Genomic DNA, 57671 nt, shown 5'->3' on the forward strand with positions numbered 1-57671 from the left:
GCTTCATTGAAGAAACAGACGATGCCTACATCGGCGGTGATGTCACGGTGATCGGCCCGAAAGTCGCGGGGTATATCGAAGAGGTACTGGTGACCGACAACCAGAAGGTCAAGGCCGGCGATGTGCTGATCCGGATCGACGCCCGTGACTATCGCGCCAACCTGGCCAAGGCCGAAGGCGCGGTGGCCGCTGAAGAAGCATTACTAGCCAACCTCGACGCCACTGAACAACTGCAACACGCGGTGATCGGCCAGGCCCGCGCCGGCATCGATGCCGCGGGCGCCGAAACCGCGCGCTCGCGGGACGATAACGCCCGCTACAAACGTCTGGTGGGCAGCAATGCCGTCTCGGTGGAAAGTGCACAACGGGTCGACGCCACCTTCAAGACGGCCCAAGCGCAGAGCGCCCGGGCCCAAGCCGAATTGCTGGCCGCGCAACGCCAATTGAACGTGATCGAAACCCAGAAGCAGCAAGCCCGCGCTGCGTTGATACAGGCGCGGGCCGAGCGTGATCTGGCGCAGTTGAACGTCGGCTACACCGAGTTGAAAGCCCCCGTCGACGGCGTGATCGGCAATCGTCGGGCGCGGGTCGGCGCTTATGCCCAGGCCGGTTCGCAACTGTTGTCGTTGGTGCCGGCCAGCGGGCTATGGGTCGATGCCAATTTCAAGGAGGATCAGCTAGCGCGGATGACGCCGGGCCAGCGCGTGATCGTGCATGCCGACGTACTCAAGGGACGTGAATTCCACGGGCATCTGAACAGCCTCGCGCCGGCCAGCGGTTCGCAGTTCAGCGTGCTGCCGCCGGAAAATGCCACCGGCAACTTCACCAAAATCGTCCAGCGGGTGCCGGTGCGGATCCTACTCGACCCGGCGGATGGCGTACTCGGTCATCTGCGTCCAGGCCTGTCGGTGACGGCCGAAGTGGACACCCGCGCCGAGCCTGAAGCTCAAACCCCGGCCGTGGCCAGCGCACCATGAGCCGCGCCCTCGCCGCCCCCGCGCAACCGTTCAACGCCGCCAACATGGCGACGGCGACCAAGGTGTTTGCCTTCGCCACGATGTGCATCGGCATGTTCATTGCGCTGCTGGATATCCAGATCGTCTCGGCGTCGCTGCGTGACATCGGCGGCGGGCTCTCGGCCGGCACCGACGAAACCGCCTGGGTGCAGACCAGTTACCTGATCGCCGAAATCATCGTGATTCCGCTGTCGGGCTGGTTGTCCCGGGTGTTCTCGACCCGTTGGCTGTTCTGCGCCTCGGCGATTGGCTTCACCCTGGCCAGCCTGCTCTGCGGCGTGGCCTGGAACATCCAGAGCATGATCGCCTTCCGCGCCCTGCAAGGGTTTCTCGGTGGTTCGATGATTCCGCTGGTGTTCACCACCGCGTTCTTTTTCTTCAGCGGCAAGCAACGGGTGATCGCCGCCGCGACCATCGGCGCCGTAGCCTCGCTGGCACCAACATTGGGGCCGGTAATCGGTGGCTGGATCACTGACATTTCGTCCTGGCACTGGCTGTTCTACATCAACCTGGTGCCGGGGATATTCGTGGCGGTGGCTGTGCCGATGCTGGTGAAAATCGACCAGCCGGAACTGTCGCTGCTCAAGGGCGCCGACTACCTGAGCATGCTGTTCATGGCGGTGTTTCTTGGCTGCCTGGAATACACCCTCGAAGAAGGTCCACGCTGGAACTGGTTCAGCGACAGCACGATTCTGACCACCGCGTGGGTCAGCGGCCTGGCGGGTTTGGCTTTCATCGGTCGAACCTTGCATGTGGCCAACCCGATCGTCGATCTGCGCGCCTTGAAGGACCGCAACTTCGCCCTCGGTTGTTTCTTTTCGTTCGTTACGGGTATCGGCCTGTTCGCGACGATTTACCTGACGCCGCTGTTTCTCGGTCGGGTGCGTGGCTACAGCGCGCTGGACATTGGCCTGGCGGTGTTTTCCACCGGGGTGTTCCAGATTATGGCGATTCCGTTGTACGCCTTTCTGGCCAATCGCATCGACCTGCGCTGGATCATGATGACCGGCCTTGGGCTGTTCGCCTTATCGATGTGGGATTTCAGCCCGATCACCCATGACTGGGGCGCCAGAGAATTGATGCTGCCGCAAGCCTTGCGCGGAATCGCGCAACAACTGGCGGTGCCGCCGGCGGTGACCCTGACCCTTGGCGGGTTGGCACCGGCGCGGCTCAAACATGCTTCGGGGTTATTTAACCTGATGCGTAACCTTGGCGGCGCGATGGGCATCGCCGCCTGCGCGACGATTCTCAATGACCGCACCAACCTGCACTTCACCCGGTTGGCGGAGAACCTCAACAGCACCAACGAAGCACTCAATCAGTGGCTGTCCCAGGTCGGCCATAACTTCGCCGCCCTCGGCCAGAGCGGTGACATCGGCGTCACCGCCAGCCTGCATCAACTGTGGCTGCTGACCTACCGCGAAGCGCAGACGCAAACCTACGGCGACGCGTTCCTGATGATCATGGTCTGCTTCATTCTCGCCACGGCGATGGTGCCCCTGATGCGCAAGGTACAACCACCGGCCGCGCCGAGTGCCGATGCGCATTGAGTCTGGCGCTACTACAAAAAATCAGTCCTGAGGCATCTTGCGGAAACCCACGGCCAGGCGGTTCCAGCTGTTGATGGTGGAAATCGCCACAGTCAGGTCGACCATTTCCTTGGGGCTGAACTCGGCGCTGAGCAGCGCATAGTCTTCGTCCGGCGCGTGGGTCAGGCTCACTTGGGTCATGGACTCTGTCCAGGCCAGTGCGGCGCGCTCGCGATTGGTGAAAAACGGTGCCTCGCGCCAGGCGGTCACGGCGAACAGCCGGCGTGGCGTTTCCCCGTCCTTCATGGCATCGGCAGTGTGCATGTCGATGCAGAAGGCGCAGCCATTGATCTGCGAAGCGCGCAGCTTGACCAGTTCGATCAGCGACTTTTCCAGGGGCAGTTTCGAGACAGCGGTTTCCAGGGCCATCATGGCTTTGAAGGCGTCTGGGGAGGCGGTGTAGAAATCGATACGGGTTTGCATGGCGAGCTCCAATCACAATGGGTGTTGGCGCTACGTTAATGCGGCCCCGAGGTTGAACAAATAGCCAATTATTGGGAAGTTGAGGATGCCAATAGACCAGAAGATTTTCAGTGATGGTGCCGACGCCTGCTCGCGAAGGCGCCGGAACAGGCAACCAACCTATTGGTGACTACGATTGCGCAACCACTGCAAAAACCCTTTTTTCTCCACCACCTTGGGTGTTTCCTGAATCAGCGTCTGAGCCTTGTTCAAGCGGAAATCCAGCAACGTCTTCATCGCTTCACCGATGTCATGCCGCGCATCCAGGCACGGTTGAAGGTATTCCCTTTCGATCCGGTACAAGCTGCAGGTCGTCTTGGCTTTAAAGTCCGCYGGCATCGCCATATCGGACAAAATCCCGCCCTCGCCGATCACCTCTCCCGGCCCCATGCGCCCGCTTTCGATCTTGACCCCGCCGCGGCTCAGCTCCACCGACACGACGCCGGATTCAATGATGAACAGATGATCGCTGACCTCCCCCGCCGGCAGAATCATTTCTCCGGCGCGGAAGGTTTGCAGCTTCATGTTCTGGCTGAAGGTTTCTTTCTCTTCCTGACGCAGGGTCGAGAAGATGTTCGAGCTGTCCAACAACGCCCGTTGCCGTGACAAGGCCGCAGGAGCGTTGGGCTCGACGTTCGACAACAGGATGACGCCGGATGCCTGCAAGTGCCGGAACGCCAGGTCGAACAGCAGATTGCGCACCATGCGTTTCTGATCCATGGAGACCACGAAGCCGCTGATTTCATATTCCACGCCGGTGCTGCCGGAGCTTTTCAACGCCACGCACGGTGCCGGTTTGTCCAACAGAAAGCGGCACCCCTGCATGGCCCGTTCCAGGGCATCGATCACCGTTTGCGGACGCGCGTGGGGGCTCACTTGCAAACTGATCGAGACGCCGAAAATATCGCTGGGCCGGCTGAAATTGACGATCTTGGCCTTGGCCGCCAGGGAGTTGGGGATCACCGCCATGCTGCCTTGGGAGGTTTGCAGGCGTGTGGCGCGCCAATCGATGTCGGTGACTCGACCTTCGGTGCCATCGATGGAGATCCAGTCACCCAGTTGATAGGGTTTGGTGGTGTTCAGGACGATCCCGGAAAACACGTCGCTGAGGGTACTTTGCAAGGCCAGGCCGACGACGATCGCCAACGCGCCGGATGTCGCCAACACGCCCTTGACCGGCAACTCAAGCACGTATGCCAGGGCGGCGATGACCGCGATCAGGAAAATCACCGCGCCGAGCAGGTCCTGCAACAAGCGCCCGGTGTGCCCGACCCGTTGCATCATCACCGCGCCGAGCAACACCGTCAGGGTGCGCGCCGCGTACAGCCACCAACCAATCTGCAAACCGGTTGCCGCCAGGTGCAACGCCACATTGTCGGCCCAGGGCGCCGGCGCCATGGGGTTCAAGCCTTCGTTGAACAGCAGCACGCTGAACAACGCGAAAATCACCACCCGCGCGGCCAGTTTCCAGTTGCTGCTACTGGCCGTGATCAAACGCCACAACACCAGATCGATCAGGATCAGGATCAGCGCGCTAAGCAACGGGTGATTGGTGAGCAGTGACAGCATCAAGCAACTCCAACAAAGGCCAATGGCGTGAAGATCTCACAGATTGTAGGAGCTGGCGAAGCCTGCGATCTGTAAAACGCCACAAAACCAATGTGGGAGACTCCAGGTTGCGGAGCAACCCACTACTGCGTTGAATTCAACCGCTCATCCGGCCGAACCGGCCCGACTGGAAGTCGCTGAAGGCCTGATGGATTTCCTGCTCGGTGTTCATTACAAACGGGCCGTGGCCGACGATGGGCTCGTCGATCGGCTCGCCGCTGAGCAGCAGCACGACTGCATCGTTGTCGGCCTCGAGGCTGAGCTGATCACCGTTGCGTTCGAACAATGCCAACTGCCCGTCACGTACCAGTTCCTGACCATTGACCTGAACCGCACCGCGCAGCACCACCAGTGCGGTGTTGCGTCCTTCATGCAGATCCAGGGTCAGCAACTTGCCGGCGTTCAAGCGCACATCCCACACGTCGATCGGCGTGAAGGTCCGCGCCGGGCCTTTGTGGCCGTCGAACTCACCGGCAATCAAGCGCAGGCTGCCAGCATTGTTTTTCAGCGGGATACGCGCAATGTCGCCGTCGAGAATCGTCTGGTAACCGGGCTCGGCCATCTTGTCCCTGGCCGGCAAGTTGACCCACAGCTGCACCATTTCCAGGGTGCCGCCGGTTTTGGCGAAACCTTCGGAGTGAAACTCCTCATGAATGATCCCCGAGGCCGCGGTCATCCATTGCACATCGCCGGGGCCGATCTTGCCGCCGCTGCCGGTGGAGTCACGGTGCTCCAGTTCGCCCTTGTAGACGATCGTCACGGTCTCGAACCCGCGGTGCGGATGCTGACCCACGCCACGACGCTCGGTGGTCGGAGTGAATTCGGCGGGACCTGCGTGATCCAGCAGCAGGAACGGGCTGATGTGTTTGCCCAGGTTGTCGTAGGAAAACAGCGTGCGAACCGGAAAACCGTCGCCGACCCAATGAGGTCGTGGACTGGTGTAGATACCGATGATGTTTTTCATCTTTGCCTCTGAATCTGTTGTGTGACGCGATGGATAAAGCTTAAAACCATGACCTTTGGTGCACTAGACTGCAAAAATCAGTCTCATCGTTCTATCTGGAGAACAATGGAGGAAGATTTTTTGATCTTCCAACAGCCCATTCATGACTTGCGGTAAACAGTGCTTTGCCAAACCAGCGGTTTTTCTCAAGGGTGCAGCCGGGGATACTCCCGCCCATTCCCACTGCAACCCCTGGAGTCATTGATGTCTATTCCCGCATTCGGTCTTGGTACGTTTCGCTTGCAAGGCCAAGTGGTCATCGATTCGGTAAGCACCGGTCTTGAGCTGGGTTACCGGGTCATCGACACCGCGCAAATCTACGAAAACGAAGCCGAGGTTGGCCGGGCTATCGCTGCCAGCGGCATTGCCCGCGAAGAGCTGTTCATCACCAGCAAAATCTGGGTCGCCAATTTTGCCAAAGACCGGTTGATCGACAGCCTCAAAGAGAGCCTGGATAAGCTGCAAACCGACTATCTGGACCTGACGCTGATCCACTGGCCATCGCCGGAAGATCAGGTGCCGGTCGAAGAGTTCATGGGGGCGCTGCTCGAGGCCAAACGACTGGGCCTGACCCGCCGGATCGGCGTGTCCAACTTCACGATCGACCTGATGAAGCAAGCCATCGCTGCGGTCGGCGCCAAGAACATCGCCACCAACCAGATCGAGCTGCACCCGTACCTGCAAAACCGCAAGGTCGTCGAATTTGCGCAAAGCCAGGGCATCCAGATCACCTCTTATATGACCCTGGCCTATGGCGAAGTGCTGAAAGATCCGGTCATCCAGCAGATCGCCGATCGCCTGCAGGCGACACCGGCCCAGGTCACCCTGGCCTGGGCCATGCAACTGGGGTACGCGGTGATCCCCTCTTCCACCAAACGCACCAACCTGCAAAGCAATCTGCACGCCTGCACCCTGACCCTGAGCGACGCCGACATGGCGCTGATCGCGGGCCTGGATCACGGCCAGCGGCTGACCAGCCCCAAGGGCATTGCGCCGCAGTGGGATTGAGTTTCAGCCTTGTTTCAAGTGATTATCCAGCGATGACATCGCGCGCTGCAATTGATCGACGGCTTCGTCGAGCAGCGCCGAATCCCTCACATCGATGACGCGCTCCAGTTGTTCGCAATGCTCAACCAAGCGCTGTGCCCGAACCATGCGCGCACCGCCCTTGATGCGATGCGCCAGGTCACGCAGCACACGGTGATTGCCACTGGCGTGCGCCTGGAGCAGATCATCCCGATCCACCCGGTTGGTCACCATCAGTTCGTGTACCAGGCGATCAATCAACGTGCGGTCCGTGCCGACGTATTGCTCCAGGCCACTAAGGTCCATCTCCGGCGTTGAGGGTTCTGCGACAGGTTCTGGCACCGGGTTCACAAACCTGGACGCCAGCCAAGTGTTCAACTCCGCCAGCAGGATGGGTTTGAACAGGCAGTCGTCCATGCCCGACTCCAGGCATCGGGCCTTCTCCTCGGGCCGCGCATTGGCGGTAAACCCCAGAATCAGCGTCGGCGGCAATCCCTGGGCGCGCTCTTCATCGCGTATTGCACCGGCCAGTTCATAACCGCTGAGCATCGGCATATTGCAGTCGGTGACGACCAGATCGAACCCATGCTCACGCCACAACTCAAGTCCCTGCGCGCCCTCTTCGGCCTCCAGAACATGATGCCCCAGGTGACTCAGTTGTCGCGAAAGCAACAATCGATTGGCCGGGTGATCATCGACCACCAGAATAGTCAGTGGCCGTGTCGGCGCCTGCAACCCGCTATCCACCCCGCCACTGGAAGGTAACGGTGACAAGGCGGTCAGCTCAAGGTCAATGTCCACTCGCGTGCCTTGTCCAAGGACGCTGTCGAGTTGCAACCGCCCGCCCATCATTTCGCACAGCGTGCGGCTGATCACCAAACCAAGGCCAGAGCCGCTTCGGGCTGACTGTCGGCCGTTATCGGCCTGGATGAACGGGCTGAACAACCGTTGTCGGTCGACGGTGCTGATGCCTATGCCGGTGTCTTCAATCTGCACGCTGACCGCCAGATGTCCTGACATGACGGCCGCCACTCGCAGCGTTAGGCTCACTTCACCCTCATGGGTGAACTTGATGGCATTGCTCAGCAGATTGGACAGCACCTGCTTGAAACGGATGGGATCGATCAACACATAGCAGTCGCTGTGTTCGTCCAGATCGATTCGCCACACGAGCGATTTCTGCCGTGCAAGTCCCTCGAAAACCCGACACACCGATGCCACCAGCGCCCGCAGATTGGCCCGTTCAGGGCTCAGGGATAAATGCCCAGACTCGATCCGCGCGATATCCAGAATGTCGCCGATCAGCGCCAGCAATTGTTGGCCGGCACTGGACGCCACCTCGATGGCAGAACGGTCGATGACGCCTTCATCCGCGCGCATCAGGGCCAGTTCGAGCATGCCGATCAGCGCGTTCATCGGCGTGCGGATCTCATGACTCATGGTCGCCAGAAAGGTGGTTTTGGCGCGATTGGCGTCGTCCGCCACGTCCTTGGCGTCCTGCAATTGCTGCAACCATTGCTGGCGCTGGCGGATCTGCCGGCGCTGCCAGGCAATCCAGACCAGGGCGAGCAACAGCAAGGCGCCAGCCACGGCAAACGCTTGAACAATGCCTTGACGATGACGCAGCCAATAGCTGTCATCCACCACCACGTCATTGCTCCAGCGGGCCACCAGATCGTCCATCTCCTGGGGCGAGATGCTCAGCAACGCCTTGTTCAGAATCGAGTGCAACTCCAGCGCGCCACGGGCAGTGGCCAGGGCGATGCGGGCGGGCTGATCGCCCACGGTGCTGCTGACACGCAGCTGCTCGTGATACTGCCGGGCGATCAGGTAACGGGCGACGATCAATGAACTGAGCGTCGCGTCAGCCCGCCCCCCGATCACCCATTCCATACCCTCCGCCGGACTTTGCACCTCGACCAGGCGCACCTGCGGCGCCCGGGCCTGGATGAAACCGAACAACGGATGACCGCGATAAATGGCCAGGCGCTTACCGGCCAGATCGTCCAGCGTCCTGGGGCTGCCCACTTTCGTTTTACTGACCAGCACGAAAGGGTTACTAAGGTAAGCGCGGGTAAAGAGCAACGCGTCTTCACGCTCGGTACTGGGCGTGACTACCGGCAGCAGGTCGATCTCGCCGTCCCGAAGTTGCTCGATTTGCCGGTCCAGCGAGTGGCCGCGTTGCACCTCAAAGGTCAAACCGCAGCGCTGGCTGATCAGCGTCAGCAACTGTGCCGTCAACCCGCTCAGCCGACCTTGGGCATCATAGAATGTCAGCGGGGCAAAGTTGTCGATCGCACCGACAGTGACCGTCGGATGCCGATCCAGCCAGCGTTGCTCGCTGACGCTCAAACGCACCTGCTGTTGACCCGCCGTGCTGGCCCTGCCGGCACTCCAGCGCACCTCAACGGCCAAGCGCTGCTCCATGGGAATCGCTGCCAGCGCCTTGTCGACGATGCCTTTGAGACGCGGGTTGTCCGCCGCCAAAGCGAAGCCGAACGGATTGGCATCCAGACCGGAAGGCCCCGCCAGCTGAACGTTATTGAGGTAGTTGTTGTTGATCAGGTAATTGGCGCTGATGAAGTCACCCAGGTACACATCGCACTGACCGAACGCCACCGCCCCGAGCGCGTCGAGGGTCGAGGGGTAACGCTGCAAACGTGCGTCGGGATAAAAATCTTCAACAGCCTGCGCCTGCAAATAGTCTTCAACCATGGCAATACATTTGCCGGCAAGATCGACAGGCATCCGCTCGTCCAGCCGAGTGGCCAGCATCGGCTGATCTTCGGCATAGGCCCGGGATCTGGTCAGCGACGGATCGGCCGCCTCGAAGTTGTTCGATGTCCCGAGCAGATCCAGTTCATGGCGCTTGAGGGCATCCATGGCGGCTTCACGGGTGGCATAACGCAGCACCTCGATCCTGACGTGCAGCAGTTGCCCCAACAGTTCGGCGTAATCGGCCGTGATGCCCTCCAACTCATCGCTGTGACGTGTCACCTCGAATGGCGGGTAGTCGGGGCCCGTCACTCCGAGGCGCAGGGTCCGTTTATCGCGTAGCCATTGCCAGTCCGTTTCATCCAGCTTGACCTGAAAGCTCTGCGCTGTAGAACGCCCCAGCAGACGCAGCGGGTGCGGCTCGTCGGCCATCGCAGGGGAAACCTGCGTTGCAAGGCACAGCATCAACGCCCACAGGAAGATGCACACGGTCGGGTTCACTCAGATCAGACAATTGCGCTTGGCGAAATCTCGCAGGTGCACTGCTGCATTCACCCCCAGTTTCTCGATCAAACGGGTCTTGTAGGTGCTGACGGTCTTGTGACTCAGGTGCATAAGCTCGGCGATGGCCTTGTTACTCATGCCCTGGGCCAAATAGCGCAGGATCGTCAGTTCGCGGTTGGAGAGTTTGTCGATCATCTCTTTTTCGCTGCGTTGCCGGGGGTCCTGCGATCCCGCAGGCAGACGCGCGAAATAGGTGTAACCGGACATGACGGCGTGCACGGCCTTTTGCAATTGACTYAGGACATTGGTCTTGGCGACGTACGCCATGGCCCCGGCGCGCATGCAACGTTCTTGAAAAAACAGCGGATCCAGGGAGGTGAAAACCAGTACCAGACATAACCAACCATTGGCCTTGATCCGGTCCAGCAGCTCCAGCCCGTCGCCACCGGGCATCACCAGATCCAATATCACCAGATCGACTGCATGCTCACGAAGTATCGACAAGGCCTCGCCAACACTGGACGCCTCAAAAATGATTTTGAAGCCTTCCCGCTCCAGTACAAGTGTGACTGCGGCACGTACCACCGGATGATCGTCCACAATCAGCACTTTCTTCATGGCAATTCCTTTGCAAAAACTCAACGATTGCCCGCCGGTAACCGCCGGGATAGACGCAGCGGCTGCGCAATGACTGTTGCACGGAAAGCAGGAGAAATGTACCTATCAGAAATGATAGTACCGACGAACGGTAACCCTGAACTCAACCCATCCGTTGTCGACTCCGCTCCTGATCCAGTGGCGATGCAGCTTCACACGCAGGCGGATCGATGAGCTCCATCAGCCGTCGAATGGCGGCTAAACCCGGCAGCGCCGCGTGGTCGTCGTAGATCAAGGCGTGGTGAACCTGGCGGTTATCGCGGAAGAACCCGGACAAATCCAATGCCCCACCCGCCAGTGAGGCATTGATGACCACCAGGTCGAACGGCTCGCAACCGTACTCGACCAGGTTCAGCATCTCGGCAAGGCTTTGTACCGGGGCCACTCGGTAATAACCGAGCTGATTGAACAACCGCTCGGTTTTCAGCCGGTGAAAATGCTGTTCGTCGGCGATCAGGATGCGTAAGGCTTTGTTGGTCATCGCGGGCCTCCAGGTCAATGGCTGATGAGAGAGGCGGCAAGGCTACGGAAGACTCGTGAAGCGTTCTGTAGGACTTTTCCTAAAAATAGAGGGCTCTGTCCGACTTAAAGATCAGCCTTTGTAGGAGCTGGCGCAGCCTGCGATCTTTTGATTTTTTCAAAGCAAGATCAAGAGATCGCAGCCTTCGGCAGCTCCTACAATTTGGCAGCATTACTGCCAGCCAAACCGCCGAATATAGAAACCTTTCACCGCCTGGGTCAGTGCCATGTACGCCAGCAGAATCACCGGCAGGAACACGAAATACAGTGACGGCAGCGCCTGCAGTTTGAAGTAATGCGCCAGCGGCCCCATCGGCAGGAAAATCCCCACGGCCATGATAATGCCCGTCATCACCAGCAGCGGCATGGCGGTGCGGCTTTGCAGGAACGGGACCTTCGGCGTACGGATCATGTGCACGATCAGCGTCTGGGTCAGCAGCCCGACCACGAACCAGCCGGACTGGAACAGGGTCTGGTGGTCCGGGGTATTGGCATCGAACACGTACCACATCAAGGCAAAGGTGCTGATGTCGAAGATCGAGCTGATCGGGCCGAAAAACAGCATGAAGCGCCCGACGTCCGCTGGCTGCCAGCGTTGGGGCTGTTTCAGCATGTCTTCATCGACGTTATCGAACGGGATGGCGATCTGCGAGATGTCGTAGAGCAGGTTTTGCACCAGCAGGTGCATCGGCAGCATGGGCAGAAACGGGATGAACGCACTGGCCACCAGCACCGAGAACACGTTGCCGAAGTTCGAGCTGGCGGTCATTTTGATGTACTTGAGCATATTGGCGAAAGTCCGCCGCCCTTCCAACACGCCCTCCTCCAGCACCATCAGGCTCTTTTCCAGAAGAATGATGTCCGCCGCTTCCTTGGCGATGTCCACCGCGCTGTCCACCGAAATACCGATGTCGGCAGTGCGCAGGGCCGGCGCATCGTTGATGCCGTCGCCCATGAAGCCGACCACATGGCCGTTGCCCTTGAGCAGGCGCACTATGCGCTCCTTGTGCGACGGCGTGAGTTTGGCGAAGACGTTGGTGGTCTCCACCGCCACCGCCAGCTCGGCGTCGCTCATGCGTTCGATGTCGTTGCCCAGCAGCAGGCCTTGCTGCTCCAGCCCGACTTCGCGGCAGATTTTCGCGGTCACCAATTCGTTGTCGCCGGTCAGCACTTTCACCGCCACACCGTGCGCGGCCAAGGCTTTGAGTGCCGGTGCGGTGCTTTCTTTCGGTGGATCGAGAAAGGCCACGTAGCCGATCAGCGTCAGCGCCTGTTCATCGGCCAGGCTGTAAGTGTCGCGGCCCTCGATCATCGGCCGCGCCGCCACCGCCACTACCCGCAGGCCTTCGGCATTGAAGGTGGCGGTGACCTGGCGAATGCGCGCCAGCAATTCATCGCTCAGCGCCTCGTCGGCATCGCCGTGGCGCACCCGGGTGCACACCGCCAGCACTTCTTCCACCGCGCCTTTGCAGATCAGCAGATGCGGCTGATCACGCTCAGCCACCACCACCGACATGCGCCGACGGGTGAAGTCGAACGGAATCTCGTCGACCTTGCGAAACGCCGTGCCGACTTTCAGTTCACGGTGGATCTCCACGTGCTCCAGCACGGCCACGTCCAGCAGGTTTTTCAGGCCGGTCTGGTAGTAGCTGTTGAGGTAAGCCATTTCCAGCACGTCATCGGAATCGTTGCCCCAGACATCGACATTGCGCGCGAGGAAGATTTTGTCCTGGGTCAGGGTGCCGGTCTTGTCGGTGCAGAGCACGTCCATGGCGCCGAAGTTCTGGATCGCATCGAGGCGTTTGACGATGACTTTTTTGCGCGACAGGAACACCGCGCCCTTGGCCAGGGTCGAGGTGACAATCATCGGCAGCATTTCCGGGGTCAGGCCCACGGCGATCGACAGCGCGAACAGCAACGCTTCGGTCCAGTCACCCTTGGTGAAACCGTTGATGAACAACACCAGTGGCGCCATGACGAACATGAAGCGGATCAGCAACCAGCTGACCTTGTTGACCCCGGTCTGGAACGAAGTCGGCGCACGATCGGTGGCACCGACCCGCTGCGCCAGCGCGCCGAAATAGGTGTTGTTGCCAGTGGTGAGAATCAGCGCCATGGCCGTGCCGGACACCACGTTGGTGCCCATGAACAGGATATTGTCGAGGTCCAGCGGGTTGTGGGTGTGGTTGTCCTGCTGACGAGGGAATTTTTCCACCGGCATCGATTCACCAGTCATCGCGGCCTGGCTGACGAACAGGTCCTTGGCGTTGAGCACTCGGCAATCGGCAGGAATCATGTCACCGGCCGAGAGCACGATCAGGTCGCCCGGCACCAGTTGCTTGATCGGCAATTCGAGGCGTTGCGCACCGTTGTTCGCCACCTCCCGACGCATCACCGTGGCGGTGTTGCTGACCATCGCCTTGAGCGCGTCGGCGGCCTGGTTGGATTTGGTTTCCTGCCAGAAACGCAGCAAGGTCGAGAGCACCACCATGGAGAAAATCACGATGGCGGCTTTCATGTCTTCGGTCAGCCAGGAGATCACCGCCAGCAAGGTCAGCAGCAGGTTGAACGGGTTTTTGTAGCAGTGCCACAGGTGCGTCCACCACGGCAGCGGTTGCTCGTGCTCGACTTCATTGAGGCCATGTTGCTCGCGCCGGGTATCGGCTTCGGCTTCACTCAGGCCGTCGGTGTGGCTGCCGAGGTTTTCCAGCAATTGATCGGTGCCGCTGTTGGCAGCGGCGACCAGGGTTTGCGCGAGCGTCGGCGGGACTTCACGGCTGACCGTGGTGTCGGTGAAGCTTTCCAGCAACGCCAGTCGACGGAAGTGCCGGGCGATGTGACGGTTTCGCAGGAATCCGGCGAAGAATTCTTTCAGCCAGGTCAGGTTCATGGCAGTGCCCCCCAGGGTCAGCCGGGAAACCGTCGAGCAGGCGTGTCGAGGCGCTGCGATGACGACACGGGGTCGAACATCACACGCTGTTCAGCGTCGATGAGAGGACGTCGGGAGTCGGGCCAAACCGGCCACGATCGGGATGCCGCTGCTCGCTTTACGGCGAGACAACGGCACAAAAAGGCTGCGCGTTATCTTGCCGGGAAAATGCCGGTTACCGAGACCGGCCGACAACTGTCACTCGAACAAGTACCCACTGTGGGTCTCCGCTAATTGATGAAAACGCGCGAAGCTTACGCCGCGATATCCAGAGAGTAAACGCTGCGCAGGGGTGTTGCGGGGGGAATCGCGGGGTTCTTCAGGAAGGGTTCAGCTTTCTGGATGATCGTTCCCACGCTCTGCGTGGGAACGATCAACACAACCGCAACAAATCTCAGCTGGCAGTCGCCAACAACAAATCCTTCACCGACCGGCCATGCCCACGGAATTTGCCATGGTCATACAACGAGCCAGCGATTTCATCGGCGCGGATCGGCAGGATCGACAGCAAGGTGTCGCTCAAGCCGTGGCTGGCCTGGCAGAAGCCCTGCATATAGATGCCGGCCTTGCAACGCTCGTCGGTGATCAGCCTGTAGTTGCGATCGACCTCAAAATCGCCGAGGTATTGCTCCAGCGGCGCCAACAGTTTGCGGTGCATCTGCCGCTCGTAACCGGTGGCCAGCACCACGGCGTCGTAGCGGTGAACCCTGACTTCGCCCGTGGCGTTGTTGCGCATCGCCAGCTCGATACCGCGCTCGGTGGCGGTGGCTTTTTCGATAGTGGTCAGGGTGCAGAACGCATGGCGCGCGATGCCCGAGACTTTCTGCCGGTAGAAGATCCCGTAGATGCGTTCGATCAGGTCGATGTCCACCACCGAATAGTTGGTGTTGTGGTACTCGTTGACCAGACGCTCGCGTTCACTGCTGGCCTGCTGGAACACCAGGTCGGTGAACTCCGGCGAGAACACTTCGTTGACGAAGGGGCTGTCATCGGCAGGTTTCAGGGCCGAGCCGCGCAGGATCATGTCCACCTGCACCGACGGGAAGCTGTCGTTGAGGTCGATGAAGGCCTCCGCCGCGCTCTGTCCGCCGCCGATGATCGCGATGTTCATCGGTTGGTTGTTCAGGCATGGCTGCTTGGCCATGCGCTCCAGGTACTGGGAATGGTGGAACACCCGACCGTCATCCTTCAGTGCCTTGAACGCTTCGGGAATGCGCGGTGTACCGCCGGCGCTGACCACCACCGAACGGGTGGTGCGCACATGCTGCAAACCCTGAGTATCACGCGAGATCACCCGCAGCGCCTCGACCTGCTGGTTGTGCAGCACCGGCTCGATGGTCAGCACTTCCTCGCCGTAGCGGCTCTGCCCGGTAAATTGCCCGGCGACCCAGCGCAGGTAGTCGTTGTACTCCATGCGGCACGGATAGAAGGTGCCGAGGTTGATGAAGTCCACCAGACGACCGTGGTGCTTGAGATAGTTGACGAAGGAATACGGGCTGGTCGGGTTGCGCAGCGTCACCAGGTCCTTGAGAAAAGAAATCTGCAGTTCGCTCTGGGTGACCAGGGTGTTGCCGTGCCAGCGGTAGTCCGCCTGCTTGTCGAGAAACAGCACATCCAGCTCGCCCTGGCTCGGCCCGCGCTCTTGCAGGGCGATGGCCAGGGCCAGGTTCGAAGGGCCGAAACCGACGCCGATCAGGTCGTGAACGATGGGCGATGCAATTGCCTGTGTCATTTCCAGTGTCCTCTGGATAAACCCCACAGCTGCGGGGATAAAGCCTGGGTGACCTGACCGGCCTTTGGCGGCAGCAGATCGTCTGTTGAATAGGAACGAGGACAATGAAAAAAAATTTAACGAGGACTGATTTAAGCGACGTGCCACTGACGCATGCGCACCCGGCAATGCTTCATGGCATTGACGATGTGCTTTTCCACCAGCGCTTTGGAAATACCCAGGTGCTCGGCGATTTGCGGGTGGGACAGGCCTTCGATCTTGCGCAGCAGGAAGCTCTCGCGACACAGCCGTGGCAACTCCGCCAGCGCGCGCTGCAGCATGTCCAGGCGCTGACCGTGATCGAGGCTGTTGTGGGGCGACGGGATGAAGTAGCGCTCTTCGCTGTCGAGCACCTCCAGGGGTTCGACCTGTCGCAAGGCATTGCGGCGGTGGTCGTCGATCACCAGGTTGAGCGCGGTGCGATAAAGGAACGCCCGGGGTTGTTCGATCGGCGTGTCGCTGGAACGCTCCAGTACCCGCAGATACGCGTCATGCACCACATCTTCGGCCACCTGACGGTTGCCTAGCTTGGCGTTCAGGAAACACACCAGCTCGCGATAGTAGTTTTCCAACATGACTCCCGGCCGCACAGGGTGCGGTTTCTATCCTTGAGCCAGATCCGCGACCACCAGATAGGCAGTGGCACGATGATGGCGATTTCGAGTGTGTAATTTATAGTAATTCTCATATAGATTTAAAGCGCTGTTTCCATTTGCCTGCTAAATAGTGCTGTCCTATACCTTTGACTTTGTCTGTCACTCAACGCCTCAACGCTTAAATTCCCCGCCTCTTCCCTCGTTTACAGGACAGCTCCCCGTGTCTGTCGGCCCTCCGACAGCGTTCAGCTGTCGCCAGGTTTCGCGCGCCAGCTGAACGACGGGCCGAATCCTATTGGCCGGAACCCTGCATGAAACGTCCCCGTCACACCCGACGCGCCCTGCTTGTAGCCCTTTGTCTGATCCCCGTTATCGCCGTCGCAGCCTGGCAGGTTTTGCCTGCGGGTCGTGATCGATTCGCCACGGTCCAGGTCGCTCGCGGCGACATCGAAAGCAGCGTCACGGCATTGGGAACCCTGCAACCACGGCGGTATGTCGATGTCGGTGCCCAGGCTTCCGGGCAGATCCAGAAGATCCATGTGGAGGTCGGTGACGTGGTCAAGGAAGGCCAGCTGCTGGTGGAAATAGACCCTTCCACCCAACAGGCCAAACTCGACGCCGGGCGTTTTTCCATCGACAACCTCAAGGCGCAGCTGCAGGAGCAACGGGCACAGCACGACCTGGCCCGGCAGAAATATCAACGCCAGCAGAACCTCGCCGCCAGCGGCGCGACACGGGACGAAGACGTGCAAACGGCCCAGGCCGAACTGCGCACCACTCAAGCGCGCATAAACATGTTTGAAGCGCAGATCCGCCAGGCCCAGGCCAGCCTGCGCAGTGATCAGGCCGAACTCGGCTATACGCGCATTTACGCACCGATGAGCGGAACGGTCGTGGCCCTCGATGCCCGGGAAGGCCAGACCCTCAACGCCCAGCAGCAAACGCCGCTGATCCTGCGCATTGCCAAACTGTCGCCAATGACGGTCTGGGCCGAGGTTTCGGAGGCTGATATCGGCCACGTCAAACCCGGCATGAGCGCCTGGTTCACCACGCTCAGCGGCGGTAAACGGCGCTGGAGCAGCACGGTGCGGCAGATTTTGCCGATACCGCCCAAACCGCTGGACCAGACCAGCCAGGGCGGCGGCAGTCCGGCCAGTTCCAGTAAAAGCGGGACGGCCCGCGTGGTGCTGTACACGGTGCTGCTGGACGTCGACAACGCCGACAACGCGCTGATGGCGGAAATGACCACCCAAGTGTTCTTCGTTTCCAGTCAGGCAAAAAACGTCCTGACCGCGCCGGTCGCAGCCTTGCAGGGCGGCCCGCAGGCCGACAGTCAAACGGCTCGGGTGGTCGCCAACAACGGCAGCATCGAACAACGGACCGTGCGCACCGGCATCAGCGATCGCCTGAAGGTGCAGATCCTCGACGGACTGGCCGATGGCGATCACCTGTTGATCGGCCCCGCCGACGGCAGCGGAGGTTGAATGCAAACGCCTCTGATCGACCTGCAGGACATTCGTAAATCCTACGGTGGCGGCGACGCGCCTGAAGTTCATGTGTTGCGCGGCATCGACCTGTCGATCCATGCCGGGGAATTCGTGGCGATCGTCGGTGCTTCCGGCTCCGGCAAATCGACGCTGATGAACATCCTCGGCTGCCTCGACCGACCAACGTCCGGCGAGTATCTGTTCGCCGGCGAAAACGTCGCGGCACTCGACAGCGATGAACTGGCCTGGCTGCGCCGCGAAGCGTTCGGTTTCGTGTTTCAGGGTTACCACCTGATTCCGTCCGGCTCGGCCCAGGAAAACGTCGAGATGCCGGCGATCTACGCCGGCACCCCAGCGGCCGAACGCCACGCCCGCGCCGCCGCCCTGCTCGACCGTCTGGGCTTGGCCGAGCGCACCGGCAACCGTCCGCACCAGCTCTCCGGTGGCCAGCAGCAACGGGTGTCCATCGCCCGCGCATTAATGAATGGCGGCCACATCATCCTCGCCGACGAACCCACCGGCGCCCTCGACAGCCACAGCGGCGCCGAGGTCATGACACTGCTCGACGAATTGGCGAGCCAGGGCCATGTGGTGATCCTCATCACCCACGACCGCGACGTGGCGGCCCGGGCCAAACGCGTGATCGAAATCCGTGACGGCCTGATCATCAGCGACAGCGCCCGCGACAATCCCGCCGCACAGGCCTCGGCCAATCCCGGTGCGCTGCAAGCGGTGGATTTGCGCAAGCGGCTGAGCGAAGGCAGCGAGGCCACCGGTGCCTGGAAAGGCGAATTGGTGGATGCGATACACGCGGCCTGGCGGGTGATGTGGATCAACCGCTTCCGCACCGCCCTGACGCTGCTGGGGATCATCATCGGCGTCGCCTCGGTGGTGGTGATGCTGGCCGTCGGCGAAGGCAGCAAGCGTCAGGTCATGGCGCAGATGGGCGCGTTCGGCTCGAACATCATTTACCTCAGCGGCTCCGCCCCCAACCCGCGCACGCCGCCGGGCATCGTGACCCTGGATGACGTCGCGGCGCTGGCCAGTTTGCCGCAGGTCATGCGGATCATGCCGGTCAACGGCGCCGAAGCCGGGGTGCGCTTCGGCAATCTCGACCATCTGAGCTACGTCGGCGGCAATGACACGAATTTTCCGGCGATCTTCAACTGGCCGGTGGTCGAGGGCAGTTACTTCACCGAGGCCGATGAACGCAACGCCGCGGCGGTCGCGGTGATCGGCCACAAGGTGCGCAGCAAACTGCTCAAGGACGTCGCCAACCCCATCGGCCAATACATCTTGATCGAAAACGTGCCCTTTCAGGTCGTCGGTGTGCTCGCGGAAAAAGGCGCCAGTTCCGGCGACTCCGACAGCGACAACCGGATTGCCGTGCCCTACTCGGCCGCCAGTGTCCGGTTGTTCGGCACCCACAACCCCGAATACGTGGCCATTGCCGCGGCCGATGCGCGCAAGGTCAAAGAGACCGAAAAGGCCATCGAGCAGTTGATGCTGCGCCTGCACGACGGCAAACACGATTTCGAACTGACCAACAATGCCGCGATGATTCAGGCCGAGGCGCGCACGCAAAATACGCTGTCGCTGATGCTCGGTTCGATTGCGGCGATCTCGCTGCTGGTGGGCGGCATCGGCGTGATGAACATCATGCTCATGACCGTGCGCGAACGCACCCGGGAGATCGGTATCCGCATGGCCACCGGCGCCCGTCAGCGCGACATTTTGCGCCAGTTCCTCACTGAAGCGGTGATGCTCTCGGTGGTCGGCGGGATCGCCGGCATCGCCTTGGCGCTGATCGTCGGCGGCGTATTGGTGCTCAGCAAAGTCGCGGTGGCCTTTTCCCTGGCGGCGGTCATCGGCGCCTTCGCCTGCGCACTGATCACCGGCGTTGTCTTCGGCTTCATGCCGGCCCGCAAAGCTGCCCGGCTCGACCCGGTCACGGCCCTTACCAGTGAATGATCGATCTATGAAACCGCAACTGAGCCTGTTGACCCTTTGCCTGCTGCTCGGCGCCTGCAGCCATCCGGCTGCGCGCCCGGACAGCGGCATTCAACCACCGGCGGCCTGGCAATCGCCACACGATGAAAATGCTTCCCGGACAAGCCGGCAATGGTGGACGCAGTTCGGCAGCCCGCAGCTTGATCGCCTGATCGAACAGGCGCGCGTCGGCAGTTATGACCTGGCCGCCGCCATCGCTCGGGTGCGCCAGGCCCGGGCCGACACAGTGATTGCCGGCGGCTCGCAGTTGCCGGAAATCAAGGCCGGCATGAACGCCAACAGGCAGAAATTGCTGCGCGGCAACGGCTACAGCCAACTCGATGCCGACAGCAGCAACAATGCCGTGGACTACTTTGACGCCAACCTCAGCGCCAGTTACGAAATCGACTTCTGGGGCGGCAAACGCGCGTCCCGAGACAGCGCGCAGTTCGGGCTGCGCGCCAGCGAGTTCGATCAGGCCACGGTTGAATTGACCTTGCTCAGCGGGGTAGCCAACAGCTACGCGCAAGCCTTGTCGCTGGATGAACAAAGTCGCATTGCCGCGCTGAACCTGGCCAACGCACAGAACGTTTTGAAACTGGTGCAGACCCGTTTCGACTCAGGCTCGGCCACCGCACTGGAACTGGCGCAACAGAAAAGCCTGGTGGCGGCGCAACAACGGCAACTGCCGCTGATTCGCCAGCAAGCCGAGGACGCCCGGATCAGCCTCGCCGCCCTGCTTGGCCGGCCGGTTCAGCAACTACCACCCAGTCAAGAATCCTTCGAGCAACTGCAATGGCCTTTAATCGATGCCGGGTTGCCCAGCGAACTGCTCAGCCGCCGCCCGGACATTGCCCGCGCCGAAGCGCAATTGGCCGCCGCCCAGGCCAACGTCACGGTCGCACGCGCGGCCATGTTGCCCGCCGTGACCCTCAGCGCCGACATCGGCTCGGGCGCCAACACGGCCAGCGATATTCTGCGCAGCCCGTTCTACAACCTCACCGCCGGACTGGTCGCACCGATCTTCAATAACGGCCGCCTCGGTGCCGAGCGCGACAAGGCCACGGCCCGCCAACAAGAACTGCTGGAGGCCTATCGAGGCGCGATCATCAATGGCTTTGCCGACGTTGAAAAAGCCCTCAACAGCATTCGCGGCCTGGATGAGCAGCGGCGATGGCAACGCGAAGAGCTGGACCAGGCCCAGGCCGCGTTCAACATTGCGCAAAGCCGCTATCAGGCGGGCGCCGAGGATTGGCTGACGGTGCTGGAGACACAGCGCACGCTGTATGCGGCGCAGGATGCGAATGTGCAACTGCGATTGTCGAGGGTGCAGGCGAGCATTGCGTTGTACAAGGCGCTGGGTGGGGGGTGGCAGGTGCTTTGATCGAGGTTATCTGTCATCAAAAACTATGTGGCGAGGGGGCTTGCTCCCTTGCCACAAGTGCCTGGCTTACGACCTCAGCGGCTTGACCTTCAGATTCCGCGCATACCACGGCCGTTGCGGCACCCGCCGGAACAAATCCGCGAGTTTCTTTTCATCAGAGCCGAAGGTGATGCGCAACGCCAGCTTCATGGTTTCCGGGTCCATTTCCACCGACTTGCCGACCTGCAATCCCGGCGTGGTGCTGCAACCGTGGGTGCTCGGGCCGAGCCACGGATCATCGACTTCAACCCAGCGCCCCGGAGCGAACCAGGGCACGCCATTGACCTCAAGCCGACTGAGTTCCCCCGGATGGAAACGCTCGTGGGCGCGGAACCAGTCTTCCAGGCGATCGTCGATCCAGCCGTGGAAATGCCAGAACACCGGGTTCACGTGGGATGAAAACGGGTCACCGAGGAAGTCGTTTTCCGGCGCATACCAACGCGCGGAAAAGTCCGCCGGATCCCGGGCGAAAGGCACCGGCTGACCGTTGGAAGGATCGCGTGGCACCGAGGCCCAGCGCATGTGCAGCCAGTCGTGCAGCCCCAGCTCGACCTCCGAACCGAACTGCCCCAGGGTCAGCTTCGACAGATAACGCGGATCGCGGTAGCGGGATTCCCACACCTGAAAATTGCTGTGATAGGTCTCGGCAGTTTTGATGTCGCTGACCCACTGGGTGTACTCGGTGTCTTCGGCGGCCAGCCAAGTGGGCGGCAGCGCCGTGCCATCGTGATTGTCGAAATAGCGGGCGAAGCCCTGACGGTCGCGTTCAAGCTCCGGCTGCGGCATCGGAAAGTTCGACCAGGACGGCAGGTCCTGCATCGAACGCGCCGTGCCGAGCATGTGCCGGTGCATGAAGAAAAAGTCGATCCCCGAGCCATTACGGTCTTTGCGCGGCCCCCGGGCATCGCGCTCATTGCCTCGCGGGCCCGGCTGCCAGCCGATGCCGCGCAAGGCGCCCTGTTGGTCCTTGGAGAGTTTGTGCCATTTGTCCCGCGAGGCGTGCCAGAGCTGGTGGAACAAACGGTGCTCGGGGGAGATCAGCCACGCCAGCAACGGCGGATTCAACCCCACACGCTCACGGGCTTCGGGAAACAGCCGTTTGCGCGCGACAAAACGATTGTCCAGTTCCAGCAAACCGAGCGGGCGATCCAGGCGCAGGATCCGCCCGCTGAGGGTGCCACTGCCGGCATTGCCGAAATCGGCCCAGACCTCATCGAGCGTGACCGCCAGTTCATAAGCCGGTGCGCCGTTGGCCGATTGGGTGTCGACCAGGCGCCAGTACAGCTGTCTGGCGTCCGGCGACACCAGATCGCCAATCACCCGGTAACGCGGCTCGGCTGCGCTGCGTAACTGCCGGGCGGTATCGAGACAGCCACGCAGGCCACGGCCGCGCTGGGCGATGTCGAGAAACAGCTCCAGCCCGTGCTGCGGTAAACCGTCGAGGCCCGCTTGCGAACCTTCAAAGCGGATTTCCCAGATACCTCGCAGCGAGTTGGCCAACTGCTGACCCGCGGTGTCCGCGAGGTCGACCGTCGCTTCGCCGGGGGTGATCGTCGGGTCCGGCTTCGTCCATTCGCGATGCCCATAATAAGCCGCAGGCACGGCAGCGCCAGTCAGCGCCAGGCCTGCCATGAACCATCGTCGAGAAATCGTCATTGCCCTACCTGTGTCAGCCATGAAGCAGGCTTTATCCAAGCTAGAACGTTTGTTATCCCGACAAATTTATGGAGGGCCTTAAAAGATCGCAGCCTTTGGCAGCTCCTACGGGTATACGCCGTGCCTTTGTAGGAGCTGCCGAAGGCTGCGATCTTTTCGAGGCCACCTAAATTCCCTGGCCAGCCACTCGTTCCTCCCAGATAGCAAAGGCCCCTGCGCCTGCACCGGGGCGGCGAACCTGACAGAGATGGCAATGACAAAACCACGTTCGAAAAAGGCTCTTTACATCGGCCTGCCGCTGGCCCTGGCGATCAGCGCCGGTGCCGGCGTCGCGGTCTGGTATTACGGGTTCAAGGACAACCCCGGTTACCCGATCAAGGTCATGCAACAGGCCGACGAGTTGCACGAGCGCATGCTCTCCTTCGATAGCCACATCAGCCTGATGCAGAACTTCGGCACCCAGGGCAATGAAGCCGACAAGGATGGCGAGGGCCAGTTCGACCTGGTCAAGGCCAACCGCGGACGCCTGTCCGGCGCGGCCCTGACGATTTTCGGCTGGCCGGAACTGTGGAATGGCGCCAACGCGCCGCACAAGCCCACCGCCGGTTTTGTCGAAGAGGCACGCAACCAGCAGGAGATCCGCTACAAGATTATTTCCGGGATGGTCCGCGACTTTCCCAATCAAGTTGCCATCGCCTACACCCCTGACGATTTCCGTCGTTTGCACGGTGAAGGCAAGTTCGCGATTTTCATCAGCATGCTCAACGCCTACCCGCTGGGCCACGACCTGAACCTGCTGGACCTGTGGACGGCACGCGGCATGCGCATGTTCGGCTTCAGCTACATCGGCAATAACGACTGGGCCGACTCTTCGCGCCCCTTGCCGTTTTTCAACGATTCGCCAGATGCCCTCGACGGCCTCTCGGACCTGGGCAAGCAAGCGGTACATCGCTTGAATGACCTGGGCGTGATCATCGACGTGTCGCAAATGTCGACCAAGGCCCTGGAGCAAGTCGCGCAATTGAGCCGCACGCCGATGGTCGCCTCGCACTCGGCGCCACGGGCGATGGTCGATATCCCGCGCAATCTCAGCGACAAGGAAATGCAGCTGATCAAGAACAGCGGTGGCGTGGTGCAGGTGGTCGGCTTTTCCCAATACCTGCGCCCGCTGACCCAGACCACCCAGGACAAACTCAACGAACTGCGCAAAGCGTTCGACCTGCCGCCCCTGCCGAACCTCGCCATGGCATTGATGCCGGGCGATCCGGTCATCGCTGCCTGGCCCGAGAAAAAATTCGGCCAGTACGCCAGCCGTCTCTACGCGATTCTTGAGGAAGAGCCCAAAGCCAGCCTCAAGGACCTCGGCGACGCCATCGATTACACGGTGCGAAAAATCGGCATCGATCATGTCGGCATCAGCTCCGACTTCAACGAAGGGGGCGGCGTCAAAGGCTGGGAAAACGTCGCTGACATTCGCAATGTCACGGCGGAACTGATCTCCCGTGGTTACTCCGAGGCTGACATCGCCAAGCTCTGGGGCGGCAACTTCCTGCGGGTCTGGGACCAGGTGCAGAAAGCCGCCAAGCCGGCGCTGATTTCACAACAAGGCACGAGCACACCATGAGCGATCGTCGCACTTTTCTGAAACAGGCGGGGATCCTCGCCGCCGGCCTGCCCTTGACGGCCGGCCTGGGCAACGTCGCCAGCGCCACGCCAGTGCCCTCGCCGCCTCGGGACAAATGGGCGCAACTGCGGCAGCTGTTCGACCAGGATCCGGACTACCTGCACTTCTCCAATTTTCTGATTACCTCGCACCCCAAGCCAGTGCGTGAAGCGATCGAGATGCACCGTGCCGCCCTCGATAAAAACCCCGGGCTGGCGATGGACTGGGACCTGGGTGTGATCGAGCAGCGTGAAGAAGAGGTGCGTGTCTGGGCCGGTCGTTACCTGCAAGCCAATGCCAGACAGATCGCGCTGACGGGCAGCACCACCGAAGGCCTGGCGATGATTTACGGCGGCGTTCATGTGCGCCCCGACCAGGAAATCCTCACCACGACCCACGAGCATTACGCGACCCACACCATTCTCGATCTGCGCACCCAGCGGGACGGCACCCGGGTGCGCAAGATCAGGTTGTTCAAGGATCCGCAGACGGTGTCCAAAGCCGAGATCCTGGCCTCGATCGAGCAGAACATCAAACCGCAAACCCGTGTACTCGGCATGACCTGGGTGCACTCCGGCAGTGGCGTGAAACTGCCGGTCGCTGACATCGGCGCGCTGGTGGACAAGCACAACCGCAATCGCGCCGAGCACGACCGCATTATTTACCTGGTCGACGGCGTGCACGGCTTTGGTGTCGAGGACTTGAGTTTTCCCGCCATGAACTGCGACTTCTTCATCGCCGGCACCCATAAATGGATGTTCGGTCCCCGTGGCACAGGCATCGTTTGCAGCCGCAGTGAACAGGTCAAATACGTCACGCCGATCATCCCGACCTTCTCCGAAGCCACAGCGTTCTCCACCACCATGACACCGGGCGGCTACCACTCGTTCGAGCACCGCTGGGCGCTGAACGAAGCCTTCAAGCTGCATTTGCAATGGGGCAAGGCCGATGTTCAGGCGCGTATCCATGCCCTGAACAGCCATATGAAAAAACGCCTGCAAGCGCACTCGCAGATCGAACTGGTCACGCCTCTGAGCCCCGAGCTGTCGTCCGGCTTCAGCTTCTTCCGGGTCAAGGGCCAAAGCAGCGACAAGATCGCCGCCTGGCTGATGCAAAACCGCGTGATCGCCGATGCCGTGGAGCGCGACGTGGGCCCGGTGATTCGCACGGCGCCGGGGCTGCTCAACACTGAAGCTGAAGTCGACCGCTTCATCGCGTTGCTCGGCAAACAGCTCTGATCGCCAGCCCCCCTGACTCCTTTCAACTTTTTATCGAGAGCAATGATGAACAGTGAGCTGCGTAGCTTTTCCTTGAAGACGCTCCCCGCACTGGCCTTCGCCGCCGTGGTCGCAGGCCTGCTGCCGGGCGCCGCTCAGGCTGCCGCACCCGCCCCGCCCGGCAAGGTGTTCAAGGACTGCAAGGACTGCCCTGAGATGGTCGTGCTGCCCACCGGGACCTTCACCATGGGCACCCCGGACAATGAAGTGGGCCGCGAGCCCGACGAAGGTCCGTTGCACCCGGTGACTTTCGCCAAACCGCTGGCCATCAGCCGCTTTCAGGTGCTGGCCGGCGAGTGGGACGCGTACCTGCGCGACAGCGGTTACCTCATGCCCGACGGCGACACCCGGCCGGGCCGCGAGTGCAAGGCTGGCGTGCCGCGCTATGAACGCACGGCCAGGCATCCGGCGGTGTGCATGAACTTCCCCGAGGTCAATGCCTACGTGGCCTGGCTCTCGAAGAAGACCGGCAAGCACTATCGACTGGTCAGCGAATCGCTGCGTGAGTATGCCGCCCGAGCAGGCAGCAGCGGCCCGTTCCCCTTCCCGTTCGATGAAGGCAAGGAATACAGCATCGCCAAACACGCCAATACCTACGGCGCCGCCGATGGCTACAACTTCACCTCACCGGCGGGCAGTTTCCCGGCCAACGCCTTCGGCGTGTACGACATGCACGGCAACGTCTATGAGTGGACCGCCGATTGCTACAACGACAACTACGTCGGTGCACCGAGCGATGGCAGCGCCTGGTTGACCGGCGAATGCACCGCCCGGCGCATTCGCGGCAACGACTGGGGTGAAGCACCGGTGTTTTCGCGTTCGGGCAACCGTAATGCCACCTACCCCGATACCCGTGGCGACTGGATCGGTTTTCGCGTCGCGCGGGATCTTTGAGGCTCCCACCTCCTGTCGCATGACCCGCAACAAACCCGTGCGCGGCTAAATCGCCGCCCACGGGTTTCGTCTTTTAAGCAGCCAAACTCTTGAACCTTTGCCCTTTAGCGGCACTTGAAGCGGAAACTTCCATGACCTCAAAATCCCGCGGAGCCTTCAGTGAAGTCCTCGGCCTGCTCAGGCCTTTCCGGGTCATCGTTGTGGTGTCGATCATGCTCGGCATGCTCGGTGGCCTCAGCATCACCGCGTTACTGGCGACCATCAATGACGCGCTGAACGCCGCCGACGCCCCGTCGACCCGGGTGTTGGCAACGTTTATCGGCCTGTGCGCAGTGGCGTTGCTGACGTCGATCCTGTCGGACATCGGCACCAACCATGTCGGGCAGCACATCATTGCCGGGCTGCGTAAATCCCTGGGGGAAAAAGTCCTGTTGGCACCGATCGAACAGATCGAGCGCTTCCGCAGTTATCGACTGATTCCGGTGCTGACCCATGACGTCGACACCGTCAGTGATTTCGCCTTTTCCTTCGCGCCGCTGGCCATTGCGTTCACCGTCACCCTCGGCTGCCTGAGCTACCTGGCCTACCTGTCGTTGCCGATGTTTGCCTTGCTGCTGGTGGCCCTGGTGATCGGCAGCGCGCTGCAATACGTGGCCCGGGCCAAGGGCATCAAGGGTTTCCAGGCGGCTCGCGAAGCCGAGGACGAACTGCAAAAGCACTACAGCGCGATTGCCGCCGGTGCCAAGGAACTGCGCATCCATCGTCCGCGCCGCCAACGCATGTTCAGCCAACGCATCGAAGGCACCGCTGATTTCATCTGCAACACGCACATCCGCGCGGTCAACACCTTCGTGGTGGCCAAGACCCTTGGCTCGATGCTGTTTTTCGTGGTGATCGGCCTGGCGCTGGCCCTGCAATCGCTGTGGCTGGGCACCGATAAAGCGGTACTCAGCGGGTTCGTGCTGGTGCTGCTGTACATGAAAGGCCCGATGGAATACCTGGTCACCACCCTGCCGGTGGTCAGCCGCGCCAACATTGCGTTCAAGCGCATTGCCGACCTGGCGGAGCAGTTTTCCTCGCCGGAACCGCACCTGCTGCTGAGTGACAAAGACGCGCCCAAACCGGTGGTCGAACACCTTGAAATGCGCGACGTGCATTTCGCCTTCCCGACGGTGGACGGCAGCAAGCCCTTCGCCCTCGGGCCGGTCAACCTGTCCATCGCCCAGGGCGAGATCGTGTTTATCGTCGGCGAGAATGGCGGCGGCAAGACCACGCTGATCAAGTTGTTGCTGGGGCTGTATGCGCCCCAGGGCGGGGAAATCATCCTTAACGGTAAGCCGGTCCTGGCGCATAACCGCGACGACTATCGCCAGTTGTTCACCACGATTTTCGCCGACTACTACCTGTTCGACGAATTGGTGCAAGGCGAGCAGAACGTTCCCGAAGACGCCAACCGTTACCTGGAACGCCTGGAAATCTCGCACAAGGTCAGCATCCGCGATGGCGCCTTCAGCACCACCGACCTGTCCACCGGCCAGCGCAAACGCCTGGCCCTGTTGAACGCCTGGCTGGAAGAACGCCCGGTGCTGGTGTTCGACGAGTGGGCGGCCGACCAGGACCCGGCCTTCCGGCGCATCTTCTACACCGAGCTGTTGCCGGAACTCAAATACCTGGGCAAGACCATCATCGTCATTTCCCACGACGACCGTTACTTCGATGTCGCCGACCAATTGGTGCGGATGGAAGGCGGCAAGCTCGTCGCGCAAAAAAAACCGTTGGCGACCGCCTGAACGATCCACCGCCGACTACGAGAGCCCCGATGAACGATTTGATCGATGATGATGTACTGGCGCTGTTGCTGGCCGATGCCGGTGATCAATCCCAAGGGATAACCACTCGCGCCAACCAGCGCCCGGCGCCGCTGTCTTTCGCCCAGCAGCGGCTGTGGTTTCTCCAGCAACTGTCACCGGACAACGCCGCCTACAACCTGCCCCGTGTCATGCGCATCACCGGCCCCCTGGTGCCCCGGCGGCTGGAAACAGCCCTGAACAAGGTACTTGAGCGTCACGATATCTTGCGCAGTGCCTTCGTCGAAATCGATGGTTGCGCAATGCAGGTGGTCGATGCGCAGGCAACACTGGTGCTCGGCCATGAAGACCTGTCGGGTTTGTCGGACGAGGCCCGCGCCAACCGGATCGCGCTACGTATCGAGGCCCAGGCCGGCACGCCGTTCGATCTGCGTCAGGCGCCGCTGATGCGCGCGACACTGCTGCAGATTTCGGTCGACGAGCATCTGTTGCTGATGAACATGCACCACATCGTTTCCGATGCCTGGTCCAATGCCATTCTGATGCAAGACCTGACACGGGCCTTTGCCCAGGCCGGCAGCGGCGATACATCACCCTTGCCACGCCCGGCCATCCAGTACGCCGACTATGCCGCCTGGCAGCGCGGCGAATACCTGCACAGTGCAACCTGCGCCAGCAGCGCCGAATACTGGCAAGAGTATCTGGGGCAAACATTGCCGGCCCTCGATCTGCCGGTGGACTTCCCACGAAATACCCGGCACAGCCACCCTGCCGGGCAGTATGACTTCAGTGTGCCCGCGCCCCTCGCGCAAACCCTGAACCGCTTCTGCCAGCAGCAAAAACTGACGCCTTTCGTCGTGGCCCTCGGGGCCTGGCAATTGTTATTGAGCCGCTACAGTGGCCAACACGACTTTACCGTCGGCGTACCCAACGCCACCCGCAATCGCAGCGAAACCCAGAATCTGGTCGGCTTTTTCGTCAGCTCCCAGGTGTACCGGGCGCGCATTGATCCGCTGCTGTCCTGCGCAGACTTTCTCCAGCGGCTGCGGCGCGAATCGCTGGCGGCGCTGGACCATGGCGATTACCCGCTGGAATTGAGTTTCGACGCGTTGCGATTGCATGCCAGCGAACACGCCAATCCGTTGTTCCAGGTGCTGTTCAACTGGCGCACTGACACCGGGCAACCGAACCGGATCGACCTGGACGGGCTGGCGCTGGAGTTCCTCGGCGCGGGTCCCTGCCAGGCCAAATTCGATCTGTCCCTGGACGTCGGCTATTCGCTCGATGGCATCAACGCGAGTCTCGAATACAGCCGGGACCTCTACGCCCCCGCCACCCTCGAACGCCTGGCCCGGCACTGGTTGAACCTGCTCCATGCACTCACGGAAGATCCGCTGCGTGCGCTCGGCGAATTACCGCTGCTGGCAAGCGACGAACGCCAGGTTCAGTTGCAGCAGTGGAATCCGCCCGCGTCAGCCATGCCTGAGGACGGCGTGCATCAGTTGTTCGAACGCCAGGCGCTGGCAACCCCCGACTCGGTAGCCCTGATCTTCAACGACCTTGAGCTCAGCTATGCCCAGCTCAACGCCGCCGCCAATGGCCTGGCCCACTCGTTGATTGCACAGGGTGTCGGACCGGAAGTGCTGGTGGGCATTGCCGTGGAGCGTTCGGCGCACATGATCATCAGCCTGCTGGCGGTGCTCAAGGCCGGCGGCGCTTATGTACCGCTGGACCCCGACTACCCGCAGGAACGCCTGGCCTGGATGATTGAAGACAGTGGCCTGAGCGTGTTGCTGAGCCAGCGTTCGCTGCTTGATCGGCTGCCATCGATGCCCGGCGTCCAGCGACGCTGCGTCGACGACATCGATGTCCGGGGGACGCTGCCCGTACTTGACCCGCCCTGCCGCACCACCGGCCAAAACCTCGCCTATGTGATGTTCACGTCCGGCTCTACCGGTCGCCCCAAAGGGGTCGGCATCACCCAGGCGGCGTTGACCCGTCACGCCCAGGTGGCGCTGGAGTTTCTCGGCCTGAGCGCACAGGACCGGTCCCTGCAGTTCGCCACGTTCAACTTCGATGCCTTTGTCGAGCAGCTTTACCCGGCGTTGATCTGCGGCGCCTCGGTGGTGCTGCGCGGGCCGGATATCTGGGACAGTGAAACCTGGTACCGCGAACTGCTCGACAAACAATTCAGCGTCAGCGACCTGACCACCACCTACTGGAACATGCTGGCCAAGGACTTCGCCGCTGCCGGTCAGCGCGACTACGGTGCACTGCGGCAAGTGATCGTCGGTGGCGAAGCGATGCCACCGGAGGGCGTGGCGGCCTGGGGCAAGGCCGGGCTCGGGCATGTGAAGCTGCTGAACACCTACGGGCCGACGGAAACGACGGTCAGCGCCACAGTGCTGGATTGCAGCGACTACGTGACAGGGCAAATCGCCCTGCCCAAAAGTATGCCGATCGGCCAGCCTCTGGCCGGACGGGCGATTTACCTGCTCGATGCCGGCGGCCAGCCAGTGCCGGTGGGCGTCGTCGGTGAACTGATGATTGCCGGCGACCTGCTCGCACGCGGCTACTTCAAGCGACCTGAGCTTACGGCCGAGCGTTTCATCCCCGACCCGTTCGATGTTCAGGGCGGCGGTCGTCTCTACCGCACCGGCGATCTGGCGCGCTATCGCGCCGACGGTGTGATCGAGTATGCAGGCCGGCTGGATCACCAGGTGAAGATTCGCGGCTTCCGCATCGAACTCGGGGAAATCGAGTCATGCCTGCTGCAATCGCTGCAGGTCCGCGAGGCGTTGGTGGTTGCCCGGGAAAGCGCGGTGGGTTTGCAGTTGGTCGGCTATGTCGTGGCCCAAAGCGACTCGCTGAGCGAGCAGCAACAACTCGACCTGCGCGAAACCCTCAAGGCCGAGCTCAAGGCCAATCTGCCGGACTACATGGTGCCCAGTCATCTGCTGGTACTGGCCGCCATGCCGTTGAGCCCCAACGGCAAGCTCGACCGCAAGGCCCTGCCGCAGCCCGACCTCAGCCAGACGCAGCGGCACTTCATTGCCCCCGAAACGCCCCTGGAAAAGGCGCTCGCCGAACTCTGGCAAGAAGCGTTGCAGGTCGAGCGTGTCAGCCTGGACGACAACTTTTTCGAACTCGGTGGCCACTCGATTCTGGCCATTCAATTCATCTCGACCCTTAACGCGCGCCTGGGCATCAAACTGGCGCTGCAACACATGCTGACTCACCCCAATGTCCAGGCACTGGCCAGATTCATCGCACTGGAGCATCAGCAACAGGTGCAATGCGTGGTCGAACTCAATGCCTCGACCGCGTCGGCACCGCCGCTGTTCTGCCTGCACCCCAGCGGCGGTATCGTGTTCTGTTATCAGCCGCTGGCAAAGAAACTCGGCGCCCATGCCCGGACCTTCGGCGTGATGCACAAGGGCTTCGCCGATAAAGACTCGAACGCCCAGAGCTGGGCCGAGATGATTGCCGACTACAGCGCACAGATCGTCGAGAAACAGCCCCACGGCCCCTATCGATTGATGGGCTGGTCATTGGGTGGCGCGATCGCCATGGACGTCGCCGCCCACCTGGAACGCCAGGGCAAGGAAGTGACCTTCCTCGGCCTCGTTGACACCACTCTGCCGGAACGTGACCTGCCCGCCGATCTACCGCGCAAGCCTCAGGAAGAAGACAACCCGAACCACCTCAGCGCGGAAAACGAACTGCTGGCAGCACTCGAAGTCTTCAACCTGATGTTCGCGCATCTGGAACCGGCGGCGGCGAGCTTCATCGCCCGGAACCCGACGGCCGATCTCAAGGCCTTCTATCGATGGGCCAGCGAACAGACGGCCACCGGCGAGCAAGAGATGATCGCGACCCTGGAAGGCATCAAGCAGGAGATCATGAACGCGCAAGCCTATGCGATACATGAGCGTCTGGTGGCGGCGTTCGAAGAGTTCTCGCTGCCGCTGCTCAAGGCCCAAGTCAGCTGCTGGTGGTCGCTGTCGCATAAAACCCTGGAGCAAGTGCGGTATTCGGAACAACTGCTAAGAGCCCACAACGTGACAGGCCAATTGCACACCTCGATCCACTCACCACTGCCACACCGCAGCATGATCTACAGCGAGTCGCTACTGGAGTCGTTTACCGAAGTGTTCCTCGGCTGCCAGGGCGAGTCATGTAGCTGACCGGGCGACGGCAAAAAAAACGCAGAAGCCATGACTTCTGCGTTTTTGTTTGTACTTCAGGCAATACCGTAGCAGCTGCTCGGCAGCTGCTACAAGATTAGCCCGCGCCCCAGGTAAAAGGGCGCGGGCCGGGACTTTGACGCTAGTGCAAAGGACTCAGAACTGCGGTGTGTATTTCACGCTGAACATCACGTTGCGTGGATCACCGTAGTTGTTGTTGCCGTTAATCTGGTTGTAGGCCGCTGCGAAGTAGGTCTTGTCAAACAGGTTGTTGGCGTTCATCGCCAGCTCGATTTCCGGGGTGAGCTGGTAACCGACGCGAGCATTCCACACGGTGTAACCCGGAACGTTGACGGAGTGGTCGAAACCTACCGTGTGGGTTTGTGCGGTAAAGCCCAGGCCAGTACTCACACGGCTCCAGTCGCCGGTCATCTGATAATTGCCCCACACACGCAGCATGTGTTTAGGCGTCCACCAGCTGAAGATTTTGCCTTCGTTGTCAGGGTCGTCGAGGTATTTGGTGGTGTTGTAGGTGTAGCCGGCAAACAGTTGCAGATTGTCGATCACTTCGCCGCTGATTTCGGCGTCCAGACCCTGGCTGCGCACTTTGCCCGATGCTGTCGAGCAATACCAACCGTCGCAGGTTTGCGCACCTTGCGTATCGAGAACGGCACGGTTTTCCTGGTCGTAACGGAACAGGGCCACGGAGGTATTGATCCGGCCATCCATCAACTCGCCCTTGAGGCCAATCTCGTAGTTACTGCCGACAATCGGTTTGAGTACCGCGCCGGCGGTATCGCGTTCGGTTTGCGGTGTATATACGTCGGTGTAACTGGCATAGACCGCCCATTCGCGGCTCAGGTCATAGACGATACCGGCATAGGGCGTGACTTCTCCGGTTTCAGTGGCGGTGCTTTTTGGATCTTCTGTAATGCCGGTCGCAGTCTGGGTCGAAGACTTGTAATTGTAGTCGTACCAACTGACCCGCGAGCCGAGCACCAGGGTCAGGTCTTCAACAGGCTTGACCCTCCAGCTGCCGTACAGGCCTTTCTGCCGGATGTCGTATTGGCTGGGAGTCCCACGACCACCGGGGCTATTGATCAAGCCTTCGTAGCTGATCTCCGGACGGTTGTGATCAATGTCGAAGATATTGTCGGAGCTGTCATTGAAGGTTCGGGCGTATTTGTCGTCCGAGGTGTATTTGGAATAGTTGCCGCCCACCATGATTTCCTGCGGCATGGACAAGGCTTCGAACTTGCCGGTGAGGTTCATGTCCAGCGCGACTTTGGTGGAGTCCATGTCCGTCACGAAGTCAGCGTATTGCACGCCGCTGCCATCGGGATTGATGCCATCGCCGGTGGATTGCACCCGCTGGTTCTTCGCCTTGTTGGTTTCCGTCATGCGCACGGCGCCGATCTTGAAGGCCCAGTCGTCGTTGAAACGGTGTTCCAGGTCGGTATAGAGCGTGGTGACGTCGATATCCGAATGGTTCCACTTCGCCCCGGTGTACGTGCTGCGCGGCAGGTCGATGGGTTTACTGTCGGAGTAACGCGGGAAGCCGCGGACATTCGAGCGCGATTCGCCGTCGGACTGGCTGACCGCCACGCCCACGGTGGTGGCTTCGCTCAGATCGAAGTCCAGCGCGCCGTACAGCGAGGTGGTCTTGTACCATTCGGAATCAACGAACGTGTGGGTGTCGTCCTGGTCGGCAAGGAAACGTCCACGGAGGGTGCCGTTCTGGTTCAACGGCCCGCCGGCGTCCAGTTGCAGACCGTAGTGATCCCAGGAGCCGGCCTTGCCGGTCAAGGTCACGGTCGGTGTGGCCTGACCGCGCTTGCGCACCAGGTTGACCGCGCCACCCGGGCTGCCGGTGCCTTGCAGCAAGCCCGACGCACCGCGCAGCACTTCCATGCGGTCGAAGAAAATCAAGTCCTGCGTGGCCCAGTTGCCCAGCGCGTAAGTGTTGCGCGGGATCGGCACACCGTCGTACTGCCAGTCATCGATCTGGAAACCGCGCGAAGAGAGGATCAAACCTCTGCCGACGCCTTGGGCACCGACCAGTCCGGTGGTCTTGTTGGCCGCGTCCTTGAGATCGACGATATCCTGATCGTCCATTTGCTTGCGGGTCATCACCGTGACCGACTGCGGAATTTCCTTGAGGGTGTGGGTACCCTTGCCGATGGTCACGGCATTCGAGGTGTAGGAATTCGAACCTTCGGTGGTCGCGCCCACCTGTTGCGCGTTGATGGTGGTGGCGCCCAGTTCCAGCCCCTCGGTCGAACTGCCGCGTACCAGCATCAGCGTGTTGCCTTCAAAGCTGTAGTGCACGCCCGTGCCCTTGAGCAATTGGGCAATCGCCGCTTCGCTGCTCAACTTGCCGCTGACGCGTGTGCTGCGCAGGCCGGCCATGTCATCGGCGTTGTAGATCACCTGCTGATTGGTCTGCGTGCCAAACGCCTGCAGCGCCTGAGGCAAAGGCTGGGCAGGAATGTCGAGGGTGAAGTCTTCGGCGTGGACCTGCGCGCTGAGCGGCAGCAGGCAAGCCATGCCCAGACCGGCCAAGGAGCGACGCGAGCGCAGGGTTCGGGCAATGACCAAGGCCTTGAACAGAGGTTTCAACTCATGAATTGCTGACATCGTGCTCTCTATTTTTAATTGAAATGGATAGGATCCATGGGCAACCGAGTGCCCTGCCGCTGCCTGGACCTGTGAACCGCCTGGATCGGCTGCCATCTCGGGCAACACGTCGCAAGTCGATGACCGGCCCCTCCCCGGACTCGATCGTTTGTCCGGGCAGCGGTAAAAATGTGTACGGCTGGGAAAAACTGAACCCTGTGGCTACCCTGCCCGGCTCGATTTATCTGCTTACGTAAGTAAGACGCAGCACCGCGCAAAAACCGGAATGAGTTTATTTATCATTTGCGCAAAAATTCAAAAAAAAGGCCGACGCATTGGGCGTCGGCCTTTTTTTCTGCTACTTCAACCGTTTTGTGCAGCCTTGGCGTTCTGCAGTTGCCGGGCTTTTTCGGTGAGCAACGCTTTTTCTTCGGGGCTCATATTGTCCAGACGCAACCGCGCCTGGGCGATTTTCTCCAACTGACCCGGACTGCTTTCCCGGGAGCGCAACGCCGCCGCCAGCCCCGCCACGGTCGGATGGTCAAACACCACGCCCGGCTGGATTTCGCACTGCAACAACTTGCGAATGCCGGCCACCAGTTTGATCACCAGCAAGGAATGGCCCCCAGCGGCGAAAAAGTCCCGGTCGATGCCCAGACGCTCAACCCCCAGCAACTGCGCCATGCGCGTCACCAGCAGTTGCTCAAGAGCATCGCGGGGCTGCATGCCTTCATCGTCAGCCGAGGTGGACGCGAGTTGTTGCAAGGCCTTGCGGTCAACCTTGCCGTTGGCCAGTCGCGGGAAGCTGTCGATCAACTGCAAGTGCTGCGGCAGCATCACACTGGGCAGACGCCGCGCCAGTTCGTCGCGAACGGCATCGAGCAACGTCGCCGAAGGCGCCTGATGCGGCACGATGAACGCGAGCATCCCGTCTTGCGCGGACGGCCCCGGCAACACCAGTGCTTGCGCGACCTGCGGCACACGCAGTAACTCGGTTTCGATCTCTGCCAGTTCGATACGGAACCCCCGCACCTTGATTTGCTGATCGCGCCGACCGTGCAACGTAATCGCCAGATCCGGGCGATAGCGGGCCAGGTCGCCGGTGCGGTACAGGCGCTCCTGCGGATTGAACGGGCTCTGGATGAACACTTGCGAATCGGCCTCGACATTCACGTAGCCGCGACACAACTGCGCGCCGCCGAGGTACAACTCGCCCAGCACACCGACCGGCGCCAGTTGCAGGTTATCGTCGAGTACAAACACCTGATTGTTGCCCAACACCCGGGACAGAACGCCGGCGTCAGGCACCGCCGCCTCCAGATCCAGCGGATGAACCAGCACGCCGACCGTGGCCTCGGTCGGGCCGTAGTGATTGAACACCCGGCAACCACTACGCAAACCGGCGATCCGTTGCACCAATGCCTGGGCAATCGGCTCGCCACCCAGCACCAGCGTGCGCGGCAGTTGCGCGCGTTCGCTGTCGAGCAGCGCGGCCAGGTGCGACGGAACGATCTTCAGGCAATCGATGGCTTGCCGTTGCAGGAAATCGGCAAACAAATTGCCGTCCTGCATTTGCTCATCGCTGGCCACATGCAGCGCGGCGCCGTTGAACAAGGCGCCGAACAGCGCCGTGTTGCCCAGGTCCGCCGCCACCGTGGAGGTGAAGCCGAACTGCTGGCATTGATCCAGCCCCAGGGCCTGGCTGACGTGAGCGGTGTAATTGAGCAATTGCCGGTGCTCGATGACCACACCTTTCGGCATACCGGTGGAGCCGGAGGTGAACAGCACGTACGCCGCCTGATCGCCCTGTGTGTCGAGGGTGATGGCCGACGTGCTCGCCGGGGTCGATTGCAGCACACGATCCACGGTCGCCAGAGGCAACGGATAATCGTGCCATTGCGCGATGTTCCCGGCGTCGACCAGCAGCAACGCAGCGCCGGCCTGTTCCAGCATCAAGGCTTGACGGGCTTGCGGCCATTGCGGGTCCAGCGGCAGGTACGCGGCGCCGATGCGCCACGCCGCGAGCATGGCGATCACCAGCTCCGCCGAGCGTGGCAAGGCCAGCGCGACGATAGCCCCCGGCGCCACCCCCTGGGCTTTTAATGCCTGGGCCAACACCTCGACCTTCGCCTGCAACTGCCCGTAACTCAGGCGTTGATCGCCGTCAGTCAGGGCGATGGCTTGCGGCGTGGTCCGGGCCCAGTCGGCAATGCGCTGCGGCAAGAACCGGCTATCGACCCGTGCTCGCACTGGCGGGTTGATCGCCAGCAAGCGCTGTTGTTCGGCGGCTCCCAACACGTTCAGTTGACCGAGTTCGGCGTGACGATTGGCGACGATGTTTTCGAGCAATACGCGCAACTGCTCCAGCAACCCTTCCATCGCCTGAACCGAGTAACGGGACGCGTTGTAATGCAGGTGGAACCCGTGGGCATTGCCCGCCTCGTCCGTTTCCAGTTCAAGCATTAATTCAAACAGCGCTTCGCGCCCTGCCGAACGCGGAGTCCATTGCAGATCAGCGGACGTCGCGGCTTGCATGGCCCGGCACACGGCAAAACCATACGCCGGGCGAGCCGCCGTCGGCGCCAGTTCAGGCGCCCAGTATTCCTGCCACGTACGGTGCTCATCCAGACGCGCCGCCAACGCCGCCACCCAGGTGCTGAACCCAGCATTCGCCGTCAGTGGCAGGTTCAGCGGCAGGGTTTTCTCGAACACGCCCACGGCATTGCTGAAGTATTGGTAATCTTCGCGACTGTCATGCCGCACACCGACCAGCACCTGTTGATGCCCGCTGAGCCGCCCCAGCAACAGCCACCAGGCCGCTTGCAGCACCACACTCGGCGATTGCGCCAACGCCCCGGCCACTTGCTGCAAACCGCTGCGCAGTGCCGGATCGAGCGTGAGCGCCAGCGATTCAGTGGCCGACGACAATCCAGGATTGCCGTTGCGATAGGCCAGCCACGGAGTACTCAAATCGGGATCGGCGCCTTGCAGGTGTTCCTGCCAGTAAGTGCGTGCGCCGGCCGCGTCTTCGTCGAGCACCACTTCACTGCGCCATTCCAGGTACTGGGTGAATTCACCGGTCTCTTCGTCGTCCGCCGCCGCTGGTTGCCCATAGGCCCGCACCAATTGCTGATACAGCAACCGCACGCCGCTTTGATCGAGGCTGTGCCGGGCCAGGCCCAAGACCAATTTCCATTGATCATCGGCCAGGCGATAGAGCACCGCTTGCGCGCCTTCGGACTCACCGACGACAAAAGCACGTTCCGCCCATTCGCTGAGCTGAGCCTGAATACCGGCCGGGGTATCGACCCGCGCCTGCACGCTCAGCGGGAAGCGCTCCGCCCCCCCGACGAACTGCCGGACACCATGGAAACCCGGCGCCTTGCCCAGCCGCGCAACCAGCATCGGCTGTTGCGCCAGCAAGCGATCCAGCGCGCTTTGCATTCGCTGCGGATCGAGGGCACCGCTGATCTCGACCTCCAGGAAATGCAGCGCATCACCACAGGCCGGGGCCTTGGGCAACTGCTCCAGCAACCGTTGCTGTTCAGGCGTCAAGGCGTAACCCAGGTCCTGCTGGTCCATCGATACCTCGTTCATGCTCCGGTTTCCTCGGTGTTCATTACGCGTTCAAGGGCGCTGCGGTCGAACATGTCGCCCATGGCCACGACAATCTTGCGCGGGCCTTCGAACGGATCACGGGCGTGGGCCACCAGCATGTTGTCGAGCAGGATGGCGTCGCCTTTTTGCCAGTCGAAACGCACCGCGCATTCTTCGTACAAGTCACCGATGCGTTGCATCACTTCGTCTTCGATCGGCGTACCGTCGCCGTAGAACACATGGCGCGGCAAGCGGTCCAGGCCGAACATCGACAACAGGTCTTCCCGCACGTCCGGTTCCAGCCAATAGATGTGATGCAATTGCACCTGGTTGAAGAACGATTTGGCGCCGGTCACCGGGTGACGAATGATGGCCGGGCCTGGGGTGCGAGTTTGCAATTCGTTGTTGTCGAGCCAGCGCCATTCGATGCCGCCGGCCCGGCAGCGGGCCTCGACTTCGGCACGATCTTCAGTCTTGAAGAAATGCTGCCAGGACACGTCGAGGTTGTCGGTGAAGGTGCGCACGTAAAGCAGGCCTTTTTCCTCGAACTTGTCCCGCAGGTCCGCCGGCAGTTTTTCGTACATCAACCGGCAATCCACCACCGGAGTCGCACCGCCAATGGGCGCGGCTTGCTCGCAATAGAACATCTGCTTGCGCGGCCAGCGGTCCTGATGGGAGCTCTCGTTGTGGAACAGGATCATCTTGCGTTCCGGGTACGGCGTGGAGCGGTAGGTGTTCTTGCCGCCCTCTTTCTTCGGCAGATCGCCGTACTGGCCGTAAAGCCCTGGCTGGATCGCTTCGGCAAACGCCTCGAAGCCCTGAATGCCATCCAGTTCGAAACCACGGAACAGAATCCCGGCATGCCTGGCGAGTTTTTCTTCGATCAGCGGCCGGTTGTTGTTGATCCACTCGATCAAGTCCAGATGCGGCTCGTTCGGTTCCAGCAGCAACGGGAACGGCTGTGGCGCGGCGATCAGCGATTCGCGGATTGGCGCCGGTCGGGCCTTGGCCGCCGGGGCGGCGCCGCGCTTGAGGAACTTACCGAGTTTGTCGGCCTTGGGTCCGGGGACGGCAGGCTTGGTGGCCACCGCTAAATTGTCGACTGGCATGCTGATAGCTCCCAATTGAATGTCCTGATCAGCGACGATCTGTTCCAACAGGGCTATCCAGGCCTTCACCAGCTGCTGGATGCGCTCGTGTCCGAACAAGGTTGTGGCGAATTGCCAATTACCCAGCAATTGCCCTGCTTCATCGTCAACGAACAACGCCATGTCGAATTTAGAATGGGTCTCCAGCGCCGGCAGCGATTCCACGCTCAAACCGCCCAGGGCCTGGGTGCGTCCCGGCAGGTTGTTCATCACGAACAACACTTGCACCAGCGGGTTCATGCCCTTGTGCCGCGGCACGTCCGAGGCGTCGACGATCATGTCGAACGGCAGGTCCTGATGCTCCAGGGCACTGAGCAGGGATTCCTGGGTCTGGCCCAGGAATCGGGCGAACGGCGTGGTGGCGTCGAACTGCGAACGCAACGGCAAGACGTTGACGAAGAAACCGATCAACCGTTCAAGCTCCGGCTGTTCACGCCCGGCCACGTCGGCACCGACCAACACATCCGCAACGCCGCTGACCTGGTGCAACAACACCTGGAACGAGGCCAGCAGCGTGCTGTACAGCGTGACGCCCGCGTCCATCGACAACTGGCGCAAGGCCTTGCTGAGTGGCGTGGTGAGCTGGAACTGCACCGAGTCACCCGCATAGGACGGCGTCAAACCACGGGGGTTGTCCGATGGCAACTTCAGTTGCCCGTCATAGCCCGCGAGCCGCGCTTTCCAGTACTCGGCCTGACGCGCCAGCACGCCTTGCTGCTCCAGTTCCTGCTGCCACAGCGCGAAGTCGGAATACTGCACCTCCAGCGCCGGCAATGGGGTCAGGTCACCGGCCTTGGTGCGGTGGTAAATCTGCACCAGTTCGTTGACCAGCAAGCCCATCGACCAACCATCGGAAATGATGTGGTGCATCGCATAAAGCATCACATGCTCGGTCGGCCCCAGGTGCAGGATCCGCCCACGCAACAGTGGCGCGTGTTCCATATCAATCGGCGTGCGCGCGTTTTCCAGTGCCGCTTGTGCCACCCATTCTTCCTGGGCACTGCGGGACAGAGCGGACAAATCGATCACCGGGAAATCCAGTTCAACCTGCTCGGCGATCACGGCAATCGGGTCACCTTCATCGTCCTGGGTATACGCGGTGCGCAGCACTTCATGGCGGCGCACCACCTCGGCGAAACTGCTGATCAGCCGTTCCACCGACAACTCACCGCGCAAACGCAAGGCCATCGGCATGCCATAGGCCGCGGTGCCGCCGGACAATTGCTCGGCGATCCACAAGCGACGCTGCACCAGCGACAACGGTGCGCTGTGCCGGGCGCCATGGGCCTTGAGCACCACACCGTGGCCGTTCGGCTCAGGTGTGCCCTGCTGCTGCGCGATCCACGCCGCCAGGTCCTTGAGTCGCGGATGGCTGAACAGGTCGCGCAGGCTCAACGTACAGGCCGTGAGTTTGCGCAGGCGCGAGACCGCTTGCGTCGCGAGCAGGGAATGCCCGCCCAGTTCGAAAAAGTGATCGTCGCGGCCGACCTGATCCAGTTCCAGCACGTCCTGCCAGACCGTAGCGATCTGCTGTTCCAGTGCATCTTCAGGCGCGACAAAGTCCGACGCCAGCAGACTGGCATCGACGCCCGGCAAGGCCTTGCGATCGATCTTGCCATTCGGGCTCAGGGGCAGGCTTTCGAGGAACAGCACATGGGCCGGAACCATGTAATCCGGCAGGCTGGCCTTCAGGCGTGCCTTGATGTCATTGCGCAACGCCGCCAGCGTGGATGAATCGGCGCTGGCTTGCGCCGGATCGTCGAACACCACGTACGCCACCAATTGCTGACCGATGGCGCCCGGTTGCGCCACCACCAGTGCCTGACGCACCGCAGGAACCCGCAGCAGATGGGTTTCTATTTCACCGAGCTCGATGCGCAAACCACGAATCTTCACTTGATGATCGACCCGCCCGACGTACTCAATCACGCCGTCGGCGCGATAACGCGCGAGGTCGCCGGTGCGGTACACGCGGCCACCGCCCAGTGGATCGAACGGGTCGGGAATGAAGCGTTCGGCGGTCAATTCCGGGCGCTGGAAGTAGCCCCGTGCGAGCAGCTCACCGCCAATCACCAGTTCACCGACCACACCGACCGGCGCCGGTTGGCCCTGGGTGTCGAGTACATGAATCGCCCGGCCGCCCAACGCCCGGCCAATCGGCATGGTCACCGGCAACGGGTTGCGGCCGGACACGTAGTCGCTGCAATCGAGCAGCGTGGCGCTGACCGTGGCTTCGGTCGGGCCGTAGGTGTTCAGCAGGCGCACATGGCCCAGCCCGGCCCGGCCCCAGGCGGCAACACCTTCCGGCGGCATGGCTTCGCCACCGACGATCACCTGGCGCAACGCGCCATAGTCACGATGCCCCGCCGCCGCGAGGTCCTTGGCCAACATATTCCAGTAGGCAGTGGTCAGGTCGCTGACGCTGAACTGCTTGTCGCGCAGTTCGCGATACCAGGTCTCGCTGTCCCAGATGTCCGGCCCGCGCAGCACCACCGAGGCACCGCAAATCAGCGCCGGGTAAAGCTGCTCGACAAAGGCATCGAAGTTGAACGTGGCAAATTGCAGCGAGCGGTCCTGCGGCGTGAGGCCGAGGAAATCCAGGGCCACCCGGGCATGACGGGTCAGCGCCGATTGAGTGATGCCGACCCCTTTCGGGCGCCCGGTGGAGCCCGAGGTGAACATCACATACGCCAGGTTTTGCGGGCCACTGCGCTGCGGCAGATTGTCGGTCTGGGTCGGGTAATCCAGTTGATCCAGGCTCAGGACGGTCACGCCCGCAGCTTCTGGCAACGTCGCCGCGAGGTGGCTTTGGGTCAACAGCACACGCAGACCGCTGTCCTCGATCATCGCGCCCAGTCGCTCGGCCGGGTACTCCGGGTCCAACGGCACGTAGGCGCCACCGGCCTTGAGCACCGCCAGCAGGCTGATGATCATCTGCGTCGAACGCTCGACCGCAATGCCCACCAGCACTTCGGGGCCGACGCCGTGTTGCAGCAGCACGCGGGCCAATTGGTTGGCCTGGGCATTGAGCTGGGCATAGCTCAGGCGTTGCTCGTCGAAAATCAGCGCCAGCGCTTGCGGTGTGCGCTCGGCTTGCCGTTCAAACAAACGCTGCACGCACACCTCATCGACCGGCAGCGCCAGCGGCTCGCGCACAGCGGTCGAGACCAGGGCCAGATCGCCCACGGCACTGGCGGCAGGTGCCTCGACCATCCGCAACAGCAGGTGCGCGAGATGCCCGGCCAGTTGTTCAATCGCGGCGTCATCGAACTGCTGACGATCGAAACTCAGTTGAAACGACAACTCGGCGCCGAGGTTGACCGACAGGGTCAACGGGTAATTGGTTTGCTCGAAGTTACCCACTTCGCCGAAGCGCAGATCTTGCGGTGCGCCCTGTTGCAGGGCTTCGGAGATCGGGTAGTTCTCGAACACCAGAATGTTGTCGAACAGGGCTTCGCCGCCCTGCCCGGCCCAACGCTGGATGTCGAACAACGCGGTGTGTTCTTGCTCACGCAAGGCCAGGTTCTGCGCCTGCACCTGTTGCAGCCACTGCGCCAGCGGCTGTTCGGCCCGTGGGCTGGCGACCACCGGCAAGGTGTTGATGAACAGACCGATCTGCTGTTCGACCCCGGTCAGTTGCGCCGGACGTCCGGACACCGTGGCGCCGAAGCTGACCGTGTCCAGCCCGGTATAGCGTTGCAACAGCAACAGCCAGGCTGCTTGCACCAGGGTGTTGAGGGTGACTTTCTGTTCCCGTGCAAACGTATTGAGCCCGGCGGTCTGCGCCTGGTCCAACGTCAGATAGTGCTCGCCTTGAGCGGTGTTGGCCGCATCGCTGCCGGTCCACACCAGCGCCTTGGCCAACCGGGTCGGCTCATCGAACGCGGCCAACTGGCCCTTCCAGAAACCTTCGGTGACCTGCGCGTCCCGTTGCGTCAGCCATTCGATGTAGTCGCGATAACGCCCCGCCGTGTTCGCCGGCACCTGGCCGCTGTAGCGTTGCAGCACTTCCCCGAGCAGCTGCGAATTGCTCCAGCCGTCCATCAAGATGTGATGACTGGTGTAGATCAGGTGAAAACGCGCGGCGTCGAGACGCACCACCGTCAGGTTCAGCAACGGTGCGGCGGCAAGGTCAAACCCCTGCTGGCGCTGCGCGGCCGCCAGTTCGCTGAGCGCCAGGGCCACATCGCTCTGGTCGCGCCAGTCATGGAAGGTGAACGGCACGGCCAGTTGCTTGTGAATCACCTGCAACGGACGCTTGAACTCACCGTCCCAGACAAAACTGCTGCGCAGCACATCATGCGCATCCATTGCCGCTTGCCAGGCCTCGCGGAAACGCTCGACCTGCAACCCTTCGACGTCCACGCACAACTGATTGATGTAATCGCCGGCCTGCTGCTCGTAGAGGGTGTGGAACAGCATGCCTTGCTGCATCGGTGACAGCGGGTAAATGTCTTCGACCTGGCGTGGCGTCACGGGCAACCCATCGAGCTGGCGTTGCGTCAACCCGGCTAGCGGGAAGTCCGACGGCGTCAGCCCCTGATGCTGAGCCTCACAGCAGTGCTCGATTAACAGACCCAGTTCCTGCGCATAAGCCTGCGCCAGTCGGGCGATGGTCGACTGATCGAACATCTGCCCGCTGAACGTCCAGCCAATACTCAATTCGCCGCCATACACCCGGCCATTGAGGGTCAGCCAGTTGTCCAGCGGTGCCAGCGGACTTTGCTCCGCGCCCGCCGATTCGCTGGCCGGGGTGAACAGTGCGCCCGCCTCGTCGCCGAACCCGGCATCGAACTGGCCGAGGTAGTTGAAGGTAATGCGCGGCACGGGAAAGGCTTGCAGCATTTGCCGGGTACTGTCGTTGCCCAGGTAGCGCAGCGCGCCAAAGCCCAGGCCTTTATCGGGGATCGCCCGCAGTTGCTCCTTGATCGTCTTGATCGAGTCCTGCGGCGTGCTCGCCGGGGTCAGCCGAACCGGGAACAGACTGGTGAACCAACCCACGCTGCGGCTCAAATCGAGTTCGTCGAACAGCGCCTCGCGACCGTGGCCTTCGAGCTGGATCAGGGTCGAGGATTCACCCGTCCAGTCCGCAATCACCCGCGCCAGCGCCGTCAGCAACAGGTCGTTGACCTGCGTGCGATAGGCCGCCGGTGCCTCCTGCAACAGCTGGCGGGTCTGCTGTTTGTCCAGACGGGTCTGCACATGCAAGGCGTGGCGATTGTGCAACTCGCCCTGGGGTCGATCGCAGGGCAAGTCATTGCGTGCATCCTGCAACTGTTCTTGCCAGAACCTCAGCTGAGCCTGCATCGCCGGGCTGTCGGCATGTTGTTGCAAGCGTCGCGCCCAGGCCTGGGTGGCGCTGGTCTTGGCCGGCAATGTGAGCGCTTGACCGGCCTGCAATTGCTCGCAGGCCTGTTGCAGGTCTTCGAGCAGAATCCGCCAGGACACGCCGTCGACCACCAGGTGATGGGTCACCAGCAACAGGCGCTGGCTGCCATCGGCCATGTTCGCCAGCACCGCGCGCAGCAGATTACCGCTCGCCAGTTCGAGGCTGCACTGTGCCTGTTCGCCCAACTGTTCGAGTGCCGCCGCATCAGCAACGTCGGCGGTCCACAGCAGCGGCGACTGTTGCCAGAGCGCCTGTTGCTCGGCCAGGGAGCGATGCTGCGCGGTCCATTTATTACCCTGACGGGTGAAGGCCAGACGCAACGCGTCGTGATGGCTGACCAGCGCCTGCAACGCCCGCTCCAGGTGTTCGGCGTGCAGCGGTTTGGCTGGCTTGAGCAGCACCGACTGGTTCCAGTGGTGCGGCTCGGCCATCTCGCGCTCAAAGAACAACTGCTGGAATGGCAGCAGCGGCGTGTCGCCAGTGACCGGGCCCTGGTCGATGCGCAAGTCGCTGTCGCCGACCTTCGCCACCGCCGCGAGGCTTTGCACGTTCTGGTGCAGGAACAGGTCTTTGGGGCTGAAATGAATCCCCGCCTGACGCGCCCGGCTGACCACCTGGATCGAGATGATCGAATCGCCGCCCAACTCAAAGAAGTTGTCGCTGATGCCTACTTGCGGCCGCCCCAGCACGCTTTGCCAGATCTCCACCAATGCTTGTTCGATGGCGCTGGTCGGGCCGGTGTAAGCCTTGCTGCTGGCTGTGGTGTCGGCCTTGGGCAACGCCTTGCGTTCCAGTTTGCCGTTGGGGCTGACCGGCATTTTTTCCAGCCACAGCCAATGCTGCGGGACCATGTAGTCCGGCAATGTCTGGCTCAGGTGTTCCTTGAGGCGGCGCTGCAAGGCGTTGCGAGTTTCGTCGTCAGCGTGCAGCAATGCGTCGCGGGCCGGCACCACATACGCCACCAACAGCGTGCCGTCCTGGGCGATCACCACGGTTTCACGGACTTCGGCGTGTTCAGCCAGGCGCGCTTCGATCTCGCCCAACTCGATGCGCAGGCCACGGATTTTCACCTGATGGTCCATGCGCCCGGCGTATTCGATCACCCCGTCGGCGCGATAACGCGCCAGGTCGCCGGTGCGGTACAGACGCTGGCCGTCACCGAACGGGCTGGTCGCGAAGCGCTCCGCCGTGAGCGAAGGTCGATGGTGATAACCCCGGGCCAGGCCTTCGCCGCCCAAATACAATTCTCCAACCACGCCCACCGGCACCGGCGACAACTCATGATCGAGAATGTAAGTGCCCAGGTTGGCGATCGGCTGGCCGATCGGCACGCTGTCGCGCCCTTCCTCGATGCACGTCCAGTGCGTGACGTCGATGGCCGCTTCGGTCGGGCCGTAGAGGTTATACAAACCAGCATTCGGCAGCTTGGCAAACACTTGCTGCTGCGCGTCCACTGGCAGGGCTTCGCCACTGCAGACGATCCGGGTCAAGCTGGCGCATTGGTGCACCGCAGGGTCTTGCAGGAACGCCTGCAACATCGACGGTACGAAGTGCAGTGTGGTGATGCGTTGCGCGGTGATCAACTCGATCAACTGCGCCGGATCACGATGAATACCCGGCGCGGCCACCACCAGGGTCGAACCGGTTAGCAGCGGCCAGAAGAACTCCCAGACCGACACGTCGAAACTGAACGGCGTTTTTTGCAACACGCTGTCCGTGGCGTCGAGCCGATAGGCCTGTTGCATCCAGCACAGGCGATTGACCAGTGCCGAATGACGGTTGCCCGCGCCTTTCGGTTTACCGGTGGAGCCCGAGGTGTAGATCACATAGGCAAGGTTTTCCCCGTCGAGGTCAATGCCAGGGTTGGCATCGCTGCGGCCTTCCAGCCAGTCGCCGTCCTGATCCAGCACCAGGCTGCGAATGCCGGCCGGAATCGGCAATTGCTCAAGCAAATGGCTCTGGGTCAGCAGCAACCGGATGCCGCTGTCTTCAAACATATAGGCCAGGCGTTCCTGCGGGTATTCCGGGTCCAACGGCAAATAAGCACCGCCGGCCTTGAGAATCGCCAACAGGCCCACGACCATTTCCACCGACCGCTCGACCGCGATGCCCACCAGCACATCCGGGCCGACACCCTGCTCGATCAGCACGTGAGCCAATTGGTTGGCGCGGCCATTGAGCTCGGCGTAGCTCAAGCGTTGCTCGGCAAACACCAGCGCACACGCCTGCGGGGTTTTACCGACCTGTTCTTCGATCAGCGCCTGCACGCTGCGATGCAACGGGTAGTCGACAGCGGTGGCGTTCCAGTCGACGACCGTCATTTGCCGCTCGCGGTCATCGAGCAACGCCAATTGCCCGACCGGACGGTGGATGTCCTCGACCAGGCCCTGCAACAGATTCAGCCAGTGCCGGCCCATGCGTTCGATGGTCGACGGCTCGAACAAATCAGTGGCGTAGGTCAGCGACGCGTGCAGGCCTTGCGGGTTATCACTGGTGTCCAGGGTCAGGTCGAACTGCGCGGTGCGGTGTTCCCAACTGAGGTTTGCCAGCTCGATGCCCGGCAACGATTCGGCCAGCGTTGAGGCCGCTTCACTGCGATGGTTGAACATCGCCTGGAACAGCGGGCTGTGGCTCAGGTTGCGTTGCGGTTGCAAGGCATCGACCAGTTGCTCGAACGGCAGGTCCTGATGCATCTGCGCCGCCATGGCCGTCTGCTTCACCTGTTGCAGCAGTTGAGCGCCCGTCAGTTGGCCATCGAACTCCGCGCGCAGCACCTGGGTGTTGACGAAGAAACCGATCAGACGCTCGGTTTCCAGCCGATTACGGTTGGCAATCGGCACGCCGACGCGGATTTCGGCCTGGCCGCTGTAGCGATGCAGCAAGGTCTGGAACGAGCCGAGCAACAGCATGAACAGCGTGACGTTTTCGCGCCGGGCCAAGGCCTTCAGGGCATTGCTCAGGGATTCGTCGAGGGTGATCGGCAGACGCGCGCCACGGAAACTTTGCTGCGCCAGGCGCGGATGATCCAGTGGCAGCTCCAGCAGCGGCTGTTCGCTGCCCAGTTTCTCGCGCCAGTAGGCCAACTGCCGATCCCGTTCGCCGGCGGCCATCCACTGACGCTGCCACACCGCGTAGTCGGCGTACTGCACCGGCAATGGCGGCAGTTCGGCCGGCCGGCCCTGGCTGATCGCCGCATACAGGGCCATCAAATCATCGATCATCACCTGCAACGACCAGGCGTCGGAGACGATGTGGTGCAGGGTCAGAATCAGCACGTGATCCTGCTCGCCCACCTGCAGCAGAACGAAACGCACCAACGAGCCGTTGAGTACATCGAACGGGCGTTGCGTCTCCTGTTCGACAAAGGCCTTGATGCTCGCTTCATCGCTGGCAGCCAGGCGTTGTTCGACAAAGCTCACGCGACCTTGCGGGCGAATCACCTGCCAGGTGCGGCCATCTTCCTCGACGAACGCCGTGCGCAGGCTTTCGTGACGCTCCACCAGCGCTTCGAAGCTGCGTTGCAGGGCGTTTTTGTCCAGCTCGCCGCGCATCCGCAGCGCGGTCGGGATGTTGTAGGCGGCGCTGTCGGGGTCCATTTTCCACAGGAACCATTGGCGCTCCTGGGCAAAGGACAGCGCCAGCGGTTGGCCACGGTCGACCCGGCTCATCGGCGGCGACTGCTCACCGGGCTCGACACCCAGTGCCCGGACGAAATCCTCCAGGGTGCTGTACTCGAACAGGCTGCGCAGCGGCACCTGGATGTCCAGCACCCGACGCACCCGTGACACCACTTGGGTCACCAGCAGGGAGTGCCCACCGAGCTCGAAGAAATTGTCGGTCAGACCCACGCGCTCCAGTTTCAGTACGTCCTGCCAGATGGCGGCGACTTGCTGTTGCCGTTCGCTCTGCGGCGCAACATAACGCGCCTGTAACTGGCTGGCATCCACCGCCGGCAACGCCTTGCGATTGAGTTTGCCGTTAGGTGTCAGCGGCAGGTTGGCGAGGAACAGCACATGCGCCGGGACCATGAATTCCGGCAGGCATGCCTTGAGCCGCGCCTTGAGTTCATCGCGCAGGCGCAGTTGATCGTCGGCGGCATCGAGGTCCAGTTGCGGCGCGACCACATAGGCCACCAGTTGCTGGCTGCCCAGGGCTTCCTGCGCCAGCACCGCCACTTCGCGGACCGCCGGCTGCTCCAGCAAACGCGCTTCGATTTCACCCAGTTCGATGCGGAAACCGCGAATCTTCACTTGATGATCGATGCGCCCCATGTATTCGAGCACGCCGTCGTGACGATGGCGCGCCAGGTCGCCGGTGCGGTACAGCCGCGCGCCGTTGCCGAACGGGTCGGGCAGGAAGCGCTCGGCGGTCATTGCCGCACGGTGGTGATACCCACGGGCCAGGCCGTCGCCGCCGATCAGCAGTTCGCCAATCGAACCCGCCGGGTTCGGCGCCAGATCGTCGCCCAAAATGTACAGCGAGGTGTTGGCAATCGGCTGGCCGAGGTACGGCTGGCGCTGCTCGCGGGTCAGCTGCCAGGCCGCCGACCAGATGGTGGTTTCGGTCGGGCCATAAAGGTTCCAGACCTGCCCCGCCAGGCCGAGCATGCGTTGGGCCAGGTCATCGGCCAGCGCTTCGCCACCGCAGAGGAATTTACAACCCTGGAGGGTGGGCGCCTGTTCGTGGTCGAGCAGCATGCGCCAGGTCGACGGCGTGGCTTGCACCACGGTGACTTGCTGCTGCCGGATCATCTCCAGCAGCGCTTGCGGATCCTGGGCGGTGTGCTTGTCCACCAGCACCACACGGGCACCGCTGAGCAGCGGGCCGTAGATTTCCAGGCCGAAAATATCGAACGAGAACGTGGTCAGCGACAGCATGCGATCCCGGGCCTCGATGCCCGGCGCCTTGACCATGCTCACCACGAAGTTCACCAGCGCCTGATGGCGCACCATCACCCCTTTGGGCTTGCCGGTGGAGCCGGAGGTGTAAATCGCATACGCCAGGTTTTCTCCGCTGAGCGCTACCTGCGGATCGGCCTCACTGTAACCACGAGCGTGCTCGCCTTGCGGGTCGAGCAACAGGGTCTGCACGCCGGCCGGAATCGGTAGTTGCCCGGTCAAATGCGCCTGGGTCAGCAGCAGTTGCAGACCGCTGTCCTCAATCATGTGCGCCAGACGGTCTTCAGGGTATTGCGGGTCCAGCGGCACGTAGGCACCGCCCGCCTTGAGAATCGCCAGCAGCCCGATCAGCATTTCCAGGCTACGGTCGATGGCGATACCGACCAACTGATCCGGGCCGACGCCCCGTTCGATCAGCCGATGGGCCAACTGATTGGCCTGGCGATTGAGTTGCGCATAGCTCAGCGATCGCCCGTCGAACACCAACGCCGTGGCCTCTGGCGTGCGCCGGGCCTGGGCTTCGATCAATTGATGGATGCAGCGGCCGGTCGGGTATTCGGCGGCGCTGCGGTTCCAGTCGACCAGCACCTGCTGTTGTTCGGTTTCGTCGAGCAGGGCCAGTTCGCCCACCCGCTGCTGCGGATCGGTAACGATGCTGCCCAGCAGGTTTTGCCAATGCCGTGCCAGGCGCTCGATGGTCGCGCCGTCAAACAGGTCGGTGGCATAGGTCAGCTGTGCACCGAGGCCCTCGGGGCCGTCGAAGGTTTCCAGGGTCAGGTCGAATTGCGCGGTGCGCGACGGCTGATGCAAGTGGCGGATCGTCAGCGCTGACTCGCCCGTGCCCTGGCGGCTTTGGCTGGCGCCGGTGCTCTGGTGGTTGTACATGACCTGGAACAGCGGGCTGTAGCTCAGGCTGCGTTCCGGCTGCAAGGCCTCGACCAATTGTTCGAAAGGCAGGTCCTGATGCGCCTGGGCGGCCATCGCGGTCTGTTTGACCTGGGCCAGCAGCGTGCTGAACGTGGCCTGAGCATCGAACTCGGTCTTGAGCACCTGGGTGTTGACGAAGAAGCCGATCAGCCGTTCGGTCTCGACCCGGTTGCGGTTAGCGGTGGGCACGCCGACGCGGATGTCGGCCTGGCCACTGTAGCGATGCAACAAGGTCTGGAACGACGCCAGCAACAACATGAACAGGGTGACGTTTTCGCTTTTGGCCAACGCCCTCAGGCGCTCGCCCAGTGCCGGCGGCAATGCCAGCTCATGACGGGCGCCACGCAGGCTCTGCACCGCCGGACGCGGGTAATCGGTGGGCAACTCCAGCACCGGATGTTCGCTGCCCAAGTGCGCCTGCCAATACTCCAGCTGCCGCTCGCGCTCCCCGGCTTCCATCCAGTGCCGTTGCCAGATGCCATAGTCGGCGTACTGGATCGACAGCGCCGGCAAAGCGAGTTCGTGGCCCTGGCGGTAAGCGCCATACAGTTGCAGCAATTCGTCGACCATGACCCGCATCGACGCGCCATCCGAGGCGATGTGGTGCTGGGTCAGGGTCAGCACGTGCTCCTGCGCACCAAGGCGCAGCAGGCTGACGCGCAGCAGCGGCCCGTTGATCAGGTCGAACGGCTGCCCGGTCTGTTTGGCGACGAACGCTTGAATCTGCGCCTCTGGCGACAGGGCATCAGGGCGTTCATCCAGTTCATGCACGGCGACGGTCAGGTTCATGTGCGGATGAATCACCTGCACCGCTTGCTCATCCTGCTGCCGGAACGTGGTGCGCAGGCTTTGATGACGGGCAATCAGCGCGTTGAAACCCCGTTCGAGCGCCGCGATGTCAAGCTCGCCCTGCAAGTGCATGGCACTGGGGATGTTGTAGGCGGCGCTGTCGGGGTCCATCTGCCAGAGAAACCACTGGCGTTCCTGGGCAAAGGACAGCGGCACCGGATCGAACTGCGACTGTGTTTCGGGAATCGGCAGGTTCGCCGGTGAAACGCCCTCCTCGAGCATCTTCTGCAGATAGACCCTGCGCTTGTCGAGCGGCAAAGTAATGAAGCGCCGGGCGATCTTCAAAGCGACATTGGTATCCATCAAGCTTCCTCCATTTCGTCAAGCAGGGCGTCCAGCTTGCTCAGTTTCAACGTATCGACCTGCTCACCTGCGGTTGCCAGACTGCTGACGAAATCCGTGAGTACGGGGTGTTGAAAAATCAGTTGTGGGGTCAGTTTCAGGCCCAGTTCCAGTTGCAGGCGTGAAACCACATTGACGGCGAGCAACGAGTGGCCGCCCAGTTCGAAAAAGTGATCCAGCAGGCCGACCCGCTCGACTTGCAGTACGTGCTGCCAGATCGCCGCAATCTGCTGCTCGCGCTCGCTCTGCGGGGCGACATAACGCCCCTGCAAATGACCGCCCTCCACCGTCGGCAACGCCTTGCGGTCGAGTTTGCCGTTGGGCGTCAGCGGCAATTGTTCGAGGAACAGCAGGTGCGCCGGGACCATGAACTCCGGCAAAGACTCCCTGAGCCGTGCCTTGAGTTCATCGCGCAGGGACTGCTGATCATCGAGCTCCAGTGGTGAAGCGACCACGTAGGCCACCAGTTGCTGATTGCCCAGGGCTTCCTGCGCCAGCACCGCCACTTCGCGAACCGCTGGCTGCTCCAGCAGGCGCGCTTCGACTTCCCCCAGTTCGATGCGGAAGCCGCGGATCTTCACTTGATGGTCGATTCGCCCTCGGTACTCGAGCACGCCATCGGCCTGATAGCGGGTCAGATCGCCGGTGCGGTACAGGCGCTCGCCGTTGCTGGCGAACGGGTTCGGCACGTACTTCTCGGCGGTCATGCCCGGCCGCCCCAGGTAACCCCGGGTGATGCCGGCACCGGCCAGGTACAACTCGGCCGATACGCCCTGCGGCACCGGGTGCAGATCGGCATCGAGCAAATAGCTGGCGGTATGTTTGAGCGGGCGACCAATGTTCGCCGTGCCACCCGCTTCGCGACGGGTCCAGGTGGAATAGGTGGTGTCTTCCGACGGGCCGTAGAGGTCGTAGACGTGCTCCACAGTCGGCTGCTGATACAGCGCGTCGACCAGCGATTGCTTCAGCGGCTCACCGGCGAGGTTGATGACGCGCACGCTCGGCGGAATCTGCCCGGCACTGTGCAGCGCATTGATCGCCGAGGGCACGCTGTTGATCAGGCGCACCTGATCGCGGGCCGGCAATTGCGGCAACTCCATGGCGTTGCGGGCGATGATCAGCGAACCGCCATTGGCCAGGGTCACAAATAGTTCCCACACCGACAGGTCGAAACATACCGAAGTCGAGGCCAGCACACCTTGAATATCATCGCGGCTGTACACCGATTGCGACCAGTCGATCAGCGCCAGCACGTTGCGATGGGCGATGGCCACGCCTTTAGGCTTGCCGGTGGAGCCGGAGGTGTAGATCACATACGCGAGGTTATCCGGCGTGACGCGAGTGACCGGGGCGCTGCGCGGATATTCCGCCAGTTGCGCCTCGATCCGCTCCATCAGCAACACTTGGGTGTGCGCCGTCACGTTCAATGTTGCCGCAACAGCCTGCTCGGTCAGCAGCACCCGGGCACGGCTGTCCTCGAGCATGTAGGCCACGCGATCGGCCGGGTAATCCGGGTCCAGCGGCACATAGGCGCCGCCGGCCTTGAGCACCGCCAGCAGCGCCACCAGCAGACTGTCGGAACGCTGCATCGCCACGCCGACCCGCACTTCCGGGCCCACGCCCAACTCGATCAGCTTGTGGGCGAGTTGGTTGGCGCGGCTGTCGAGTTCGGCGTAAGTCATTTGTTTGGTTGCGAAGGTTACCGCCAGCGCATCCGGTTGGGCGGCGACCTGGCGGTCGATCAACTGGTGAATGCACAGCTCCTGGGCGAAACCTTCATCGCTACGGTTCCAGTCCAGCAACACTTGTTGCTGCTCGGTTTCATCCAGCATTACCAGCTCGCCGAGACAGCGTTCACCGGCGTCGATCATCTGGCTCAACAGGTGCTGCAAATGAGCCGCCAATCGCGTCACTGTCGCCGACGCAAAACTGCCGCGTTGATAGCTGAAGTGCAGCGACAGTTGCGTGTCGAGGCTCACCAGCAGGGTCAGCGGATAGTTGGTTTGCTCCTGACTGGCCACCGGACCAAAACGCAGCCCTTGCGGGGCGCCCTGCTCCAGGGCCTGGGCAATCGGGTAGTTCTCGAACACCAGAATGTTGTCAAACAGCGCTTCACCGCCCTGCCCGGCCCAGCGCTGAATATCGAACAGCGCGGTGTGTTCGAACTCGCGCAAGGCCAGGTTTTGCGCCTGCACCGCTTGCAGCCAGCTCGTGAGCGATTGCTCGGCCCGTGGGCTGGCGATCACCGGCAAGGTGTTGATGAACAGCCCGATCTGCTGCTCGACACCCGGCAAGTCCGCCGGACGACCAGCGACCGTCGCGCCGAAGGCCACGGTGGTTTTGCCGGTGTAGCGTTGCAGCAACAGCAACCAGGCCGCCTGCACCAGCGTGTTGACGGTGACTTTCGCGGCCCGGGCGAACTCGCCCAGACGCAGAGTCAGATCGGCCTCCAGCACCTGGAAGTGATCACCGTAACCTTGGGTTTCGGTAGACGCTTGCGGCATTGCGACGGTCTGGGCCAGGCGCGTCGGCTCTTCCAGCGCCAGCAGCGCCGGGGTCCAGAACGCTTCGCTGGCAGCCGCGTCCTGGCGTTGCAGCCAGGCGATGTAATCGCGGTAACGTCCGTTGTGTGCGCCGTTGAACTGGCCGCTGTAACGCTGTAGCACTTCGCCAAGCAACTGCGAGTTGCTCCAGCCGTCCATCAGGATGTGATGGTTGGTGTAGATCAGGTGATGACGGTGGTCGTCGATACGCGCAATCACCAGCCGCAACAAGGTCGGCGCGCTCAAGTTGAGGGCTTGGCGTTCCGTGTCGGCAAGCGTCTGCAAAGCCTGATCGAGCTGCGGATGGGCGCGTAAATCGTGCAGGCTGTAAGGCATCTGCGCGTGCTTGCTGACCACCTGCACCGGGTTTTCCAGTTCGCCCTGCCAGACAAAGCGCGTGCGCAGAATGTCATGGGCCTCCACCGCCGCTTGCCAGGCCTGATGAAAGCGCTCGGGGTCGAGCCCTTCCACATCCAGGCGAATCTGGTTGATGTAATCGCCGGTGGTTTCCTGGTACACGGCATGGAACAACATGCCCTGTTGCATCGGCGACAGCGGATACAGGTCTTCGATCGATTGCGGTGCCAGCGGCAAGCCGTCCAGTTGGGCCTGGCTCAAGCGCGCCAGCGGGAAGTCCGACGGGGTGACGCCGTGCTGCCCGGCCCGGCAGCAATGGGCGATCAGCGCTTGCAGTTCCTGGGCGTAATCGTCGGCCAGCGCCTGAATGGTCGACTCATTGAACCGTTCGCGGCTGAAGGTCCAACCCAGGTTCAGTTCACCGCCATACACCTGACCATTGAGGGCCAACTGGTTGGCCAATGGCGCACGAGCATCCAGTTCATCACCGGCCGCGTCACTGCACGGTACGAACAAGGCGCCGTCGGCTTCGGTGAAGCTGCCGTCGAACTGGCCCAGGTAATTGAAGGTCAGGCACGGTACCGGCAATTGGCTGAGGATTTGACGTGCAGCGTCGTCACCCAGATGGGCCAGCGCGCCAAAACCGAGGCCCTTGTTCGGGATCGCGCGCAGCTGTTCCTTGATCTGTTTCAGCGAGCCACCGAGGTCAGCGACCGGCGTCAGTTTGGCCGGGTACAGGCTGGTGAACCAGCCGACGGTGCGGGTCAGGTCAACGCCGTCGAACAGCTCTTCACGGCCATGACCTTCGAGCTGGATCAACGCGCTGTCAGTCCCGGTCCAGCGCACCATCACGCGGGCCAGAGCGGTCAGCAGCAGGTCGTTGACCTGCGTGCGATACGCCGCCGGGGCGTCTTGCAGCAGTTGCCGGGTCATTTCCTTGTTCAGTTGCGTGCGCACCGTCAATGCATGCTTGTTCTGCTGCCCGCCCTCGGGATTGTCCACCGGCAACGCCACGTCGGTGCCGTGTAACTGCTGTTGCCACCAGGCCAGTTCGCTGCGCAATTCTGCACTGCGGGCGTAGGTTTGCAGGTGCTCGGCCCAGACCTTGGCCGCACTGGTTTTGCCCGGCAATTGCAGGGGCTCGCCGCTCAACAGCTGACGGTAAGCGGTTTGCAGATCGTCAAACAGAATCCGCCACGACACGCCGTCCACCACCAGATGGTGGATCGCCAGCAACAGGCGCTGAGTGCCGTCATCGAGGTTCGCCAGCACCGCGCGCAGCAGCGGCCCGTGTTGCAGGTCCAGGCTGCGTTGCGCTTGGTTGGCCAGCGCTTCCAGTGCCGCGGCGTCGGCGACATCGACCGCCCAGAGCAACGCCTCGGTGTGGCTGCCCGGCGCGCGGTACTGCGCCTGCCAGCCCTCGGCCTGTTCGACGAAACTCAAGCGCAAGCCATCGTGGTGCGCGACCAGTGCGCCCAACGCCTGCTCAAGTAGCGCAGCGTCGAGGGTTTGCGTCGTTTTGAGCATCACCGCCTGGTTCCAGTGCTGACGCTCGGGGATGGCCTGTTCGAAGAACGCCTGCTGCACCGGCAACAGCGGCAATTCGCCCGTTACCGGCCCTTGATCGATGACCTGAGCCTGTTCACCCAACCGCGCCACCGTGGCCAGTGCCTGGATGGTCTGGTGCTGGAACAGGTCTTTTGGCGTGAAGCGGATGCCGGCCTGACGGGCGCGGCTGACCACTTGAATCGAGATGATCGAATCGCCGCCCAGTTCGAAGAAGTTGTCGCTCAAACCAACCTGATCGAGTTTCAGCACGTCTTGCCAGATCGCCGCCAGTTGCTGCTCCAGCGCGCTTTGCGGCGCCACATAGGCTTGCTGCAATTGGCTGACGTCCGGCTTGGGCAGGTTCTTGCGGTCGAGTTTGCCGTTGGGGGTCAGCGGCAGGCGCTCAAGCAGCAGCAAATACGCCGGCACCATGTGTGCCGGCAGCGCGACTTTGAGTTGCTCGCGCAGGCTGTCGGCGAAATCAGCCTGTTCGGCATTGAGCGCATCGGCGACCACATAAGCCACCAGGCGCTTGCCGCTGCCGGCGGTGCCTTCCTGGGCAACCACCACGGCTTCGCGTACCCCATCGAGGGCTTGCAGGCGCGCTTCGATTTCCCCCAGCTCAATGCGGAAACCGCGAATCTTCACCTGATTGTCGATGCGATCCAGGTAATCGAA

Annotated in this window: 25 protein-coding genes (2 of these 25 only partly in view); 11 read left to right on the plus strand and 14 right to left on the minus strand. The window is 61.9% G+C overall.

Going from position 1 to position 57671, the window contains the following annotated elements; all coding sequences use genetic code 11:
• Positions 1-977, plus strand: partial view of an HlyD family secretion protein gene (locus tag AC1D2Q_RS02415; RefSeq protein WP_477812123.1) — the 3' portion only. 151 nt of this gene lie to the left of the window's left edge; only the last 977 of its 1128 coding nucleotides appear in the window; the start codon falls outside the window, past its left edge; it ends in the stop codon at positions 975-977.
• Positions 974-2566: a DHA2 family efflux MFS transporter permease subunit gene (locus AC1D2Q_RS02420; protein ID WP_477812124.1), complete on the plus strand. Its 1593-nt coding sequence runs from the start codon at positions 974-976 to the stop codon at positions 2564-2566. The genes AC1D2Q_RS02415 and AC1D2Q_RS02420 overlap by 4 nt, the downstream gene beginning before the upstream one ends.
• A gap of 21 nt (positions 2567-2587) precedes the next feature.
• On the opposite strand, the gene AC1D2Q_RS02425 is transcribed toward AC1D2Q_RS02420, so the two are convergent.
• From AC1D2Q_RS02425 to AC1D2Q_RS02435, 3 genes are all read right to left on the minus strand, one after another.
• Entirely contained in the window at positions 2588-3028 is a 441-nt protein-coding gene (locus AC1D2Q_RS02425; RefSeq protein WP_477812125.1) for a carboxymuconolactone decarboxylase family protein, read from the minus strand.
• A 159-nt stretch (positions 3029-3187) separates the two neighbouring features.
• The gene (locus AC1D2Q_RS02430) at positions 3188-4636 is read right to left on the minus strand and encodes a mechanosensitive ion channel domain-containing protein (RefSeq protein WP_477812126.1); all 1449 of its coding nucleotides are present in this window, start codon (positions 4634-4636) and stop codon (positions 3188-3190) included.
• A 136-nt stretch (positions 4637-4772) separates the two neighbouring features.
• Positions 4773-5639, minus strand: coding sequence for a pirin family protein (locus AC1D2Q_RS02435; protein WP_477812127.1), 867 nt, complete (start codon positions 5637-5639; stop codon positions 4773-4775).
• Between the two features lie 243 nt (positions 5640-5882).
• On the opposite strand from AC1D2Q_RS02435, the gene dkgB reads away from it, so the two are divergent.
• Positions 5883-6686, plus strand: a complete 804-nt coding sequence (gene dkgB / locus AC1D2Q_RS02440; protein WP_477812128.1) for a 2,5-didehydrogluconate reductase DkgB — start codon at positions 5883-5885, stop codon at positions 6684-6686.
• Between the two features lie 3 nt (positions 6687-6689).
• On the opposite strand, the gene AC1D2Q_RS02445 is transcribed toward dkgB, so the two are convergent.
• The 6 genes from AC1D2Q_RS02445 to AC1D2Q_RS02470 form a co-directional block, all read right to left on the minus strand.
• Complete coding sequence (locus tag AC1D2Q_RS02445) at positions 6690-9884, minus strand: transporter substrate-binding domain-containing protein (RefSeq protein WP_477812204.1); 3195 nt, start codon at positions 9882-9884, stop codon at positions 6690-6692.
• Positions 9885-9920: 36 nt separating this feature from the next.
• Positions 9921-10541 carry a response regulator gene (locus AC1D2Q_RS02450; RefSeq protein ID WP_477812129.1) on the minus strand — a complete coding sequence of 207 codons (621 nt, stop codon included), beginning with the start codon at positions 10539-10541 and terminating at the stop codon, positions 9921-9923.
• Between the two features lie 142 nt (positions 10542-10683).
• Positions 10684-11061 carry a response regulator gene (locus AC1D2Q_RS02455; protein WP_477812130.1) on the minus strand — a complete coding sequence of 126 codons (378 nt, stop codon included), beginning with the start codon at positions 11059-11061 and terminating at the stop codon, positions 10684-10686.
• 210 nt (positions 11062-11271) lie between these two features.
• On the minus strand, positions 11272-13989 hold the full coding sequence (mgtA, locus tag AC1D2Q_RS02460; RefSeq protein ID WP_477812131.1) for a magnesium-translocating P-type ATPase: 2718 nt from the start codon (positions 13987-13989) through the stop codon (positions 11272-11274).
• A gap of 433 nt (positions 13990-14422) precedes the next feature.
• A complete protein-coding gene (locus AC1D2Q_RS02465; RefSeq protein ID WP_477812132.1) occupies positions 14423-15760 on the minus strand; it encodes a lysine N(6)-hydroxylase/L-ornithine N(5)-oxygenase family protein in 1338 nt (445 codons plus the stop codon).
• A 131-nt stretch (positions 15761-15891) separates the two neighbouring features.
• A complete protein-coding gene (locus AC1D2Q_RS02470) occupies positions 15892-16374 on the minus strand; it encodes a sigma-70 family RNA polymerase sigma factor (protein ID WP_477812133.1) in 483 nt (160 codons plus the stop codon).
• A gap of 332 nt (positions 16375-16706) precedes the next feature.
• On the opposite strand from AC1D2Q_RS02470, the gene AC1D2Q_RS02475 reads away from it, so the two are divergent.
• From AC1D2Q_RS02475 to AC1D2Q_RS02485, 3 genes are read left to right on the plus strand one after another with little or no spacing between them, the layout of a single operon-like run.
• Positions 16707-17879: an efflux RND transporter periplasmic adaptor subunit gene (locus AC1D2Q_RS02475; RefSeq protein ID WP_477812134.1), complete on the plus strand. Its 1173-nt coding sequence runs from the start codon at positions 16707-16709 to the stop codon at positions 17877-17879.
• The gene (locus tag AC1D2Q_RS02480) at positions 17880-19853 is read left to right on the plus strand and encodes a MacB family efflux pump subunit (protein ID WP_477812135.1); all 1974 of its coding nucleotides are present in this window, start codon (positions 17880-17882) and stop codon (positions 19851-19853) included.
• Between the two features lie 7 nt (positions 19854-19860).
• Positions 19861-21255, plus strand: a complete 1395-nt coding sequence (locus AC1D2Q_RS02485; RefSeq protein WP_477812136.1) for an efflux transporter outer membrane subunit — start codon at positions 19861-19863, stop codon at positions 21253-21255.
• Between the two features lie 66 nt (positions 21256-21321).
• On the opposite strand, the gene pvdP is transcribed toward AC1D2Q_RS02485, so the two are convergent.
• The gene (gene pvdP, locus AC1D2Q_RS02490; protein ID WP_477812137.1) at positions 21322-22950 is read right to left on the minus strand and encodes a pyoverdine maturation tyrosinase PvdP; all 1629 of its coding nucleotides are present in this window, start codon (positions 22948-22950) and stop codon (positions 21322-21324) included.
• Between the two features lie 253 nt (positions 22951-23203).
• On the opposite strand from pvdP, the gene pvdM reads away from it, so the two are divergent.
• The 5 genes from pvdM to AC1D2Q_RS02515 all read left to right on the plus strand — a co-directional run bounded on the left by pvdM (position 23204) and on the right by AC1D2Q_RS02515 (position 32779).
• Complete coding sequence (gene pvdM, locus AC1D2Q_RS02495) at positions 23204-24574, plus strand: pyoverdine-tailoring dipeptidase-like protein PvdM (protein ID WP_477812138.1); 1371 nt, start codon at positions 23204-23206, stop codon at positions 24572-24574.
• A complete protein-coding gene (pvdN, locus tag AC1D2Q_RS02500; RefSeq protein WP_477812139.1) occupies positions 24571-25851 on the plus strand; it encodes a pyoverdine-tailoring periplasmic protein PvdN in 1281 nt (426 codons plus the stop codon). The genes pvdM and pvdN overlap by 4 nt, the downstream gene beginning before the upstream one ends.
• 45 nt (positions 25852-25896) lie before the next feature.
• Positions 25897-26784 carry a dihydropyoverdine dehydrogenase gene (gene pvdO, locus AC1D2Q_RS02505; RefSeq protein ID WP_477812140.1) on the plus strand — a complete coding sequence of 296 codons (888 nt, stop codon included), beginning with the start codon at positions 25897-25899 and terminating at the stop codon, positions 26782-26784.
• Between the two features lie 131 nt (positions 26785-26915).
• On the plus strand, positions 26916-28574 hold the full coding sequence (locus AC1D2Q_RS02510) for a cyclic peptide export ABC transporter (protein ID WP_477812141.1): 1659 nt from the start codon (positions 26916-26918) through the stop codon (positions 28572-28574).
• Positions 28575-28603: 29 nt separating this feature from the next.
• Positions 28604-32779, plus strand: coding sequence for an amino acid adenylation domain-containing protein (locus tag AC1D2Q_RS02515; protein WP_477812142.1), 4176 nt, complete (start codon positions 28604-28606; stop codon positions 32777-32779).
• A 156-nt stretch (positions 32780-32935) separates the two neighbouring features.
• Here AC1D2Q_RS02515 and AC1D2Q_RS02520 read toward each other — a convergent pair whose 3' ends face one another.
• The 4 genes from AC1D2Q_RS02520 to AC1D2Q_RS02535 all read right to left on the minus strand — a co-directional run.
• Positions 32936-35416 carry a TonB-dependent siderophore receptor gene (locus AC1D2Q_RS02520; RefSeq protein ID WP_477812143.1) on the minus strand — a complete coding sequence of 827 codons (2481 nt, stop codon included), beginning with the start codon at positions 35414-35416 and terminating at the stop codon, positions 32936-32938.
• 342 nt (positions 35417-35758) lie between these two features.
• Positions 35759-38992, minus strand: coding sequence for a non-ribosomal peptide synthetase (locus AC1D2Q_RS02525; protein WP_477812144.1), 3234 nt, complete (start codon positions 38990-38992; stop codon positions 35759-35761).
• Complete coding sequence (locus AC1D2Q_RS02530; protein ID WP_477812145.1) at positions 38989-52506, minus strand: non-ribosomal peptide synthase/polyketide synthase; 13518 nt, start codon at positions 52504-52506, stop codon at positions 38989-38991. Before AC1D2Q_RS02530 ends, AC1D2Q_RS02525 begins: the two co-directional genes overlap by 4 nt.
• On the minus strand, positions 52506-57671 hold the end of the coding sequence (locus AC1D2Q_RS02535; RefSeq protein WP_477812146.1) for a non-ribosomal peptide synthetase. The gene runs 7206 nt beyond the window's last position; 5166 of the gene's 12372 nt are visible here — the last part of the coding sequence; its start codon lies off the right edge, out of view — the gene reads right to left on this strand; the stop codon is at positions 52506-52508. The genes AC1D2Q_RS02530 and AC1D2Q_RS02535 overlap by 1 nt, the downstream gene beginning before the upstream one ends.

This window comes from Pseudomonas sp. P1_A1 (genome assembly GCF_056406935.1).

Bases quoted from the DNA above. Each gene is read 5' to 3' on its own strand.
- AC1D2Q_RS02510 (WP_477812141.1), top strand. From the start codon at position 26,916: ATGACCTCAAAATCCCGCGGAGCCTTCAGTGAAGTCCTCGGCCTGCTC.
- AC1D2Q_RS02420 (WP_477812124.1), top strand. From the start codon at position 974: ATGAGCCGCGCCCTCGCCGCCCCCGCGCAACCGTTCAACGCCGCCAAC.
- AC1D2Q_RS02445 (WP_477812204.1), bottom strand. From the start codon at position 9,884: ATGCTGTGCCTTGCAACGCAGGTTTCCCCTGCGATGGCCGACGAGCCG.
- AC1D2Q_RS02515 (WP_477812142.1), top strand. From the start codon at position 28,604: ATGAACGATTTGATCGATGATGATGTACTGGCGCTGTTGCTGGCCGAT.
- AC1D2Q_RS02530 (WP_477812145.1), bottom strand. From the start codon at position 52,506: ATGGATACCAATGTCGCTTTGAAGATCGCCCGGCGCTTCATTACTTTG.
- AC1D2Q_RS02520 (WP_477812143.1), bottom strand. From the start codon at position 35,416: ATGTCAGCAATTCATGAGTTGAAACCTCTGTTCAAGGCCTTGGTCATT.
- dkgB (WP_477812128.1), top strand. From the start codon at position 5,883: ATGTCTATTCCCGCATTCGGTCTTGGTACGTTTCGCTTGCAAGGCCAA.
- AC1D2Q_RS02525 (WP_477812144.1), bottom strand. From the start codon at position 38,992: ATGAACGAGGTATCGATGGACCAGCAGGACCTGGGTTACGCCTTGACG.
- mgtA (WP_477812131.1), bottom strand. From the start codon at position 13,989: ATGAACCTGACCTGGCTGAAAGAATTCTTCGCCGGATTCCTGCGAAAC.
- pvdP (WP_477812137.1), bottom strand. From the start codon at position 22,950: ATGACGATTTCTCGACGATGGTTCATGGCAGGCCTGGCGCTGACTGGC.
- AC1D2Q_RS02475 (WP_477812134.1), top strand. From the start codon at position 16,707: ATGAAACGTCCCCGTCACACCCGACGCGCCCTGCTTGTAGCCCTTTGT.
- AC1D2Q_RS02465 (WP_477812132.1), bottom strand. From the start codon at position 15,760: ATGACACAGGCAATTGCATCGCCCATCGTTCACGACCTGATCGGCGTC.
- AC1D2Q_RS02480 (WP_477812135.1), top strand. From the start codon at position 17,880: ATGCAAACGCCTCTGATCGACCTGCAGGACATTCGTAAATCCTACGGT.
- AC1D2Q_RS02470 (WP_477812133.1), bottom strand. From the start codon at position 16,374: ATGTTGGAAAACTACTATCGCGAGCTGGTGTGTTTCCTGAACGCCAAG.
- AC1D2Q_RS02455 (WP_477812130.1), bottom strand. From the start codon at position 11,061: ATGACCAACAAAGCCTTACGCATCCTGATCGCCGACGAACAGCATTTT.
- AC1D2Q_RS02425 (WP_477812125.1), bottom strand. From the start codon at position 3,028: ATGCAAACCCGTATCGATTTCTACACCGCCTCCCCAGACGCCTTCAAA.
- AC1D2Q_RS02485 (WP_477812136.1), top strand. From the start codon at position 19,861: ATGAAACCGCAACTGAGCCTGTTGACCCTTTGCCTGCTGCTCGGCGCC.
- pvdM (WP_477812138.1), top strand. From the start codon at position 23,204: ATGACAAAACCACGTTCGAAAAAGGCTCTTTACATCGGCCTGCCGCTG.
- AC1D2Q_RS02435 (WP_477812127.1), bottom strand. From the start codon at position 5,639: ATGAAAAACATCATCGGTATCTACACCAGTCCACGACCTCATTGGGTC.
- pvdN (WP_477812139.1), top strand. From the start codon at position 24,571: ATGAGCGATCGTCGCACTTTTCTGAAACAGGCGGGGATCCTCGCCGCC.
- pvdO (WP_477812140.1), top strand. From the start codon at position 25,897: ATGAACAGTGAGCTGCGTAGCTTTTCCTTGAAGACGCTCCCCGCACTG.